The 54584-nt window shown below is 32.3% G+C and carries 45 protein-coding genes (1 of these 45 only partly in view); 28 read left to right on the top strand and 17 right to left on the bottom strand.

The genetic code is table 11. The annotated features are described in order from the left end of the window. Nucleotides 1-889: 889 nt before the first annotated feature. Nucleotides 890-7783, bottom strand: a complete 6894-nt coding sequence (locus KHA90_RS19685; protein ID WP_213305247.1) for a S8 family serine peptidase — start codon at nucleotides 7781-7783, stop codon at nucleotides 890-892. Between the two features lie 305 nt (nucleotides 7784-8088). Then, nucleotides 8089-8772, bottom strand: coding sequence for a DUF4294 domain-containing protein (locus tag KHA90_RS19680; RefSeq protein WP_213305244.1), 684 nt, complete (start codon nucleotides 8770-8772; stop codon nucleotides 8089-8091). A gap of 81 nt (nucleotides 8773-8853) precedes the next feature. On the opposite strand from KHA90_RS19680, the gene KHA90_RS19675 reads away from it, so the two are divergent. The 6 genes from KHA90_RS19675 to KHA90_RS19650 all read left to right on the top strand — a co-directional run bounded on the left by KHA90_RS19675 (nucleotide 8854) and on the right by KHA90_RS19650 (nucleotide 17571). Next, entirely contained in the window at nucleotides 8854-9942 is a 1089-nt protein-coding gene (locus KHA90_RS19675) for a M42 family metallopeptidase (RefSeq protein ID WP_213305241.1), read from the top strand. Between the two features lie 63 nt (nucleotides 9943-10005). Continuing rightward, complete coding sequence (locus KHA90_RS19670; RefSeq protein WP_213305238.1) at nucleotides 10006-10686, top strand: response regulator transcription factor; 681 nt, start codon at nucleotides 10006-10008, stop codon at nucleotides 10684-10686. Further along, nucleotides 10683-12044, top strand: a complete 1362-nt coding sequence (locus KHA90_RS19665) for a sensor histidine kinase (protein WP_213305236.1) — start codon at nucleotides 10683-10685, stop codon at nucleotides 12042-12044. The genes KHA90_RS19670 and KHA90_RS19665 overlap by 4 nt, the downstream gene beginning before the upstream one ends. Before the next feature lie 83 nt (nucleotides 12045-12127). Beyond that, on the top strand, nucleotides 12128-13372 hold the full coding sequence (locus tag KHA90_RS19660) for a TolC family protein (protein ID WP_213305233.1): 1245 nt from the start codon (nucleotides 12128-12130) through the stop codon (nucleotides 13370-13372). 11 nt (nucleotides 13373-13383) lie between these two features. Beyond that, the gene (locus KHA90_RS19655) at nucleotides 13384-14469 is read left to right on the top strand and encodes an efflux RND transporter periplasmic adaptor subunit (protein WP_213305230.1); all 1086 of its coding nucleotides are present in this window, start codon (nucleotides 13384-13386) and stop codon (nucleotides 14467-14469) included. 3 nt (nucleotides 14470-14472) lie between these two features. After that, a complete protein-coding gene (locus tag KHA90_RS19650; protein ID WP_213305227.1) occupies nucleotides 14473-17571 on the top strand; it encodes an efflux RND transporter permease subunit in 3099 nt (1032 codons plus the stop codon). Nucleotides 17572-18044: 473 nt separating this feature from the next. On the opposite strand, the gene KHA90_RS19645 is transcribed toward KHA90_RS19650, so the two are convergent. Further along, the gene (locus KHA90_RS19645; protein ID WP_213305224.1) at nucleotides 18045-18422 is read right to left on the bottom strand and encodes an ankyrin repeat domain-containing protein; all 378 of its coding nucleotides are present in this window, start codon (nucleotides 18420-18422) and stop codon (nucleotides 18045-18047) included. A 360-nt stretch (nucleotides 18423-18782) separates the two neighbouring features. On the opposite strand from KHA90_RS19645, the gene KHA90_RS19640 reads away from it, so the two are divergent. Continuing rightward, nucleotides 18783-19322: an SRPBCC family protein gene (locus KHA90_RS19640; RefSeq protein ID WP_213305220.1), complete on the top strand. Its 540-nt coding sequence runs from the start codon at nucleotides 18783-18785 to the stop codon at nucleotides 19320-19322. A gap of 154 nt (nucleotides 19323-19476) precedes the next feature. Here the strand turns inward: KHA90_RS19640 and KHA90_RS19635 are convergent, their stop codons facing one another. The 5 genes from KHA90_RS19635 to KHA90_RS19615 form a co-directional block, all read right to left on the bottom strand. Then, nucleotides 19477-20433, bottom strand: a complete 957-nt coding sequence (locus KHA90_RS19635; protein WP_213305217.1) for a phosphoribosylaminoimidazolesuccinocarboxamide synthase — start codon at nucleotides 20431-20433, stop codon at nucleotides 19477-19479. Between the two features lie 263 nt (nucleotides 20434-20696). After that, nucleotides 20697-23045, bottom strand: a complete 2349-nt coding sequence (locus tag KHA90_RS19630) for a S9 family peptidase (RefSeq protein ID WP_213305214.1) — start codon at nucleotides 23043-23045, stop codon at nucleotides 20697-20699. A 191-nt stretch (nucleotides 23046-23236) separates the two neighbouring features. Then, nucleotides 23237-24070: a Cof-type HAD-IIB family hydrolase gene (locus KHA90_RS19625; RefSeq protein ID WP_213305211.1), complete on the bottom strand. Its 834-nt coding sequence runs from the start codon at nucleotides 24068-24070 to the stop codon at nucleotides 23237-23239. Nucleotides 24071-24209: 139 nt separating this feature from the next. Further along, nucleotides 24210-24518 (bottom strand): DUF1801 domain-containing protein, encoded by a 309-nt coding sequence (locus tag KHA90_RS19620; protein ID WP_244860454.1) that lies wholly within the window; start codon nucleotides 24516-24518, stop codon nucleotides 24210-24212. Between the two features lie 558 nt (nucleotides 24519-25076). After that, complete coding sequence (locus tag KHA90_RS19615) at nucleotides 25077-26027, bottom strand: PhoH family protein (RefSeq protein ID WP_213305206.1); 951 nt, start codon at nucleotides 26025-26027, stop codon at nucleotides 25077-25079. Nucleotides 26028-26355: 328 nt separating this feature from the next. On the opposite strand from KHA90_RS19615, the gene KHA90_RS19610 reads away from it, so the two are divergent. From KHA90_RS19610 to KHA90_RS19580, 7 genes are all read left to right on the top strand, one after another. Further along, a complete protein-coding gene (locus KHA90_RS19610; protein ID WP_213305204.1) occupies nucleotides 26356-27183 on the top strand; it encodes an SAM hydrolase/SAM-dependent halogenase family protein in 828 nt (275 codons plus the stop codon). Between the two features lie 401 nt (nucleotides 27184-27584). Then, a complete protein-coding gene (locus tag KHA90_RS19605) occupies nucleotides 27585-27881 on the top strand; it encodes a putative quinol monooxygenase (RefSeq protein ID WP_213305202.1) in 297 nt (98 codons plus the stop codon). A gap of 165 nt (nucleotides 27882-28046) precedes the next feature. Beyond that, nucleotides 28047-28421, top strand: a complete 375-nt coding sequence (locus KHA90_RS19600) for a YbbC/YhhH family protein (protein WP_213305200.1) — start codon at nucleotides 28047-28049, stop codon at nucleotides 28419-28421. 139 nt (nucleotides 28422-28560) lie between these two features. After that, the gene (gene gldF / locus KHA90_RS19595) at nucleotides 28561-29286 is read left to right on the top strand and encodes a gliding motility-associated ABC transporter permease subunit GldF (RefSeq protein ID WP_213305198.1); all 726 of its coding nucleotides are present in this window, start codon (nucleotides 28561-28563) and stop codon (nucleotides 29284-29286) included. Continuing rightward, nucleotides 29286-30971: a gliding motility-associated ABC transporter substrate-binding protein GldG gene (gene gldG / locus KHA90_RS19590; protein WP_213305196.1), complete on the top strand. Its 1686-nt coding sequence runs from the start codon at nucleotides 29286-29288 to the stop codon at nucleotides 30969-30971. Before gldF ends, gldG begins: the two co-directional genes overlap by 1 nt. A 107-nt stretch (nucleotides 30972-31078) precedes the next feature. Beyond that, nucleotides 31079-32197: a DNA polymerase III subunit beta gene (dnaN, locus tag KHA90_RS19585; RefSeq protein WP_213305193.1), complete on the top strand. Its 1119-nt coding sequence runs from the start codon at nucleotides 31079-31081 to the stop codon at nucleotides 32195-32197. Between the two features lie 366 nt (nucleotides 32198-32563). Next, a complete protein-coding gene (locus tag KHA90_RS19580; protein ID WP_213305190.1) occupies nucleotides 32564-33193 on the top strand; it encodes a DsbA family oxidoreductase in 630 nt (209 codons plus the stop codon). Nucleotides 33194-33355: 162 nt separating this feature from the next. On the opposite strand, the gene mnmE is transcribed toward KHA90_RS19580, so the two are convergent. Next, nucleotides 33356-34756 (bottom strand): tRNA uridine-5-carboxymethylaminomethyl(34) synthesis GTPase MnmE, encoded by a 1401-nt coding sequence (gene mnmE / locus KHA90_RS19575; protein WP_213305187.1) that lies wholly within the window; start codon nucleotides 34754-34756, stop codon nucleotides 33356-33358. Nucleotides 34757-34940: 184 nt separating this feature from the next. Between mnmE and KHA90_RS19570 the strand changes: the two genes are divergently transcribed. Both KHA90_RS19570 and KHA90_RS19565 read left to right on the top strand, forming a co-directional pair. Next, on the top strand, nucleotides 34941-35774 hold the full coding sequence (locus KHA90_RS19570) for a universal stress protein (RefSeq protein ID WP_213305185.1): 834 nt from the start codon (nucleotides 34941-34943) through the stop codon (nucleotides 35772-35774). A gap of 65 nt (nucleotides 35775-35839) precedes the next feature. After that, nucleotides 35840-37612, top strand: a complete 1773-nt coding sequence (locus tag KHA90_RS19565) for a MutS-related protein (RefSeq protein ID WP_213305182.1) — start codon at nucleotides 35840-35842, stop codon at nucleotides 37610-37612. A 152-nt stretch (nucleotides 37613-37764) separates the two neighbouring features. Here KHA90_RS19565 and KHA90_RS19560 read toward each other — a convergent pair whose 3' ends face one another. The 3 genes from KHA90_RS19560 to KHA90_RS19550 form a co-directional block, all read right to left on the bottom strand. After that, nucleotides 37765-39294 (bottom strand): SulP family inorganic anion transporter, encoded by a 1530-nt coding sequence (locus KHA90_RS19560; protein WP_213305179.1) that lies wholly within the window; start codon nucleotides 39292-39294, stop codon nucleotides 37765-37767. A 237-nt stretch (nucleotides 39295-39531) separates the two neighbouring features. Continuing rightward, nucleotides 39532-39744, bottom strand: a complete 213-nt coding sequence (locus KHA90_RS19555) for a hypothetical protein (protein ID WP_213305176.1) — start codon at nucleotides 39742-39744, stop codon at nucleotides 39532-39534. A gap of 29 nt (nucleotides 39745-39773) precedes the next feature. After that, nucleotides 39774-40763: a DUF6268 family outer membrane beta-barrel protein gene (locus KHA90_RS19550; RefSeq protein WP_213305174.1), complete on the bottom strand. Its 990-nt coding sequence runs from the start codon at nucleotides 40761-40763 to the stop codon at nucleotides 39774-39776. A 176-nt stretch (nucleotides 40764-40939) separates the two neighbouring features. Here KHA90_RS19550 and KHA90_RS19545 point away from each other — a divergent pair, with 176 nt between their 5' ends. The 5 genes from KHA90_RS19545 (at nucleotide 40940) to KHA90_RS19525 (ending at nucleotide 44908) form a co-directional block, all read left to right on the top strand. Continuing rightward, nucleotides 40940-41941 carry a sensor histidine kinase gene (locus tag KHA90_RS19545; RefSeq protein ID WP_213305171.1) on the top strand — a complete coding sequence of 334 codons (1002 nt, stop codon included), beginning with the start codon at nucleotides 40940-40942 and terminating at the stop codon, nucleotides 41939-41941. Beyond that, nucleotides 41911-42624: a LytR/AlgR family response regulator transcription factor gene (locus KHA90_RS19540; protein ID WP_213305168.1), complete on the top strand. Its 714-nt coding sequence runs from the start codon at nucleotides 41911-41913 to the stop codon at nucleotides 42622-42624. Before KHA90_RS19545 ends, KHA90_RS19540 begins: the two co-directional genes overlap by 31 nt. 444 nt (nucleotides 42625-43068) lie before the next feature. Further along, nucleotides 43069-43581, top strand: a complete 513-nt coding sequence (locus KHA90_RS19535; protein WP_213305165.1) for a hypothetical protein — start codon at nucleotides 43069-43071, stop codon at nucleotides 43579-43581. A gap of 215 nt (nucleotides 43582-43796) precedes the next feature. Next, entirely contained in the window at nucleotides 43797-44270 is a 474-nt protein-coding gene (locus tag KHA90_RS19530; protein ID WP_213305162.1) for a hypothetical protein, read from the top strand. A 284-nt stretch (nucleotides 44271-44554) separates the two neighbouring features. Further along, nucleotides 44555-44908: a hypothetical protein gene (locus KHA90_RS19525; RefSeq protein WP_213305159.1), complete on the top strand. Its 354-nt coding sequence runs from the start codon at nucleotides 44555-44557 to the stop codon at nucleotides 44906-44908. Nucleotides 44909-45369: 461 nt separating this feature from the next. Here KHA90_RS19525 and KHA90_RS19520 read toward each other — a convergent pair whose 3' ends face one another. Further along, nucleotides 45370-46068: a S24 family peptidase gene (locus tag KHA90_RS19520; RefSeq protein ID WP_213305156.1), complete on the bottom strand. Its 699-nt coding sequence runs from the start codon at nucleotides 46066-46068 to the stop codon at nucleotides 45370-45372. A gap of 90 nt (nucleotides 46069-46158) precedes the next feature. Here KHA90_RS19520 and KHA90_RS19515 point away from each other — a divergent pair, with 90 nt between their 5' ends. Further along, a complete protein-coding gene (locus KHA90_RS19515; RefSeq protein WP_213305153.1) occupies nucleotides 46159-46380 on the top strand; it encodes a hypothetical protein in 222 nt (73 codons plus the stop codon). A gap of 372 nt (nucleotides 46381-46752) precedes the next feature. Here KHA90_RS19515 and KHA90_RS19510 read toward each other — a convergent pair whose 3' ends face one another. Both KHA90_RS19510 and KHA90_RS19505 read right to left on the bottom strand, forming a co-directional pair. Next, nucleotides 46753-47361: a YkgJ family cysteine cluster protein gene (locus KHA90_RS19510; RefSeq protein ID WP_213305150.1), complete on the bottom strand. Its 609-nt coding sequence runs from the start codon at nucleotides 47359-47361 to the stop codon at nucleotides 46753-46755. A gap of 155 nt (nucleotides 47362-47516) precedes the next feature. Next, entirely contained in the window at nucleotides 47517-47942 is a 426-nt protein-coding gene (locus KHA90_RS19505) for a DoxX family protein (protein ID WP_213305147.1), read from the bottom strand. 288 nt (nucleotides 47943-48230) lie between these two features. On the opposite strand from KHA90_RS19505, the gene KHA90_RS19500 reads away from it, so the two are divergent. Beyond that, nucleotides 48231-49460, top strand: a complete 1230-nt coding sequence (locus KHA90_RS19500) for a TMEM143 family protein (protein WP_213305144.1) — start codon at nucleotides 48231-48233, stop codon at nucleotides 49458-49460. A gap of 14 nt (nucleotides 49461-49474) precedes the next feature. Here KHA90_RS19500 and KHA90_RS19495 read toward each other — a convergent pair whose 3' ends face one another. Beyond that, nucleotides 49475-49690 (bottom strand): hypothetical protein, encoded by a 216-nt coding sequence (locus tag KHA90_RS19495; RefSeq protein ID WP_213305141.1) that lies wholly within the window; start codon nucleotides 49688-49690, stop codon nucleotides 49475-49477. Nucleotides 49691-50059: 369 nt separating this feature from the next. Here KHA90_RS19495 and KHA90_RS19490 point away from each other — a divergent pair, with 369 nt between their 5' ends. The 5 genes from KHA90_RS19490 to KHA90_RS19470 all read left to right on the top strand — a co-directional run bounded on the left by KHA90_RS19490 (nucleotide 50060) and on the right by KHA90_RS19470 (nucleotide 54016). Continuing rightward, the gene (locus KHA90_RS19490; RefSeq protein ID WP_213305138.1) at nucleotides 50060-50761 is read left to right on the top strand and encodes a gasdermin; all 702 of its coding nucleotides are present in this window, start codon (nucleotides 50060-50062) and stop codon (nucleotides 50759-50761) included. A gap of 160 nt (nucleotides 50762-50921) precedes the next feature. Then, a complete protein-coding gene (locus KHA90_RS19485; protein ID WP_213305135.1) occupies nucleotides 50922-51386 on the top strand; it encodes an Mpo1 family 2-hydroxy fatty acid dioxygenase in 465 nt (154 codons plus the stop codon). Between the two features lie 7 nt (nucleotides 51387-51393). After that, nucleotides 51394-52143: a hypothetical protein gene (locus KHA90_RS19480; protein WP_213305132.1), complete on the top strand. Its 750-nt coding sequence runs from the start codon at nucleotides 51394-51396 to the stop codon at nucleotides 52141-52143. Between the two features lie 218 nt (nucleotides 52144-52361). Beyond that, on the top strand, nucleotides 52362-53108 hold the full coding sequence (locus tag KHA90_RS19475; protein WP_213305129.1) for a hypothetical protein: 747 nt from the start codon (nucleotides 52362-52364) through the stop codon (nucleotides 53106-53108). 194 nt (nucleotides 53109-53302) lie between these two features. After that, nucleotides 53303-54016, top strand: a complete 714-nt coding sequence (locus tag KHA90_RS19470) for an AAA family ATPase (protein WP_213305126.1) — start codon at nucleotides 53303-53305, stop codon at nucleotides 54014-54016. A 321-nt stretch (nucleotides 54017-54337) separates the two neighbouring features. Here the strand turns inward: KHA90_RS19470 and KHA90_RS19465 are convergent, their stop codons facing one another. Next, nucleotides 54338-54584: the end of a PorP/SprF family type IX secretion system membrane protein gene (locus KHA90_RS19465; RefSeq protein WP_213305123.1), read on the bottom strand. Its footprint extends 656 nt past the window's final position; 247 of the gene's 903 nt are visible here — the last part of the coding sequence; its start codon lies off the right edge, out of view — the gene reads right to left on this strand; its stop codon occupies nucleotides 54338-54340.

The raw sequence follows: 54584 nt of genomic DNA, 5'->3' as shown, positions 1-54584 counted from the left end.
TTCTTTTCCTTTCTTCTCGTATCCTAACCAATCTATCAATGAACTTCCCTGTTTTGCGGGGTGCAAAGGTAACATCTTCTTTCAAATCTCACAAGCTTTTTTAAATCTTTTTTAGAAAATAAATTTTCATTTTGATTAGTAAGGCTTGTCAGTATTTAAAGAACGTCTGCCCTTGTTGCGGGTGCAAAAGTAACCCCTTTATTTACATTTACAAGCCTTTTTATTGTATAATTTCAATGTTTTTTATAACTCGCTGGTTTGAAGTTTTTTATAATGCGAAGTTTTTTTGTCTTTGAAGGATTTTGTTGTGTTTTGCCTGTTTTGGGTAGTTGGGTCACAAAGGCACTAAGGCGCGAAGGTTTGTTTTTTTTGCTTTTCCTGGCTTACCGTGGGTCTTAATAAGACACAAAGCTGGATTTTATTGGATTTTATAGTTTCGCGCAAAGTCGCAAAGGCGCTAAGTTTTACTTTTTGGAGCGTTTTATTTCTCTTTTATACCTGATCTTCTTCTGAAAACTGCTTCCCTAGCCCCGATAGAAGTGGAAATCCTTTTGCTTTTTCCTTTAAAAAGCAAAAGATTGCAACGCATAGCGGGAAATAGCTCCTTATTTAAACTCCAGTTTTAAAAATTCCAAATTCCAAATTCCAAAAAGCTTGTCCCGATAACTCAGAATTGATCCGTTGAATAAAAACCCCTCCTATATATAGGTAGCAAAAATAAACCCGAAAGGTTTTGAAAACCTATCGGGTTGTAGGTGATCGAAAATCATACCTTGTATATAGGAGTTAAAAACTATCCTTATAGTTATTTTGAAAATTTTTGATTTAATAGATATCAAAAAAAAAAAAGCGACTACTTGGTAGTCGCTTTAATAGTTAAGAAAAAATCTTATTTAATAATTAGTTTCTCAATAGATGTGTTTCCATCTTGTTCTACCTTTATTAAATACACTCCTGTTTGTAAGCCAGAAAGATTTAGTTCATTTTTTTCTGTTTGAACTGAAAGTACTTTTTTTCCAGACATGTCAGAAATCAAAATACTTTTTGTGCCAGCTGATGCAGTTTCTATGTACACCTTATCTTGTGTAACAGGATTTGGATACAATACAAAACCATTTATGGCATTTGTAGGCAATCCTAGGGAACATACAGTGCTTGAAACATTTACTATACGACTTACTATAGTTTCATTTAGTAATGCATCTTTCACAGTATAAACTAATGTATATTGACCAGTTGTATTTACATCAACAGTACCTGAAACTACAACAGAAGCTGTTAAGTCTGTATTTAAATTATCTGCTGCTGTATAACCTGGTTCTACAAATGCACAACCTTTATCAATTGTTATTGTTGGATCACCCAAAAGTGTAATAGTTGGTTTAGCAATTTCAATTGTCACAGTCCAGTTCTCTACAGTTCCGTTTTGGGCAGTTACATTATAAACTACAGGTGCTGTATAATTTAGAGTTGTTACTCCGCTATTTTGAATATAAGTACCAATACGTAATGTAGCGAAATCTGAAAGCTGAACCGTAGGAACTAATACGCTCAAATTAGCATTATTATTTACCAAAACTTTTATGGTTTTTAATGCTGGATCTATAACGCTTGATCCTACTTGATTTGGAACTGAATAGCTGATAATACTTGCTTCTGAATTTTTAGCATTAATAGTGACAGTGTAATTTGTTTGCGAAAGTTTATTTTCTGAAACTACAGTTACCAAGAAACTATTCGTATAATCTGAAGCAGCTACTTTTGAATTTAACTGTTTTACTCCATCGATGTATAGTTCTGCTCCTGGAGAAACTGCGAAATCCGCTACTAAATTTGATACATTGTAACCAAATGGTACTGTTTTGGTAGCATTATTTCCAACAATATCAGTATTAATTTCTTGCAGCAATCCTGGATTAGAAGCTGTTTTGAAGTCATAAGCAAGTAATTTGCTTTCATTACTTAATCCTGTAATTACTTTAATCGTATATGTTTCAGTGATTCCGGTATTGAAACCAACACCTTCTACTGTTAAAGTAACCGGATTTGTAAAATCGTTTGTTGTAACTCCGTTAACCTGAGTAGTTCCGTTTATTTTTGCAATACTTTTCATTCCTAATGAATAATTAGCAATTGCAGCAGTAATATCGGCTCCATCATTTAATAAAATTGAAAATGTTTTAGTCGGAATATCATAAGAAGATGAAAGTTGATTTACAAATTCTAATTTTTGTAACAACACCGGTACATTCCAAAATTTCCCTTCTCCTAAACCATTAGTATCAGCATTTGTAACAACAGCTGTATTATCGCTAATCGTGCTGTCAAAAACAAATTGCTTGTCCCCTTCTGAAAAAGAGTAATAAGCTAATAATCCAGGCTCGTTTCCAACATATTTTGTCATTGCATTAGCCTCAATTGTAGCCTGATCACGGACACCTGACCAAATACGAATTTCGTCTATATTACCATTTAAACCACGTGCTAAACCTGCATTATTACCTATATATGCAGCAGCTGTTGCATTTGAAGAGGCAGCATTTGCAGTACCTGTACTTGTAAAAGGAACAGCAACCCCATCAATATAAACTGTGTAAACATTTGCAGCACTTACTGTGTAAGCAATATGATGCCACGTATTTTGCTTAATCGAATTAACTGCTGTATTAATTACATATGAACCTGTAGGAGTTGTAATTGAAACTACCAAACTGTTCTCTTTATAAATAGATAAACTGCTATTATTATGTATAAATGCTAATACTGTACTTTTATCTAAAAGTCTTCCAAATACAGTTGTCGCTTTTTGATTCACCCAAGTTTCAAATGTATAATTGCTCGTAAGATTTAAAGCTGGAGTAACATCTGTTTTAATAAAATCGTTCACCCCATCAAAAGTTCCTGTAACATTTGTTACATAATTTGCAGCATGTGAAAGTGTTACTGATTTAGCATCGTTTGTAACATCTGTATCTCCCACTAATTGTGTATAGACATCAATTGTGTAATCTCCGGGAGTTCCTAAATCAGCTTTCGCAGTAAATGTAAAATTAGCTGTTGCTCCTGCAGCGATTGAACCTGTAAAGTTTTGTATTACTTCTGTACCTCCGTTAATTTTATATACTACAGGGAAATTAGTAATTGCCGTAGTTGAATAATTACGAATCAAAGCGGTCACGGTGACTGGCGCATTACCTGGCTTAATTGGTGCTACTATTCTTTCTACACTTGCATCAGCAGCTGTAAATGGTAATACATTAATTGTGTATTCTTCTACTTCAAAATCACTTCTTGAACTTGTTAGTCCGTCAAAAGTGGGTCCTAAATTAACATTATAATATTCTGATGGCGAACGGAACATGTGTATTACACGCATTAATTTTTCACCTCCAACTGTTCCTGCCGGAATTGTTAATCCTCCTACTAAGGTAAAATTATTTCTAAAATAATGTGTATTTGTTGTTGACGGGATTGCAGGTGATGCAGAAGTTGGCGTAGTATTTACCCAAAAAGTTCCTGCATAAAATTCATCTGTCAAATTACCATCTCCGTTTAAATCAATAACAATCATAGTAAACACTCCTACTGCAGATGCTGACTGATCTCTTGTAATTGGTGTTTCCGGTTTTGTAATCGTTACTTCCGGCTGATAAGTAAATCCTGCATAAACTGGAATTTTGATTGCTTTAAAATCAGAATATGCAGTAGTGCCAGAACTATTTACAACATCATTCCATTTTAACTTAGCAATTGCGTATCCGTTTGTATTAGTATGAACTGGCAATTCATTTTTGTTATAAACAATTTTTTCACGTGTATCATTAGTTGCATTATCATCGGCAATATCAACTCCACTTTTGATTGTGTAAGTTGCATCAACAATTGATAAATCTGCTTTTGTAGTAAAAGTAAAACTTACAGTTGCATAAGCTGCAATAGTAGGAACAACATCAGTAACTTTTGGTCCGCCATTTACCTGATAAAATACAGGATAATTTGTTAAAACATTTGGTCCTAAATTAGTTACTCTGATAGTAATATCCTGTGCATTTGTTTTTTTACCAAGAACTTCCGGAGTAACTATAGAAGCTATCGTCACATCATTAACTACTGGTTTTGCAACACAAGTAATATCTGCAATCCAACCTCTTGCGTTCTCAATCTCATCGGAAACAAATCTGAATGTTAATTCTCCTCCAACAGCCGTAGATGTCAATGATGGTGGTAAATCGCCCGCAGTAAAAGCACCTAATAATGTAGCAGCAGTTGTTGGACCGTTATAAATATATAAAAAATCATAATTTGGTTCTAAATCGAAGTCAGTAAAATTCACATTAATACTGCTTCCAACTGTTTGAGGCTTAAATGTAATTATTTGTGTAAGTTGATCACCATAATTTCCATAACGAGTTCCTCCATCTGTAAATGTTGCTGAACAAGTAGTTACACTAGCTACTGTTCCTATTACAACATCAGTTCCTACATTTGTAACTTCTTCTTCAATAGTATTATTAGCGATTACAGCATCACCTGTATAATTAACATTTGCTATTACGGTATATAAACCCGGAGTTGAAAAATCTGCTTTCTGTACGAAATCATATGATACTTCACTCAAAGGATTTACAGGACCAGGAATAGTTTCAACTACTTCTGCTCCACCATTTATTTTATAAGAAACCGGAATATTGCTTATTGCAACCGGAGAGTGATTGTACACTTTTACTTTTACTGTTTCGGCAGCCGTAAGTCCTGTATTAGGAATTAACGATGACAATTCAAGATCTGTAGCTGTAGCTTCAAAAAGTGAAATATTATCTATAAATACTGAGCTATAAACGTTCTCATTACTTACCACAATAACATCATTATCCATAACCGACTCAAAAGCGATGCTAAATGTAGTTCCGGCATAAGCAGATAAATCATATATTAATTCAGTATTTCCTGCTAAAGCAGTTCCACCGTAAACGCCTACATTTTCATAGCTATTTACTGGAGTTCCGTTTACTACAAGTCTGAAAAAGTTTTTGTTTACCGGTCCAACACTATTCCATATCAAATTAAATTTTAAACGAAGTGCTTTTCCAGCAAGTGTTGAAGCATCAATATCACAAAAAGATACTTTTTTAATAAAATTAGGATTATTTGTAAAAGCATTTGCTGATGTGCTGGCAACCCACGGAGATGCAGACACGTCACCTGATCCGGCCATTTTTGCTCCATCTAAGAAATTAGCATCAATATATTCGTATTTTACAGTTCCTGTTGTTCCTTTTGAAAAAACGTAATTAGTCGCTTTTCTTGAATTAAAATTTTCAACAAAAGGCAAAGTTACTGTATTGATTACAGGTGCAGAAACTGGCTCTACATTTACAGCCCTAACTCTTTCAGACACAATTCCTGTTGCAATATCTACAGTTCGTACTGAAAACCAGTTATCAGTTCCAGAAGTAAGATTTGTAAAAGTATAAGTAGGATCAGTAACAGTTGCTACAACATCAAACTTGTATCCGTTCATTTTTAAAACTTCATATTTAGCTCCTGCAATTGGATCCCAATCCATTTTATATGATGATGTACCACAAGCAGATGGTGCAATAACTAAATTTTTAGGTTCTGTTATAATATTAAAAACAGCTGTTGAAGCATCAACTTTTGTTCCCGCAATAACTCTGATTTTTGCATTAGCAACAATTCCCGCAGGAACTTTCCATGCAAAATTTCTTGCTGCTGATGGAATATCTTTCGCTATTAATTGATAGTTAATTCCTCCATCAACAGAATATTCAAGAGTGAAGTTTTTAGGTTCTCCTTCATAGTCCCAACGTATATATTCTGTAGTTTCTGTATTGAATTTTTCTCCTCCAATAGGATAAGTCAAAATTAATTCAGGCGCTACATAATCATAAACTACAGAAAATTCCTGAGTTGCAAGAGGCACTCTCGTACCTGTAACAATAATTTTATACGTTCCTGCAGCAGGATTATCTAAAGTTATTTGCTCAATATTGTTCATATTATCAACTCCGCGCGTAGCATTTGCATTTGGTGCAGTTGGATTTAAAACCCATGGTAAAGTTGTTGTACCATCTTTTACGATTTTAATATCTAAATCATTTACCTGAATCGCAGTTGCTCCCGGCGTACCTTGCAAATCTGAATACACTAACATTACTTTTAATGTAACGAGTCCCGCAGGAACTACGATATCTTTTTCGTAAGTGGCTGCGTTAGCTACACTTGCAGTATAAAACAATTTATTATCTAGAGCTTTAACAGCTCTAAGACCATTTAAGTTTCCAAATCCATATTTATAATCAGGACCAGGATTACCAGCATCTTTGGCAGTATTTGTCACCAAAGCTTTCATTAAAGAAGCCAAAGGTTTTGTGCCGTAAATGTTTTTATATCTTTCATAAAGCAAAGCCACAGTTCCCGTAGTTCCAGGTGTTGCCATGGATGTTCCGCTCATTACCTGATAAGAGTTACTGTAATCTAATGAATAAACATCAGTACCAACAGCAGCAATTTGAGGCACTAAACGTCCGTCAATTGTAGGTCCGAAACTACTATAACTACTAATTAAATCATCCGGATTATTAGCAGCTACGTGCAATGCATTTTTGGAATTTTTTGTAGAAGTATTAAAACCTCCAGGATACGCCGTTTGTGCATTTCCGTTAGAATAAATCGTTAAAAGATAAGGATACAAAGTAGTAACATTATCGTCACCACGATCTCCTGTATCATAGCGTCTCGTATTATATCCAGAAGTTAAATTTACTCCATAAGAATTTGATGTAATTTCAATACCATCCTGATTAGCAGAAATAAGTCTTTCCTGCTGAACACTTAAACCATTTGACTGAGTATTAAAATTCCATCCGTACATTTGTACTTCCGGAGCCATTCCTCTTGCTTTTGGATCTAATAAACCAGCTCCGCCAATAGTTCCTGAAACGTGATCTCCGTGTGAAGAATTTGATTCATATTCTTTGTTAATAACACGTCCGGTATGGTCTTTATGCTGTTCAAGATTTCCATCCCAAATACCTACTTTAACTCCTTTTCCGGTTAATCCATATCCAAGACCCGGAATTAAGGATCCTAACACATTCGCTTTATGAGAAGATACTCCCGGTTTGTTATCGCTTTCAACGGGCGCAGGAACTAATTCTATATTCTGAACCCAATTGAGTTTTGCAATTTCTTCAAGTTTCTCTTTAGTAGCCTGTACATAAACTTCATTGAAAGAAGTATCATTTTTACTGCTTTTAACAAATAAAGCGGCTAAATCCTGCGAAATAACTTTATTATCAACCCCTTCAAAATAGCTAATAACAACTTTGATTCCGTTACCACCTTCTGAGGCATAATCCGGAATAGCATTATCAACAATCATTGGATCTAACTTATAATGCGGATCAATTGCAATTGCTGCTCTTATATTATCTGACGCAGTGCTTTTGCTGTAATAGTCAGAAGAAATTGCAGCATAATAAGCATTATTAGCCAAATAACTAAGCAAAGTTATTCCCTGGCTTTTTAATTTTTGCTGCTCATCTACAGATGGAATTTTTGTAAACTGCAACAAAGTGTATTCCGTTTTGGGATTTTGTTTGCTTGTAATTTTTTTATCCTTAAACTGCTGTTTAAAATTAGTTGTGGTTGGAATCCTATTTCCATTAATGGAGATAGTAAAATCAGCATCTGTTCCCTTCTGAGCCCATAAGGGAATGATTAGTAATAACATAAACAAACTAAGTAATTTTATTCTCATAATGTATTATATTTTGGTTAACAAATGGTTGCGAAGAGTAAACCTACAAATTATACTTTTAACTACAAATTTTATCCACAACTAATTTGTTAAATAAAGACAATAAAAACATCTTAGCAAACAATATTATAACAAAAGATCAGTATTCATCGCATATCACAGCAAAAATAAAATTTACTAATTAAGTAGGTAAATTCTTTTAATTCCAAATTATTCGTAATCCAAAAACTGTAGTCCAAAAAAAATCCTACAATTACTTGTAGGGATTTTTTTAGAGTGTAAGCCAAAGGCATATAATAATTACATTATCGATCTGCTTTTACCTCTTTTGCCTTAGATTGCCAATGATTCATAAGCTCATCATAATTTACCGGATTTGCCGGTTTCTGATTCACTAATCGACCGGATTCAAATCCTCTTAAAAGGATTGTTTCAATCAAATAATCTTCATTTGATTCAAAAGGTTTGTATTCGGTTTTTAAGCTAATATCAAATAGATTGGCAGTTGTATTAGATACAAAAGCTTTAAAACCGCTTTTTAAGGTTTTTATGAGTTCATAAGTTGTAATTCCGGTTTGTCGATGCACCAATTTTACCAAAATCTGACCTTGCTTTCGGGATAATTTTTTTAAACGCGCTTCAAATTCATTATTAAGATAATCTTCAACAATCTTAAAATATTTTTTCTTTTCACGATTCGTTTTTAAACGCGCCATTCCGCTATTTAAAGCAGTAAGTCTGTCCGCAGCTAATTTTGCATAAGGATACACTTTATAAACCCGATTTTGCAGAATCAGAAATTGCTTTTGCGACTCTGGATCCAGTTTTTCCTTAGAAATAATAATCTCAGGCAACTCGATAGTATCGTTTAAAATAGAATCCTGTTCCGTCAATATATACCCCATTTGTTGGTTTTCCTTGGGTGTGACCTGAGCGTGACTTGTAAACGAAATCAGTATAAAGAATAAAATACAGTAAGTAAATCTCATTGAATCATAATTTAAGTGTAAAATTATATATTTATATACAACTCTAATACCAAATTTATAAATTAGCAAAAAAATATTTTTATGAGCACAGAATCTATCTTAAAAGATACCTCAATTGCTTTCCTGGAAAGCTACCTCAATAATGCCTCTCCTACCGGATATGAAAGCGAAGGTCAAAAACTCTGGATGAATTATTTAAAACCATACGTTGACACTTTTATTACAGATACATACGGAACAGCTGTGGGAGTTATTAATCCTGATGCTCCATTTAAAGTTGTAATTGAAGGTCATGCCGATGAAATTTCATGGTATGTAAATTATATTACAGATGATGGTTTATTATATGTTATTAGAAACGGTGGTTCTGACCATCAAATTGCACCATCAAAAAGAGTGCATATACATACTAAAAAAGGAATTGTAAAAGGAGTTTTTGGATGGCCCGCAATTCACACACGTTTACGTGATAAAGAAGAATCACCAAAAATCAGCAATATTTTTATTGATTTAGGTTGCGAAACAAAAGAGCAAGTTCTCGAAATGGGCGTTCATGTAGGTTGTGTAATTACATATCCTGATGAATTTATGATCTTAAACGGAAATAAATTTGTTTGTCGTGCCATTGACAACAGAATGGGCGGTTTTATGATTGCCGAAGTTGCGCGTTTATTACAGGAAAATAAAAAAACACTTCCGTTTGGTTTGTATATTGTAAACTCAGTTCAGGAAGAAATTGGTCTTCGCGGAGCCGAAATGATTGCGCAAACCATTAAACCAAATATTGCCATTGTAACTGATGTTTGTCACGATACAACAACGCCAATGATCGATAAAAAAGTAGAAGGCGATCTCAAAATGGGTAAAGGTCCTGTGATTGCTTACGCTCCCGCAGTTCAAAATAAATTGCGTGATTTGATCATTGACACAGCCGAAGAAAATAAAATTCCGTTTCAGCGTCATGCAACTTCACGCGCGACAGGAACAGATACGGATGCGTTTGCTTACAGTAACGGTGGTGTGGCATCGGCATTAATATCTTTGCCTTTGCGTTATATGCATACTACTGTAGAAATGGTTCACAGAGAAGATGTTGAAAACGTAATTAAGCTTATTTATGAATCTTTATTGAAAATTGAAAACAATGAAACGTTTTCTTATTTTAAATAAGATAAATTCTAAAAATGCAAATTCGGTTACAAACAATAACCGAATTTGCTAATAAAAACCAAAATGAAAATACTATTACTCGAAGATGATTTTACTTTATCAAAGGAAATCTCAGCATTTTTTACTTCAAAAGAATTCGAGTGTTTTCCTTATTACGATGGCTCATTATTATTAAAAAAATATTTCCCATACGAATATGATTTAATCATTCTGGACATCAATGTTCCGGGAATAAACGGAATCGATGTTTGCAAAGGTATCAGGAAAATTGATAAAAAAACGCCCATTATAATGTTAACCGCTTTTAGCGAAATCGAAGATAAACTGGCTTCTTTTGATAATGGCGCAGACGATTATCTGGTAAAACCATTTCATTTTCAGGAATTATTTGCCCGAATAACGTCACTTTTAAGACGAAAAGAAATTCCTCAGCAAGTAGAGAAAAAAATTATCATTCAGGATTTAGAAATTCTCGAAGAGGATATGAAAGTATTTCGTTCCGGCGAAGAAATCAAACTTACTCCTAAAGAGTTTAAACTCATTTTAATTTTGGCTCATGCCAAAGGCAAAGTACTTTCAAAACAATTTATCGCCGAAAAACTTTGGGATTATCATATTGAAACCAATCAGAATACAATAGAAGTTTATATTAATTTTCTAAGAAAAAAAATAGATAAAGATCACGAAACAAAACTCATCAGGACTAAAATAGGCTACGGATATTATCTAAGCGATCAGGAATGACATTAAAAAACCGAATATCACTATTAGTAAGTTTATTATTTACAATCCTTTACGGATTGGCTTCTACATTGATATTCATTTTATATTCTAATTTTAGAAAAGACGAATTTCGCGATCGATTAGAAATAAAGGCACTTTCAAACATTAAACTTTTAGTAAATGTAAAAGAAGTTGACAATCAGCTTTTAAAAATGATCGATCAAAACTCGATTAATAAATTGTATGACGAGAAAACATTAGTTTTTGATTCTAAATACAATCTAATTTACAGCAGTATTGATGATGCTAAAATTAAGTGGTCAATTGAAGATCTGAAATATTTAAAAAAGAATAAAACTTTTTTCAAGCAACAAGGAAATTACGAAGTATATGGTGTTTTTTATGATACAAAAGACAGGGATTTTTATGCTTTAATATCAGCAACTGATGATTTCGGACAACGACGATTACTCTTTTTAAGATATACTTTAGTGGCATCTTATATCTTTTTTACTTGTCTTTGCTGGGTTATAACCTCAATAGGGGTCAAAAAGTTAATGAATCCGTTAAATACCTTCCATCAAAAAATAAAAAACATAAACGAAAATAATCTTGATACCCGTGTTGAATCAAAAAGCAATAAAAACGAAATTGATTTGATTGCCAACGAGTTTAATTTTATGATGGACAGGATTGAAATCTCCTATCAAAGGCAAAAAGAATTTACTGCAAACGCTTCTCACGAACTGCGAACTCCTTTATCCAGACTTACTTCGCAAATAGAAAATGTTATTGCTGATAACAAAACAAGCGATGAAAGAAGAAGTTTCCTAACCAACATTTTATCGGATGTAAATCAATTGACCGAATTGATTAATTCCCTTTTGATTTTGTCTAAAATTGATAATAAAAATAATGAGAACAACGAAGTTCATCGTATGGATGAAATTCTGTTTTCGGCAATAGAAAGTTTAAATAAAAGTTTTCCCGAATTTGTAATTTTATTTGAAATCGAAGAAAGTGAAAATTTAGATACCGCATTAGAAATAAAAGGAAACAAAAATTTACTAGAGATTGCAATAAACAATGTTCTAAAAAATGCTTGTGTGTACTCAAACAATAAACAAGCAAAGGTAACGATTAGTGCAAAAGATAATACCTTGATTATCTCAATCTTAAACACTGGTGAGACTTTAGACGAAAATGAACAAAAAAATGTTTTTGAACCCTTTATGCGTGGTCAAAATTCTAAAGGAACTTCAGGCTTTGGGCTTGGTTTACGCATAGTTCAGCGTATTTTAACACTACATAACGCAACTATAACTTACAGTGTTCCAAACATTAACACGAATTTATTTCAGTTATTTTTCAATTTGTAACTTAATTTAAGGTATTTTTAAGGTAGATTTTAAGGCATCTTAAAGTCTTGTGATAGCATATTTGTATAATTAAAAATAATACAATGAGAAAACTATATGCATGCCTACTTGTACTTTTAGGTCCGGTAGTTTTGGCTCAAACCACAATTACCCTTCAAGACTGTGAGAGCCAATTCCTGAAAAACAATCTCTTTTTATTGGCATCGCAATACAACATCGATGCATCAAAAGCACTCACAATTCAGTCAAAAATTTGGGATAACCCCACAATTACAGCAGAATTAAATGCTTATAATCCAGAGAGAAACCAATATTTTGATATTGGAAAACAAGGACAAAAAGCATTTGGTATCGAGCAATTAATTTATTTGGGTGGAAAAAAACGCAACGAAATAAAACTTGCTCAAACCAATGAAAAATTAGCCGAATTACAATTTAATGATTTGCTGAGAACGCTAAAACTACAACTTCGAAAGAGTTTTTACACCGTTTACTACAACTCTAAAAGTCTTGAAACCACAGATAATCAGCTTGTTCATATCGAAGACTTGATCAACTCCTACTCTGCTCAGGTTCAAAAAGGCAATATTCCGTTAAGAGATCTTGTTCGTTTACAATCATTGTATCTTAATTTTAAAAACGAACGTATGGAAGTGGTAAACGATAATATTGAAGAACAAGCCAACTTAAAATTATTATTGAATACTGCCGAAAATGTAGTTCCCGAAGTTACTAAAGAAGATTTTAACAAATACACCAAAACAATTCCGTTTGATCTTAAAGCATTTCAGGACGATGCAATTGCAAATCGCCCGGATTATCTCGTTAAACAAAAAGATATTGAAGCCAATGAAATAAATGTGAAATGGCAAAAATCACTTTCTATTCCTGACATTACTGTTGGAGCCACTTATGATCAGAGAAGCGGAGCCTTTAATAAAGAAGCTAATTTGACACTTGGTATTCCGTTGCCGCTTTGGAACAAAAACAAAGGAAATATTAAATACGCACAAACAATTTTAGAACAGTCAAAAGTTGAAAAACAAAATTTTGACTTGCAATTACAAACTGAAATAACAACCGCATGGAACAAATGGGATGAATCCCGCAAGAACTATGTTGTGATAAAACCTACTGTAAATTCAGACTTTGAAGCCGTGTACAACGGAATCCTTACCAACTTTCAAAAACGAAACATCAGTTTATTAGAATTTACTGATTTTATGGAAAGTTACAATCAGGCTTCGATTCAGGTAAATGAATTAAAGAAAAAAGTAGTGCTTTCAGGCGAAGAATTAAATAGTACCATCAACAAAGACTTATTCTAAAACGAAATAAAATGAAATATAAAATAATTATAGCAATTGCAATTGTGAGCTTAACAATCGCAAGCTGCAAAAAGGAAGTTGAAAATCCTGACACCAATACATCATTTGCCTTAAGCGATTCAATGCTTAAAACAACCACAACTTCACCTGCACAAACACAACCCGTAAAAAATGTATTGAGTTTTTACGGAAAAATTACAGCCGATAACAATAAAATGATCGACGTTTATCCTCTTGTTGGAGGAAATGTAGTAAAGGTAAACGTAGAACTGGGAGATTACGTTCGCAAAGGACAAGTTCTTGCAACTATAAAAAGTACAGACATTGCTGATTTTGAAAAACAATCCATCGATGCAAAAAATGATTTATTAGTAGCAAAAAACCATATGAAAGTTGCTCAGGAATTATTTGACGGCAAATTAAACTCTGAAAGTGATGTACTTCAGGCAAAATCCGAAGTCAATAAAGCACAATCACAATTGAGTAAAGTTCAGGAAACCTATAAAATTTACAACATTAAAGCAGGTTCTATTTATGAAGTTACAGCACCAATAAGTGGTTTTATCATTCAAAAAAGTATAAATCAAGATATGCTTTTAAGAAACGATCGTTCTGAAAATATCTTTGATATTGCAGAAATTAGCGAAGTTTGGGCACTAGCAAACATAAATGAAATTGATATTAATAAAGTAAAACTGGGAATCGATGCTGATGTCACCACATTAAGTTATCCGTATAAAGTTTTTAAAGGAAAAGTCGATAAAATCTTCAATGTAATCGATCCTGAAACAAAAGCCATGCAAGCGCGTATCAAATTGCAGAATCCCGGTTATATGTTAAAACCGGATATGAACGCTAATATTAAACTGTCTTACAGCGAAAATGAGTCTATGATAGCCGTACCTAGTAAAGCAATTGTTTTTGATAAAAGTAAAAATTTTGTAATGGTATTTAAAGATCGTAACAATATAGAAACCAGACAAGTTGAAGTTTACAGGGTTGTTGGAGAAACTACTTATATCTCAAGTGGTTTAAAAGAAAATGAAAAAGTAATTACCAACAATCAGTTATTTATTTATCGCGCTTTAAACGAATAAGACATGAACAAATTCATTAGAAATATTATTGCTTTTTCGCTTAAGAACAAAGCATTTACCTTTTTTTGGGTAGGATTATTGGCGGTTGCCGGCTTTATTTCTTTCAAGAATATGCCAATTGATGCTTTTCCTGATGTAACAAATACGCAGATCATTATCATCACACAATGGAACGGAAAAAGTGCCGAAGAAGTAGAACGTTTTGTGACTTCTCCAATTGAAATCTCCATGAACTCGGTACAAAAAAAGACCAGTGTTCGCAGTATTACCATGTTTGGTTTATCGGTTATTAAAATCATTTTTGATGATGGAGTCGACGATCAGTTTGCACGTTTACAGGTAAATAATTTATTAAAAAATGTTTCTCTTCCTGATGATGTAGAACCTGATGTTCAGCCACCGTATGGTCCAACCGGGGAAATTTTCAGGTACATTGTAAAAAGCGACAGCAGAGATAGTCGAGAATTATTAACCTATCAAAACTGGGTAATTGATAAACAATTGCGTTCAGTTCCGGGTGTTGCTGATTTAAATGTTTTTGGCGGACAAACGAAAACCTATGAAGTTGGAGTTGATCCAATAAAATTAGCCAAATACAATATTACACCTCTTCAGGTTTTTAATGCCGTTAACGGAGGAAATCTAAATGTGGGTGGTGATATTATCGAAAAAAACGGACAAGCTTTTGTAGTTCGCGGAGTTGGACTTTTAAAATCAATTCAGGATATTGAAAATATTATCGTCGACGATGCAAACGGAAACCCAATTCTGGTCAAAAACCTCGCTACAGTTTACGAAAGTGCCATGCCAAGAGTGGGGCAAACCGGACTAGGTAAAAATGATGATGCTGTTGAAGGGATTGTTGTCATGCGTAAAGGAGAAAATCCCCAGGAAACATTAGCTTTAATCAAAGCAAAAATTAAGGATTTAAATGATAATGTGCTTCCAAAAGACATTAAAATTGAAACCTTTTATGATCGTGATAATTTAATGAATTTCACGACAGAAACCGTAATGCACAATTTATTCGAAGGAATTATTCTGGTTACCTGCGTCGTTTTTCTTTTCATGGCAGACTGGAGAACTACTTTTACCGTTTCAATTGTGATTCCTTTATCGCTATTATTCGCCTTTTTGTGTTTGAAAATGATGGGAATGAGCGCCAACTTATTGAGTTTAGGCGCAGTCGATTTTGGAATTATCATTGACGGTGCCGTCGTTATGGTCGAAGGATTATTTGTAGTACTGGATCACAGGGCGCATCAATTAGGAATGGCTGCTTATAATAAAATTGCAAAAGGAAGTCTGATCAAAAAAACCGGAGCAGAAATGGGTAAAGCTATTTTCTTTTCTAAATTAATTATTATTACCGCATTATTACCCATTTTCTCATTCCAGAAAGTCGAAGGAAAAATGTTCTCTCCCCTAGCCTACACATTAGGTTTTGCCTTGATGGGAGCCTTACTTTTTACCTTGACATTAGTTCCGGTTTTGTCACATATTCTTTTAAATAAAAATGTAAAAGAAAAAAATAATCCGTTTGTCAATTTCTGGAATCGCATTGTAAGCAGCGGTTTTGCCTGGACGTTTAAACATAAAGTACAAACGTTAATTGGTTCAACAGCACTTTTAATTGTCGTTTTCTTTTCGGCTACATTTTTAGGAACAGAATTTTTACCTCAGTTAAATGAAGGCGCTTTATGGGTAACTGCCGAATTGCCAATGAGCAGTTCGTTGCCTGAAAGTGTAAAAACCGCTGCAATGATCCGTAAAGATTTAGAAAGTTTTCCTGAAGTGAAAAATGTTTTATCTCAAACCGGAAGAAGCAATGACGGAACTGACCCAAATGGTTTTGGTTTTATCCAGCTTCAGGTAGATTTAAAACCAAAATCAGAATGGACACGAAAAATAAGCATGGATGATTTGATTAATGAAATGGATCAAAAACTAAAAGTGCATCAGGGAATTACTTATAATTATTCGCAACCGGTTATTGATAACGTAGCCGAATCTGTTGCTGGTTTCAAAGCATCAAACGCGGTAAAAATTTACGGAGATGATCTTGATAAATTAGATGAATTATCGAATGAAGTTCTGGCGCAGATAAAAAATATTCCCGGTATAAAAGATGCCGGAATTTTACGAAATGTTGGTCAGCCGGAAATCAGCGTTGTACTTGATCGTGATAAAATGGCAGCTTACGGAGTAACATTAAGTGATGCCCAAGCAGTTTTAGAACTTGCTTTTGGAGGAAAAACTGCTACTCAAAAGTATGAAGACGACAAGAAATTTGATGTCAGAGTTCGTTTTTCACAAGAATACAGAAAAGATGAAAATGATATCGCCGAACTTAAAGTACCAACAATCAGCGGAATCAAAATTCCGTTAAAAGAAATTTCCGATTTAAAAACAATTACGGGTCCTGCTTTTATTTACAGAGATAATACAAAACGTTTTATTGGCGTAAAATTCTCTGTTCGTGATCGTGATTTAGGAAGTACAATTGCCGAAGCTCAGGCGAAAGTGGCTAAAATGAAACTTCCAACAGGATATACCGTAGGATGGACAGGAGAATTTGAAAATCAGGTTCGTGCAAGTGCGCGTTTGGCTCAGGTAGTTCCAATAAGTTTAATCGGGATATTTGTCCTGCTATTTATTTTATTCGGAAACATCAAAGATTCGTTATTGGTTTTAGCCAATGTTCCTTTTGCCATTATCGGCGGAATTATAGCATTACATCTTACCAGAATGAACTTCGGAATTTCAGCAGGTGTTGGATTTATTGCCTTACTCGGAATATGTATCCAAAACGGAGTTATCCTGATATCCGAATTCCATCATAATTTAAAAGCAAAATTCTCGCTCGAAGAATCCATTTTTATGGGCGTAAAAGCCAGAACAAGAGCCGTAGTAATGACAGCACTTATGGCATCAATTGGTTTAATGCCGGCAGCAATTTCCACCGGAATTGGTTCAGAATCGCAAAAGCCTTTAGCAATCGTGATTATTGGAGGTTTAATTACTGCAACTGTCTTAACGCTATTGGTTTTCCCAATTATATTCTGGGTATTCAACCGTAAAAAACACGTTCCTATCGAATAAAGATATTGAAGATTAATTAATTGGTTAAATTAATTTGATTAGGTTTGACGAAAAGCATCATTATTTTAATGGTGCTTTTTTCATTTTGGTTATTATGCATTCTATTTTGTAAGCAACACAATCTTGTCATCCGGATTTCTATGATAGAAACAAATCTTTTTGATAAGAGATTTGCTTTATTTCTCGCAGATTTTGCAGATTGAGCAGATTTTATTTTTATAAAGACTATCACTCGGAGGAACGAGGAATCTCAGCATGTGACTTGCTATAGTTTGCGCCCGCCAATTGCCAAGGAGCTTCTAACGAAGATTCTTCGTTCCGAATGACAAATCCAGCATACTACGTTTTGTAAATAAAGTAGTGATACAGTAACCCGGTATGTCATCCGGGGCTAAAAACCATAAAATAAAAAAACGACCTTCTGCTCAAAGAAGGTCGTTTTTTTATACTAACTTAAAACTATGTTTAAAATGTTATTTTTTTGACAAAATAGCAATAGCTTCTTTAGCGTTTGATAATTGTGCAAATTTCAAAGCAGTAAAACCTTTTTCATTTTTAGCAGATGCATTTGCACCATTTGCCAATAAAACATTCATGATATCTACTTTATTATAACGTGCTGCAATCATTAACGGTGATAAATCTTCAGATATCTCGTTAACATCTGCACCATACTCTATAAGTTTTTTAACGAAATCAAGATCTCCTTTACTAACAGCCACATTTAGTGGTGTAGAAAAACTGTTTACGATTTCCATTTGTGGTTGTACAAATGATGTTTGATTTGAAGCCATTGAAACATTTGCAAATGCTACTAAAGCTACTCCTAAATAAATAATTGAATTTTTCATAATGATTGATTGTTTTAATTGTTGATTTGATTGATGATGATTTTTAAATTCTTTGTAAATGTAATTCTAATAGATGTATTATGCATAACAAAGTACTATGTTTTAACTAATTCTTAACATTCAGTTAATAAATGCCTGTTAAACTTAAAATTTATGTTATCTCATTTAAAGCTTCCATACAATAGACGCTATAAAACCAAAATTGTTACAGTAAAATACAAATTAATAGAAAAAAACATCAAAAAAATTTAAATTTGATAATTCAAAACATTTAGTTCTTTAACTTTACTACACTCAAAACGCCTACTATTAGTACCTTATACAACTAAAAAACATTCAATAACCTTAAAACAAAAAACTATGGGAATCATTAAAAAAATACTCGTTGTTCTAATTTTAATTATTGCTCTTCTACTTACAGTCGCTTTTTTTATGCCAAAAAAATACGCTGTCGAAAGAGAAATTACAATTAATAAATCTGCTTATAGTGTTTTTAATTATGTGAAGTATTTAAAAAATCAAAACGAATTTAGCGTTTGGGCTAACATTGATCCCAAAATGAAATCAACTTATACAGGAACCGACGGAACTGTAGGATCAAAAGCCGCGTGGGAAAGTGATGTAAAAGAAGTTGGCGTTGGAGAACAGGAAATCACAAAAATAACTGAAGGAAAACGTATCGATTTTGCCTTACGCTTCAAAAAACCAATGGAAGATACAGCCGTAGGTTTCATGTCAACAGAAAACATCTCCGGAAATCAAACGAAAGTAAAATGGGGAATCAACGGTATTATACCTTACCCAATGAATATAATGCTGCCTATGATGAAAATGGATAAAATGATTGGAAACGATTTGCAAAAAGGATTGGAGAATTTAAAAAATACAATGGAGGATTAGTTTATTTGAGCTTTTAGTCACTGTTTTAGTCTCAGTCGCAGTGGCAGTTTACAGCAAAATACTAAATAGCTTTCTATGAAATGAAAATGCCTTACTATTCATGATAGTAAGGCATTTTTTATTTGTAATCAGTATTAGTTTTACTACTGGAAAACTATTCTTTCTCTGAAAGATATTCTTTTACATTTTTATCAATACGCTCATCGATATTAGCGATATCAGCTTTTACAAATTTTTCTCCTAAGATATTCTCGTATAATTCAATATATCTTTCAGAAACAGATTCGATATAAGCATCCGTCATTTCCGGAATTTGTTGCCCGTCTTGGCCTTGAAAACCATTTTCGATCAACCAGCGACGCACAAACTCTTTAGACAATTGTTTTTGCTCTTCTCCTTTATCCTGTCTTTCCTGATATCCGTCAGCGTAGAAGTAACGAGAAGAATCCGGTGTGTGAATTTCGTCAATTAAAACAATTACACCTTCTTTAGTTTTTCCGAATTCATATTTAGTATCCACTAAGATTAATCCGCGTTCAGCAGCAATTTCAGTTCCTCTTTGAAATAAATCACGAGTGAATCTTTCTAACACAATATAATCTTCTTCAGTAACAATTCCTTTAGCTAAAATATCTTCACGAGAAATATCCTCGTCATGAGATCCATTATCAGCTTTTGTAGTTGGTGTAATAATTGGTTCAGGAAACTTATCATTTTCCTTTAAACCTTCTGCCATTGTTACACCACATATTTGTCTTCTTCCGGCAGCATATTCACGAGCCGCATGTCCTGACAAATAACCACGAATCACCATTTCTACCTTAAAAGGATCACATAAATGACCTACGGCAACGTTTGGGTCAGGAGTAGCAATCAACCAGTTTGGCACAATATCTTCTGTTAATTCCATGAATCTTGTTGCAATCTGATTTAAGATTTGCCCTTTGTACGGAATACCTTTTGGTAAAACCACATCAAAAGCCGAAAGTCTGTCTGTTGCTACCATTACCAAAAGTTCGTCGTTTATGTTGTAAACTTCTCTAACTTTTCCGCGGTAAACTGATTTCTGATCTGGAAAATTAAAATTTGTAGTTGTGATTGTATTGCTCATTATTGCTTGTTGTGTTGTTTTCTATAAATGCAAATTTAAAACTAATTAAAAGAGCAAGCAAGAAAGTATTTAGTTTTCAGTCTCAGTATTCAGTCTCAGTTTACAGTGTCGGTATTCAGTCTGAAGTCGCGGTTTTAGTTTGAAGTCAAATCTTTGCGAAAGCTTTGTCAAACTTTAAAACTTTGACAAAGCTTCACGGTTTACTCAAAAGTGCAAACTGAAACTGAAAACTGACACTGCGACTGAAAACTGAAACAGAATACTTATTTTTTCAACAAAGTCGAATTAAACAAATTCAAAATTCTGCTGTATTCATCAATCCATGAATAAGTTTCTTTAAATCCATGTGATTCAACAGGGAAAGAAGCCAGACTCCAATTCTTTTTCTGTAATTCTATGAAACGTTGTGATAAACGCACAATGTCTTTATACTCTACATTATCATCCACCATTCCGTGTAACATTACAAGGTTTCCTTTTAAATTATCTGCATAATAAATAGGAGAACTTTTTTTGTAAGCTTCAGGATCTGTTTCTGGGAAATTCAGGATATTTCCTGTATATCCATGATTGTAATGTGCCCAATCCGTAACAGAACGTAAAGCAGCACCCGAAGCAAATTCACCAGGCGTTGTCAACATTCCCATTAAAGTAATAAATCCACCGTAAGAACCACCGTAGATCCCTACTCTATTCGCGTCAATTCCGTATTTCTCAACCAAAACTTTCTTTCCGTCAAGATGATCAGATAAATCTTTTCCACCCATAAAGCGGTAAATTCCAGTTCTAAAATCACGTCCGTAACCATCACTTCCTCTATAATCAATGTCCAAAACTGTATAACCTAAATCAGTTAACAAATTATGAAACATATATTCTCTATGATAAGTGCTCCAGTAATTGTGCGCATTTTGCAAATATCCGGCACCGTGAACAAAAATTACAGCCGCTTTATTTGCGTTTTCTGCATTTGGCGTATACAATCTTGCGTTTACAGGAGTTCCGTCTTGCGCTTTAAACGTAATAACTTCAGGTTCTCTCCATTTGTAGCTTTTAAAACTTTCAGATGTTGAAGAAGAAATTTGCTGTAAAGTCGTATTCTTTTTATTGTCTGCAATATAAAAATCCCAAGGAATATTTTTATACGAATAACGAACTAGAAGTGATTTTTCATCTGGAGAAACCACAACTTCATGTGCCCCATCTTTAATTAAAATTGGCTCTAAAGCTCCACCAGCAGCAGCAAGTTTATAGAAGTTTCTATTTCCCGGATGTGTCGTATTTGTTGTTAAATAAAATGCTTTTTTATCCTTAGATAAAGTAACATCACGAACTTCCCAATTTCCGTTTGTCAATTGCGTTTTCGTCCCTGATTTTAAATTATAAGTATATAAATGCGAATATCCTGTAGCTTCAGACTGAAAATAAATTGTTTCATTATCTGTTAAAAATCCAAGAGTTCCAGAATCAAAAGAATACGACGGAATTCCGGGACCTGCAATCCACGCATCATCATGCTGATGTTCGATTTCTTTAAAAGTTCCGTTTTCAGGATTTAAACTTACTAACCATCTTTCTTTATTGTCCTGACTTCTGATTTCAACAATACCAAAAGTTCCATCTTCATTATAAACCGGAGGCTGCGCCATGATTAGTTTATCTTCCTTAGCTTTACTTTTTAGATTATCATAATTTTCATAATACTTTGGAGCATCCTGAATATGACTTAAAGTCGAAAAATTAACAAAGTAAACGGTATCTTTTGCAACAGAATAAATTCCGAATTTTGTTTTTACCAAATTTGATGTAGAAACTTTATTTTTAGTTTCCGGAGTTTGATTATAACCATCATCCGTTATAAAAACCTCCATTTTTTCTTTTTTACTATCCGATTCTTCTACTAAACTAAATGTGGCAAAATTTCCGTTCGGGTTTGCTTTTAGATTAAATAAATTGTCTTTTCCATAAAAATATTCTTTTGCAAAATCAGACTTAACTGCTTTGTTTTTAGCAACATTCCATTGTTTTTTTGCTTCTTTATCTTTGATAAACTGAAACAATTCTTTTTGCTGTGTTTTTAAGAAAGAATCTTTTTCAGTAGTTTTTTCTTTTTTAGTTCCTTTAGAAAAATTAGTTATTTGTAAAACCGTTCCTTCTTTAGCATTGTATTTAAAAAGATTATCATTCTGTTCAAAAAATAATATTCCTGCTGTTGTACCTAATTCAAGATTTGAAACCGGAGCACTTTGCTGAATAATTTTCTTAACTGCTTTTGTGCTGATGGTATAGGAATATAAACCTCCTTTATCTGTGTAATAAGCTACATCAGAATTGGATTTTCTTTTAAAATCAAGTTTGGAAAAAACAGCTTCTTTTGGTTCAACCAAAACAGGTTTTACCGCCCCTTTTTGCCAGGAATATGTATTTGCTCCTAAATCGTCAGTTGGATTCCATTCAAAATAAACTTTTTTGCCATCTAAGGACCAGCGTCCGTTTGTGGGTTGATTTCCAATAAAAGATTCGCCTTTCATTATTTCTTCTAATTTCAAAGTCTGGCTTTTGCCCGATATTGAAAAAATTAAAAAGGCAAGGATAAAAATGTTTTTTGTCATGGTAGTAGTTTTTGAAAAAACAAAAATACACTTTGAAAATTATTAAAAAAATGTTTTTGTCATTAGGTTACGAAATTCTTTGCGTATTATTCATTTAACAAAAAAAATCCCTGAAGAATTATCTTCAGGGATCAGATTTTTATCAAAAACTCTAAAATCCGGATTTCAGACTTTCAAAAATATTTTTAAATTTAACTTGCTGCGAATTCCTTATTTAAAATTTCAGAAGCAATATATTTTGCAACACCATCTTCGGCATTTGTTTTAATTACTTCTAAATTTGGTAAAGTCTCCTTTAATAAAGCCGGAGCATTTCCCATAATTAACCCTTTTCCTGACGCAGATAACATTTGAACATCATTAAAACCATCTCCAAAAGAAACTGCCTGATCCAGAGTATAACCTAATTTTTCAAGTACCATCTCGATTGCAACTGCTTTATCAATAGACTTATCCATAAATTCCAAACACGTTGGCAAACTAAAAGCATGATGCAAATACTCTGAAGAATTGGCTAAAATATCATCTTTTAATTTTACTAATTTTTCATGATTGTCGCATGAAAAGAATATTTTGATAGCTCCAAAATCTTCCAGCGTTTTATAATCAACCAATTCTGGATGATATTCTAATTTGGCTTGAAAAGCATTTAGTTTTTCGCTTAATTTATTGGTTTGCCAAACATTTTCCTTGAATAAAACAACTGTAATTTCCGGATCTATTTCAACATTTAATGCCGCTTTTACAACGTCACTATTTAAGTTGAAAGCAAAAAGTTCTTCTTTTTCAGGTGAATGAATTCTCGCTCCGTTTGAACTTACAAGATAAACCGGCACTTCAAGCGTTTCTATAATTGCCATAGCATCAAGATGATGACGGCCTGTAGCAACGAGAATAAGATAATCCTGATTGTGAAGTTCCTGAAAAATTGATTTGGTATAATCTGAGATTCTGTGTTGTGGGTTGAGTAAAGTTCCGTCTAAATCGCTAACGACAACTTTTATATTTTTAAGATTTGAATTCATATTAAAGATCAAGTATTTATGATGTGCAAATTTAAGCCATTCACCTTAAAAGAGCAAAGTTTACAAGCCATAAAAGCCCAAAATAGGACAAGTTTATTATTTATTTAACTATTACCTTAAATAATACTTTTTTACCTAATTAAACTTTAATAATTCCTGATTTATATAAATTTAAAGCTTTCAATAAGACTTTTTCAATTTGTTCCAAAGGCAAATCCATATCAGAATCCATCATCATAATTTTCATTCTCGAACGATCTTCCTGAATCAAAAAAGCTTCATCAAAATGTTTTCCTTCCACAATTCCGATATAAGGCTGTCGGAGCTTTTTATGAATCCATAAATAACAGAACATTTTTCCTTTGTAGCAAAAAAATGGCATTCCGTATTTGAGAACATTTGTAATGTCTTTGTCTTGTTTTAGAATAATTTCTTTTAAAGCAAGCAATGCCCTTTTATAGGTTCTTGTTGGTTTAGGTAGAAATCATCTAATTGTTTCATTTTTTTTAGTATCAAATCAAGAGTTTAACTGTGCCTTTAGGTACTAAATATCGGTAGTTATTAATTCCCAAATTCGTTAGCGTGCCGTAGGTACGCAACATCTATCGTTTTGTTGTGTACCTACGGCACACTAAAATTTATTTCAATTCATATTTTCTACCGATATTTAGTGCCTAACGGCACAAATCATATAATTTCAATCTTTTATACAATCTAAAATCTTCATTCCCGAACGATTTTCCTGAATTAACAAAAGTTATTATAAAAAAATATTCGTTTTACACATCCCTATAAAAGAACATGAATAAAACGAATATTATTTGCTGTGTTTTTTAGCCACAGATTAGAATGATTTTATGATCTGTGTCATTTTACCACAAATTTCACAAAATCTCACAAATTAATTAGCGAAAATTCGTGGAATTCGTGGCGAAAAAAATCTGTGTAAATCATTCTAATCTGTGGCAAAATTCATTTTACATTTTACAAGAACCATTTCACAAAATTAATCATGATTTTCTATTTGTTTATAAGCGTCAATTACCTTTTTAACCAATCTGTGACGCACGATATCTTTATCATCCAGATAAATAATTCCAATTCCGTCAACGTCTTTCAAGACCAAAATTGCTTCTTTAAGACCAGAAATAGTTCTGCGTGGTAAATCGACCTGTCCGGGATCGCCCGTAATCATGAATTTTGCATTTTTCCCCATACGGGTCAAAAACATTTTCATTTGCGAGTGTGTTGTGTTTTGTGCTTCATCAAGAATTACAAAGGCATTATCAAGCGTACGACCACGCATAAATGCCAGTGGCGCAATTTGTATAATTCCTTTTAAAATGTAATCTTCGAGCTTTTCGTTGGGCAACATATCGCGCAAAGCATCGTAAAGAGGCTGCATATAAGGATCCAGTTTTTCTTTCATATCGCCGGGTAAAAAACCAAGATTTTCTCCTGCTTCTACCGCTGGTCGCGTCAATATAATCCTTTTTACTTCTTTGTCTTTAAGTGCTTTTACCGCCATTGCAACACCCGTGTACGTTTTTCCTGTTCCGGCCGGACCAACAGCAAATACCATATCATTTTTCTTGATGGTATCTACCAATAGTTGCTGGTTAGGTGTCATGGCTTTAATTAATTTACCTCCAACACCATGAACTAATATTTTGTCATGATCTAATGATTTTTTTTCATCCTGACCATCACTCATAATTACGCGTTCAATTACATTATCGTCAATATTGTTGTATCGGGTAAAATGAAGCATAAGCCTCTGAAATCTTTTTTCGAATTCATCTAAAACTTCTTTTTCGCCAAATGCTTTCAAAGTGGTACCTCTTGCTACTATTTTAAGCTTTGGGTAATACTTTTTAATTATTTCAAGATGAGTGTCTTGAGCGCCCCAAAAGTCTTTTGGAGCGATGTCTATGAGCTCGATAATTCTTTCGTTCAAATGAGATAGTTTTAAATTAAAATTAAATCAGTTTTATAATCAGTGGTTGTCGGGTATTTTTAGTTTACGGTTTACGGTCTCAGTTTTCAGTCGTAGTATAAATTTACAATTCTAAAACTGAAAACGGAGACTATTTCACCCTTTTTTTATTGAATAAAATCGCTTTTTGTTAAAACACTGAAAACTGAAACTGGAAACCGGGACTACTATATATTTATTGTAAATTGTCTTTGCTTTCTTTCATTTTGCATTTACTATTATTAGCTTTGCATTTCTCAAATTTAATGAAAATTAGATTTAAATACTACCAATAGTTATAAACAAAATTATGTCAATAATTACCCTTACTACCGATTACGGCTTAAAAGACCACTTTGTTGGTTCGCTTAAGGGTAAAATTTTATCTGAATATTCAGAAGCTACAATTATTGACATTTCGCATCACATTGATCCATTTAACACTGCCGAAGCCAGTTACATTCTTGGTGCCTCTTATTTAAGTTTTCCAAAAGGAACTGTTCACCTTATTGGCGTTGATATTGAACGCAATAAAGAGAATCAGCATATTGCAATGGAATGGAACGATCACTACTTTATATGTGCTGATAATGGTATTTTAAGTATGCTTACGCAGAAGATTGTTCCGCAAAAAATTGTTGCCATCAACATACACGACCGTTTTGCTAGTGAATCATCTGATTTAGATATATTTATACAAGTTGCCTGTCACATTGCAAAAGGTGGTTTATTGAATGTTATTGGTAAAGAAATTAATTCAATCAAAGAAATTACCGAGTTGCAGCCTGTTATTGCAAATGATGGAAATTCTCTTAAAGGATACGTGATTTATATTGACCATTTAGGGAATGTCGTAACTAATATTTCTAAACAGCAATTCTTAGAAGTTGCCAAAGGAAGACCATATGAAATTGTTATGAAACCAAAAAGTATCAAAACAATTTTACCCAATTATTCCGCCATTGCAACCTCTGAAAAATATCCCATTAAAACGTATGAAGGAGAAAAACTGGCTATTTTTAACGAAGCCGGGTTTCTTGAAATCGCTATTTTCAGAAGTAATCCTTCAAATGTAGGTTCTGCTAATAGTTTGTTAGGATTGAATTATCGTGATGTTATTACGATTCAGTTCTCTTAAAATTTTAGATTTTACAGTGCAGATTTTAGATTGAAATGGCACGCAGATTTAACTGATTTAGGCAGATATACACAGATTTTTTCGTTGTTTTGTCATTCCAATTTCTATGATAAAATCAATTTTTTTTCAGGAGCCAAGCATTTTCATAAGAATGTTTTCGTTTAGTATGTCATTTCGACTGAAGGAAGAAATCGCACGCGAAACTCGACAAATATTGATGACATTCGTTACGGAATTACAAGTGTGATCTCTCCTCTGTCGAGATGACAATATTGTGGTAAAAACTATACTTTATAATATTTTAATTTTTCCTAAAAAGAACAATCTATTTTGGTATTTTTGCGCACCTGTAAGCTTTTAAATATTCAAAAATCTAAAATCTGCAATCTAAAATCTAAAATATGTTTGTTAGAATAGTAAAAATGAGTTTTCACGAAGAAAAAATTCCGGATTTTCTGGAGAATTTCGAAAGCGTGAAAGACAAAATACGAAATGCAGAAGGAAATCGTTTTTTAGAATTGTATCAGGATAAAAATGATAAATGCATCTTTTTTACTTACAGCTACTGGGAAACTGAAGCTGATTTAGAAAATTACAGACAATCTGAACTTTTTAATACCGTTTGGAGTTTTACAAAAAAGCTTTTTAATGCAAAACCGGAAGCTTGGAGCGTAGACAAAGTTGTTTCTTTAGTTTAAAGTTTCAGGTTTCAAGTTGTATGCTGGATTTGAAAATTGAAACGAAATTAACCGCAATCCCGATAGCTATCGTGAGCAAAGAATATATTTAAAAGGTTTTAGAAAACACAAAGTTCGCAAAGCTGTGCGAATCTGAAACCTGAATAAAAAATGATAACTCTAATTATGAAATATTTTTTCTTATCCCTTTTATTAGTAACACTTACCGATTGTGCGCAAAATAAACGTTTAGTTTTAGGGAAAGAAAATGCAACAGAAGAACTGAAAATTGCTTTATCTAAAAAACCGCAACATAATGTTATTGATTACAAAAAACTTATAATTAAAGATAGTGTTACAGCAATTAAAATCGCACAACCAATTTTATTTGACATCTACGGAAAAGAAAATATAGAAAAACAAAAACCTTTCGAAATTTATTTATTGGAAAATTACTGGGTAATTTCCGGAACTTTGCCTGAAGATTATTTGGGAGGGACATTTCTAATAATTATTGATGCTAGAAATTCACAGATTATTAAAATCACACATGGAAAATAATCCAAAGTATTAAAACAAAAATGAATTAACCGCAAGAGCGCAAAGAATATATTTTAAAGGTTTTAGAAAACACAAAGCTCGCAAAGATGTGCTAACTTGAAACCTGAAACAAAAAAAACTTGAAACAAAAATAAGTTACATGAAATCAATCATTTTACGAGAAATAAAATCTTTTTTCGGCTCACCTATTGGCTATTTGGTCATTGCTATTTTCCTGATTAGCAACGGACTATTTTTATGGGTGTTTGAAGGAGATTACAATATTCTAAATACCGGTTATGCCGATTTGACTCCGTTTTTCACATTAGCGCCCTGGATTTTAATTTTTCTTATTCCGGCTGTTACAATGAGAAGTTTCTCTGATGAAAAAAAACAAGGAACCCTAGAATTGCTTTTAACTAAACCTTTATCGATTTGGGAAATTGTAAACGGAAAGTTTTTGGGTTCACTCCTTTTAATTGTTTTAGCAATTATACCAACATTTATTTATGTAAAAGTAATTTCAAATTTGGGTTCTCCCGAAGGAAACATTGATATGGGAAGCACGATTGGTTCTTATTTTGGATTATTATTCTTGATCGCGGCTTATTCCGCAATCGGAATCTTCACTTCTACCCTTTCTGAAAATCAAATTGTAGCTTTTATTATTGCCGTATTTTTGTGTTTTATCTTTTATTTTGGATTTGAAGGTTTAGCTTCATTAGTTCCCGGATATTCTAATATTATTTCATTATTTGGTATGCAGGATCATTTTAAAAGTATGAGTCGGGGAGTTATTGATACTCGGGATGTAATTTATTTTTTAAGCATCACGGTATTATTTCTGTCTTTTACTGTTTATCAATTAAAATCTTTTAAAGCATAATGAAGGCATCTACTCAACAAAATATCAAAACATTAGGTATTACAGTTTTTGTTTTAATCGCTTTAAATGTATTGGGAACTTTATTTTTCCATAGATTCGATTTAACAAAAGACAAACGATATACTTTATCCCAAACCTCTTTACAAATTGTAAAACAGGTCAAAAATCCGTTATCGATCAAGATTTATATGCAAGGCGATTTGCCGGCAGATTTCAAACGTTTACAACAAGAAACCAGACAATTACTGGAAGAATTTCAGGCATATAACAGCAATATTGTTTTTGAATTTGTAAACCCAATGGAAAACAAAGACGAAAGCTCGGATGTTGTAAAATCTTTGTTTCAAAAAGGGCTTACGCCAATAAATATAACTGTTGACGATAAAGGAAAACAATCTCAGCTAATGGTTTTTCCTTGGGCAGTTGCCGTTTACAACAATAAAGAAGTTAATATTCCTTTGTTGAAAAACATTATGGGCGCTTCGACTACTCAAAAAGTTATTGGATCGATTCAGCACTTAGAATATTCGATTGCTGATGCGATCAATAAAATTTCAAAAGACAGGCAAAAGAAAGTAGCCATTATAAAAGGAAACGGCGAATTAAGCGAAATTCATATTGCTAAATTATTACAGCAAATTCGTGAAAGCTATTATATTGGACCTTTCACACTAGATTCTGTAGCTAAAAATCCAAATGGTACTTTAGACGCTTTAAAGAAATATGATTTAGCAATTATCTCAAAACCAACAGAAACTTTTTCTGACGAAGAAAAACAGGTTTTAGACCAATTTATCATGAACGGCGGAAAAACCTTATGGCTAATCGATCAGGTTGCTGCTGATATGGATAGTTTATACAACCAGTCTGGTGCAACCCTGGCATATCCCAGAGATTTGAATTTGAATGATATGTTCTTTAAATACGGATTCAGAATTAATCCTGATTTAGTAAAAGATGAACAAGGAAGCAAGTTAAAATTAGCCACCGGTGAACAAGGAAGTGCCACACAATATCAGGAATTTATCTGGAAATTTTCTCCTATCGTAATCCCAACAATTACTAATCCTATAGTAAAAAACTTAGGCGGAATTAAATTTGATTTTGCAAGCCCGATTGACACTTTAAAAAACGGAATCAAAAAAACAGTTTTATTGCAATCGTCTCAATATTCTAAAGTAGTAGGAACGCCGGTTGAAGTAAACCTGAATATAGTAACCGAAAAAACTTCTCCACAAGATTATTTGAACAAAGGAAACATTCCTCTTTCTGTTTTATTAGAAGGTAATTTTCACTCGGCATTTGAGAATCGTGTTTTGCCTTTCAAAGAAAATTCATTTTTAGCAAAGGGAAAACCAAACAAAATGATCGTGATTGCAGATGGTGATGTGGCAAGAAATCAATTAGATAAAAACATGATGCCTGTTGAATTGGGCTATGATCAGCGTACAGGCGAACTTTACGACAACAAAGATTTCATGATGAATTGTGTCAATTATTTACTTGACGATACGGGACTTATCAACATTAGAAGCAAAGATGTCAATTTGCCTTTATTAGACAAAGAGAAAGTTTATGAAAATTACAGCCTGACCCAATTCATAACTATCGGACTTCCAATTCTAATTTTATTAGTTTTTGGATTGGTATTTACTTACATCCGAAAAAGAAAATACAGCAAATAGATGTTAATAAAAAAATTGCGAAACTAAGATTGTTTACGATATATTTGTAAAATCTATCTTAGTGGAAGAAAAACTAAGAAAAAGAGCAAAAAAATAAAACAAAAGAGATGAAATTTATAGTATCGAGTTCGTACTTATTAAAACAATTACAAGTTTTAGGTAGTGTAATTAATAGTAACAATACGTTGCCTATTTTAGATAACTTTTTATTTGAACTAGACAATGATGCGTTAACAGTTTCGTCTTCGGATCTTGAAACTATAATGTCTGCTACATTATCAATCGATTCTACAAGTAAAGGAAGTGTTGCAGTACCGGCAAAACTTTTGCTTGAAATTTTAAAAACGTTTCCGGAACAACCTTTAACTTTTACAGTTGAAGAAAATAATACGGTTGAAATTAGTTCAAACTCAGGAAAATATGCTTTAGCATATGCTGCCGGAGAAGAATTTCCTAAATCGGTAAATCTTGAAGATCCTTCTATAACGCTTGTTCCTGCTGATGTTTTAGCAACTGCTGTGAGCAAAACTATCTTTGCTGCCGGAAATGATGATTTACGTCCGGTGATGTCAGGAGTTTTCTTTCAGTTCTCGCCTGAAGGATTGACTTTTGTAGCAACAGATGCTCATAAATTGGTAAAATATGCCCGTACAGATGTTAAAGCATCTCAGGTTGCAGATTTTATCATGCCAAAGAAACCTTTAAATATCTTAAAAAGTATTTTAGGAAGTTCTGATGCCGAAGTAAAAATTGAATACAACGATTCAAATGCGACTTTCTCATTTGATAATTACATATTAATGTGTCGTTTAATTGATGGTAAATACCCTAATTACGAAGCAGTAATTCCAAAAGAAAATCCAAACAAATTAATGATTGACCGTTCTTTATTTTTAAGTTCTGTTAAGCGTGTTGCGATTTTCTCAAACAAAACAACACACCAAATTCGTTTGAAAATCGCCGGAGCCGAATTAAATGTTTCTGCTGAAGATATCGATTACTCAAACAAAGCAGAAGAAAGATTGACTTGTGATTATCAAGGTGATGATCTTCAAATTGGTTTCAACTCTCGTTTTTTAACGGAGATGTTGACCAACTTACAATCAGATATGATTATGTTAGAAATGTCATTACCTAACAGAGCCGGAATTCTAACCCCAGTTGATGGTTTAGAAGAAGGTGAAACTGTTACGATGTTGGTAATGCCCGTGATGTTAAATAGTTAACATCAAAACTTCTTTTTGTTACAGGGATCTTTTTTAGTTTAAAATTAAAGACATATCATTGTAAAAAAAAAATATCGCTATTAACCAACCATTTTTTATACCTGGAAACCGCAATTCTCAAAAAGAGTTGCGGTTTTTTATTTAGGTTAGTTTTTTTCTTTCAGGTGTCAGTTTCGATTATGTTTTGTGTACATTTTTACCGCAAAGTTCACAAAGGTTTTTCGCAAAGTTCACAAAAATTAAGTTTCGTTAACACATCTAAGCTCACAAAGCTTTGCGAACTTTGAGGTTAAAAAACACAATCCAGGCAAATATGAAACTTGAAACAAACAAACCCGGAAACATTTTTTTCTTTAACTTTGTAATATGAAAATAGAAATTTGGTCGGACATCATGTGTCCGTTTTGTTACATCGGAAAAAGACAACTCGAAACAGCTTTAGCTGAATTTCCAAATGATGAATTTGAAATTGAGTGGAAAAGCTTTCAGCTGGATCCTACTATTACACCACAATCCGGTAAAGATGTTTATACGTTTTTAGCAGAACGAAAAGGGATTTCAGTAGAGCAATCTGTAGAAATGCACAAAGGTGTCGTAGAACGCGCAAAAAGCGTTGGTCTAGATTATCATTTTGATAAAGCTATTATCTCAAACTCTCTAACTTCACATCGTATTATACAATTGGCCAAAGCCAAAAAATTAGGCGATGAAATGGAAGAAATTTTCTTTAAAGCTTATTTTACTGAAGGAAGAGATTTGAATGACGGTCCAACCTTAATAGAATTGGCTGTAAAAGCCGGCTTGGATCAGAAATTAGTTTTAGAAGTTCTAAAAAATGAAAACTTATTTTTAAAAGAGGTTCAAAACGATATTACCGAAGCTCAGGAAATTGGCGTTCAAGGTGTCCCTTTTTTTGTTTTTGACAGGAAATATGCCGTTTCCGGAGCGCAGCCTGTTGAGGCTTTTGTGAATACAATCAAAGAAATACAGAAGTAATTGTAGATTTTTGCTTTTTGGCTACGTCATGAAAATGCTTGATAGAACAGAAAACTAAAATTGTACAGAACTTGTAATCATAAACAAAATAAAAACCGAGTTAAATACTGATAATCAATATTTAACTCGGTTTTTATTTTTTGTTTTATCCTGTTTATTCTACTATTTTCCGATACAGAAATTAGCAAAAATATTTCCTAACAATTCATCGTTCGAAACCTGTCCCGTAATAAGTCCAAATTGGTATAAAGCTTCACGGATATCAAGTGCAATTAAGTCACTTGAAAGATTCGTTTCAAGTCCAAATTTTACTTTTTGTATTTCGTCCAGAGCTTTTAATAAAGAATCGTAATGTCTTGTATTTGTTACGATGGTTTCATTATTGCGTAATGCGCCGGTATTTACAAAAGACAATAATTGATTTTTTAATTCTTCAACGCCGATGTTTTCCTTAGCGCTTAGAAAAATTTGCTTAAGGTTTAATGTTTCAAGTTCCTGACGTGTATTTTGAAGTTGCTCTTTAGTAAGCTGATCTATTTTATTACAAACAATTAAAATTTCTTTTAAAGGGTATTTATTTTTTATCTTCTCAATTTCAACAATAAATGAATCACTTGAAACCTGAAACTTTAAACTATCCATAAGATAGATTACAAGTTGTGCCTGTTCTATTTTTTCGAAAGTTTTTTTGATTCCAATGCTCTCTACAACATCTTTAGTTTCACGAATTCCGGCTGTATCGATAAATCTAAAACCAATTCCGCCAATCACCAATTCATCTTCGATAGTATCACGCGTAGTTCCTGCAATGTCGGAAACTATGGCACGTTCTTCGTTTAATAAAGCATTCAATAAAGTTGATTTACCTACATTAGGTTCTCCAACAATTGCAACCGGAATTCCGTTTTTAATTACGTTTCCAACAGCGAAAGAGTCAATTAGACGTTTTAATACAAATTCAATTCTGTTTAATAGTTCATGGAATTGAGTTCTGTCTGCAAATTCAACATCTTCCTCTGCAAAATCCAGTTCCAATTCAATTAACGACGCAAAATTTAAAAGCTCCTCACGTAACTTGGCAATTTCATTGCTAAAACCACCACGCATTTGCTGCATAGCAATTTGATGAGAAGCCTCATTATCAGATGAAATCAAATCAGCCACCGCTTCTGCCTGTGATAAATCAAGTTTTCCGTTAAGGAAAGCTCTAAGGGTAAATTCACCGGCATCAGCCATTCGGCAGCCTTTTCTCAATAATAGCTGAATAATTTGCTGCTGAATATAAGTAGATCCGTGGCAGGAAATTTCAATCGTATTTTCGCCTGTATAAGAGTTTGGACCTTTAAAAACAGAAACCAAAACTTCGTCAAGTGTTTTTGAATCATCAACAATATGCCCCAAATGCAAAGTATGTGTTTTTTGTTTGGTTAAATCTTTGTTTTTGATGGATTTAAAAACCGAATTTCCAATAGTGATAGCTTCAGCACCTGAAATTCGAATTATAGCAATAGCCCCAGCTCCGGATGGAGTCGCTAATGCAACTATAGAATCTTGATTTATCATGGTGCAAAGGTATAAAAAAAGCTATAAAGTTATGCCCTTCAAGTCTTGTTGAGGATATATTCTAAAATGGCTCAAAATTCGTTTTATTCTGAAATCCTTAAATGTTAAAATACTGATAATTGTCAGAGTATTTTTATTTTAGAATGATTAAATTTGAGAGAACAACTTCTAAATCTGAATCAAAATGAAAAAGATATTATTTCCCACCGATTTTTCTGAATCTGCAACAAATGCATTTGTACATGCTTTAGAATTTGCTAAAATTGTCAATGCCGAACTTATTTTGTTGCACACATTTGAGATTCCAGTTTACGACAGCCAATTCTTTCCTGAAAATTATGCTGTAATTTACAGCTCTATAGAATTAGCAAAATTTGAAATGTTCAAAGATGAAATCCCTAAATTAAGAACCATTGCAATGGAACGAAATTTAGAAGATATTGTAATAAAACACCGCTTAATGGATGGTGACTTAATTTATAATTTAAAAAATGCGGTAGAAGAAGATAATGTTGATTTTGTAATAATGGGAACTTCAGGAGTTTCAGACTGGACAAAATTCTTTCTTGGATCAAATACAAATTCTGTAATTTCAGAAGTTAAAGTTCCTGTACTGTGTATTCCGGCTGATGCAAAATTCAAAAAAATAAAAACGATTGGATTTACAACTCGTTATCGTGAAAAAGACAAAGCCGAATTAAGAAAAGTATTAGATATTGCAAGAAAAACAAACGCAAAAGTAAAAAGTTTATACGTTAAAACTTCATCATCTGATGTTTCTGATGTCACAGTTAAGGAATGGGAAAACGAATTTGCAAACGAAAACGTAGAATTTCTGGTTTTACCAAGCGATGAAGTAAAAGAAACTATTCTTGATTTTATACTGTATAAAGATATTGATGTTTTGACCACAATTACACACAAAAGATCTTTCTTTGAAAGCATTTTTGAATCCAGTTTTACACAAAAAATTGCTAAAGAAGTTTCTGTACCTGTTTTAGTAATGCATGAAACCTAATATTTTATTTTGATAGTAAATTTGTATGTGTAAAACCTATATTTGTATTTCATTAAATAAAAAAAATGGAAGCATATCAAAATAAAGTGGAACATTACACTACAATTTTTCATAAAATCAATAAAAGATATAACAGCATTAGTATACTGCGCCTTTTAAGTGTTTTTTTATGTTTGTTTTTACTGTTTTATTACATAAAAACTAATGAAATACTTTACGCATTTTTTGCTTTTCTCTCTTTTGTTGGTTTTATTTTTTTGATGCGAATTCATTCAAAATTATCTTTTCAAAAAGAATTGACAACAGCCATTTTAAAATTGAATCAAAATGAAATCACCTACTTAAAAAGAGAAAAAATCCCTTTTGAAACTGGAATTGAGTTCAATGATTTTCATCATCCTTATGCTTATGATTTAGACATTTTTGGAGAACATTCCCTTTTTCAGAATATAAATCGAACTGCCACATTTATTGGTAAAAAAACACTGGCAAACCAGTTATTGAATTTATCATCTAACCAAACAATTCTTGAAAATCAAGAAGCCATCAATGAACTTAAAACTAAAATCGATTGGCGTCAGGATTTTTTAGCTTTAGCAATGATCAGCAATGATTCTAAAAGCTCATATGATTCGTTGCTTTACTGGAATTCATTTAAAAATAATACACTCCCTAAAATTCTAGTTGCATTATCAGTTATACTTCCAACAGTGTTTTTTGGGGTTTTAGCAGCATACTTTATTACTTCAAAAACAATTTTATTATCCTATCTAACCTATGTTTTTATTGCAAATATGATCGTTTTAGGAAAATCTTTTAAACGAATACAATCTGAAATTGCAAAGGCTGATAATGTCGATAAAATCATCAAACAATATAGTTTATTAGTTCAGAAAATTGAAACTGAAACTTTCCAATCTAAAAAATTAATCGATTTACAAAAACAACTTGTTTTTAAAAATGCAACTGCCAGCAAACACTTAAAAGATTTATCAGAGTTGTTTTCGAGAATGGATACAATCAGTAATCTTGTAACGGCAATTGTGTTTAACGGAACATTTTTGTTTAATCTTCACGTTTTAAGAGCACTTTTAAAATGGAAAGACAATTATTCAACTGAACTCGAAAAATGGATTACGATTATTGGCGAATTTGAAGCTCTCAATAGTTTAGCGAATCTTGCGTATAATAATCCTGATTTTGTTTTTCCTCAAATCAATTCCGAATATAAAATCGGATTCTCAGATTTAAGTCATCCATTACTAAATCCAGCTACCAGAATAGGCAACGACACACATTTTTATCCTGAATCTTTTATGATTTTAACAGGTTCTAATATGTCCGGCAAAAGTACTTTTTTAAGAAGTTTAGGAATCAACATGGTTCTTGGCGGAATAGGTTCAGTTGTTTGTGCATCTAAAGCTAATATTCATCCACTTCCGGTTTTAGTTTCAATGCGATTATCTGATTCTTTAGCCGATAGTGAATCGTATTTCTTTGCCGAAATTAAACGTTTAAAACAAATTATGGATGCGCTCGAAAATCAGCCTGCTTTTGTTTTATTAGATGAAATTTTAAGAGGAACTAATTCTGATGACAAACGAAACGGAACAATTGAAGTTGTCAAAAAAATAATTGCTAAAAAAGCAATTGGTGCCATCGCGACGCACGATATCGAAGTTTGCCTGACAACAAATGAATATCCGGATACTTTAACGAATCAATGTTTCGAAGTCGAAATTCAAAACAACGAACTCCATTTTGACTACAAACTCCGCAACGGAATCTGTAAAAATAAAAGTGCTACTTTCCTAATGCAAAAAATGGGAGTTATTTAGGGATTTTAGATTTTTCCCAATTCGAATTGAAATTTAATAAGGACCTATTTCCTGCTATTCGTTTCAATCTTTTGCTTTTTAAAGAAAAAAGCAAAAGGATTTTCACTACTATCAGGGCTATGGCACTTGTTTCAATTCACAATTCGTCATTATTACGAAATCACTTTATATGTAGGATCTTCGATTACATTTACTTTAATAACTGCTTCGGCATTTTTAAGCAGCGTGATACAATCCGGACTTAAATGTTGCAATTCAATTACTTTATTAACCAGATTGTATTTTTTAGTCAAATTATTCAGCGCTTCAATTGCAGACATATCTGCGACACGACTTTGTTTAAAATCAATAATTACATGATTGGGATCGTTTGTAATATCAAATTTCTCCATAAAAGTGGCTATAGAGCCAAAGAATAAAGGTCCGTAGATCTCGTAATGTTTTATACCTGTTTCATCGATATAATGTCTGGCCCGGATTCTTTTGGCACTTTCCCAGGCAAAAACCAAGGCAGAAATTATCACTCCAATCAAAACTGCAAGTGCCAGATTATGCAGCAGAATAGTAATTAAAGCGACTAAAACACCAACAAAAATATCATGCTTCGGCATTTTATTAATGACTTTAAAACTTGCCCATTCAAAGGTTGTAATGGCAACCATCATCATTACGCCAACTAAAGCTGCCATTGGCAATTTACCAATTACAGGCGCGCCAAAAAGTATAATTATTAAAATCGTAAACGCTGCAATAATTCCCGAAAGCCTTGCTCTTGATCCTGCCGTAAGATTCACTAATGTTTGTGCAATCATGGGACAACCCCCCATTCCAAAAAAGAAACCATTTAAAATATTAGAACTTCCTTGCGCTATACATTCACGATTACTGTTTCCTCTGGTTCCGGTAATTTCGTCAACAAGATTTAATGTCAGCAAACCTTCGGTCAAACCTACAGCGACAACAATTACAGAATACGGAAATATGATTTTGAAAGTATCAAAAGATATGGGAATATCCGGGATATGAAAAGAAGGAAATCCGCCTTGAACAGATGCAATATCTTCGACAGTTTTGGTTTCGATATTAAAAATTAATACAATGGCAAATACTACCATTATTGCCACTAATGAAGCCGGAACTGCTTTTGTAAGCTTCGGGAACAGTACAACAATCCCAATTGTCAATGCGACTAAACCCAGCATAATATACAAAGGCGTTCCTTGCAGCCATGAAGTTTGTCCGTTGATAACGGTTTTAAATTGTTCGAGTTGTGACATGAAAATAACAACTGCCAAACCGTTTACAAAACCAAACATGACGGGTTGAGGAACTAACCGGATAAATTTACCCAGCTTAAAAAGTCCGATACAAATCTGGACTACTCCTCCAATTGCAACGGCGGCAAAAACATATTCTATGCCGTGCGATTTCATTAAAGCGATTAAAACAATAACGGTTGCTCCAGCTCCACCGGAAATCATTCCGGGTCTTCCTCCAAAAACAGCAGTTACCAATCCGGCAATAAAAGCGGCATATAAACCTACCAAAGGCGGAAAACCAGCTAAAATAGCAAATGACAACGATTCAGGAATCATGGTCATGGCAACTGTTAAGCCTGCTAGAATTTCATTTTTATAATTTACCTTTTGGGAAAAGTCAAAGAGATGGAGTGCTTTTTTCATAAGAGCACAAATGTAGAAAATAATGTCCAAAAAGAACATCAACCTTTTCAAATCTGAAAAAGCAATTCATGAAAAATCAAAAATCAAAACAGTTAACTAAACTGTTTTAAAAGAAAAAGAATAATCGAAATAATGAAACTTGTCATAACTAAATTTTCTAAGAAATTATTGTACAAAACTATTGATAAAAATGATATAAAACCGCGTATTTATACTTGTTTTTTATAGAGTAAAATATTAATCTAATCGAATGCATGTATAACCCAGACAGTTTACATGATCGATAATATTATCGCATTGCAAATCAACGCCTTCGATACGCAAAATTTTATCGCAGTCTTCCATATCAAAATTGATTCTATACTCCGGAAAATGAGTCTGAATTATGGCTATGACATAATTTTTATCTGCTTCTTTCTGGACATTTGTTTTAAAAACCTCAACAACCATAACTATTTATTTAATTTTTAGCTTTTAGATTATTTTCGCTGAAAAAGATTGTATGATATCCCCACTCTGAAATATCCTTGTGCATCTTCTTTATGATCGTATACATATTTATTGGTACGTTCTCCTTTTTCGGTGATTCGTGTACTAATAATATTGTTCACACCGGCTTTTACAAATGCAATTATTTTTGGCGTAAAGCAATATTCATAGGTAATACCGGATTTTAATTCCAACTGGTTCAGCTCATAAACTCCATTTAAATTTGAAGTGTTTAGATTTAAGTAAAAACTTTCAGAGTTTAACTCGGTCCCAAGTGAAATCCTTCCGTTTTCTGATAATTCTCTTCTAAACAAAAGGCGCTGTGGCAAAATAAAATCCATATCCCACTTTGAGTCTTTAAACTTATGATTTATTGAAAAAAGCGGCGTGACAGGAACAATCGATGATGGATCTAATAATCCCAAAGCACCAACTGTAATTGTAGTGCTTGGCGTTCTTTTAAGAACTATAATTGCAGATACAAATCCTTTTAATCGCTGTAAGTTATCTTCATTTCCATCAACACTTACTGTTGCATTGTAAATTATTGGTTTTTTAAAAAGCGTTGACATATAGGTCGCGCTTACTGCCCCGGCCCAATAATTAAAATCCTGGTTGCCTCTTGTAAAAGTTTGCGTGCTGGTATAATTGTAGATATCACCAAAACTGTAACTTTCATATTTATAACGTAAAGAAGTCGTTAATACCAATCTTTTAGATTTTGATGCATAAAACGGCATATTAAAAGCCGCTTTAAATCTGCTGTGACTTTCGATTCTTCCTTTTTCAAAACGATCTCCAAAAAGCTTCGAATCATAATTTGATGGTCCTAATTGTTCATATTGAACATCAAAAGTTCTTGTTGTCGGGAATTTGTCTACTATTGCTTTACCTAAAGTTTTCATTCCCGGTTCTTTTTCCTGAGCCATGGCTTGCAAAGACGTAAACACGACGATTAAAGAAATGATTTTTGATTTCATAAACTTGAATTAGATTGTTCTTGAGTTGGTATTTGGAACTTGAGACAAAAGTAATTGAGATGCTCTTATTATAATAGTTTAATTATACTAATGGCGTATCATTTATACTAACGGCGTTCGTATAATTTTAATCTCTAAAAAAGTAAACCTTATAATATTACGCTAATTTTGCCGTTATGAAGATTCTTAAAATTTATCAAAACTTTTTTCTCCGAAACCTCATCGTAAACGCTCTTATATACGGTATCATTCTGGCCTGTGTTTATGATGAAATAAGACTTGACGGACACGACTGGACTTATATTCTGACCAAAATTGCGTCTGGTTATTTTCCTTGTATTATCTGGATTACTATTTTCAATGTTTTTATTATAAAACCGTTTCTGTTCAGGAAAAAGTTCAAACTGTTTTTCACACTTCTTTTGGTTTACTGGACGCTTTTTTACTTTTTCATGAACTGGTTTTTTCCAATTGCAGGACTTGGAAATTTAAAAACACTTCAAATATTATCGTTAATTACTAACGGAACTTTCTTTTATTTTATTCATATCGTAATCACTAAAAAATTCTCTGAAACAGATAAGGAAATCATCAATTTCAAATCAGAACTTTCGTTTTTAAAACAACAGCTTAATCCGCATTTTTTGTTGAATGCCATGAATAATTTATACGGAGAATCATTATCTGATCCTGATAAATTGCCGGACAGAATCCTTAATCTTTCAGATATGTTGCGTTACCAGATTGAAGCTAGCAAAAAAGATTTTGTTTTACTGGAAGAAGAAATTGCGTTTATAAAAAAATACATTGAATATTATACTTTTCAGAATGAGCGCCTTGAAGTTACACAGCATTTTGAAGGCGATTTTGACAATATTGATATTCCGCCTTTGTTCTTTTTGCCTTTGGTCGAAAATGCGGTTAAATTCTCTGCCGAAACTTCTAAACCTTATATTATTGTAGATGTAAAAGTAAAATGCAATCAATTATCATTTACTTTAAAAAACAATTTCCTGGAATCCGGGTCGCGGCTTTCAAGCACCGGAATTGGAATCGAAAACCTTAAAAGACGCCTTGAAGTTTACGGTTTGCGACATGAACTAAACTGCAAAAAAGAAAAGAATACCTTTATCGTAAAATTAAAACTATGGCACTTACCTACCGCTGTCTTATCATAGACGATGAATCGCCGGCACATAAAGCGCTCGCATCGCACATCTCTAAATTTGACGATCTGGAACATTCCGGAAGTGCTTTTAGCGGAATGGAAGCGGTAAAAATGCTCAACGAAAACCACTACGATATTATTTTTCTGGATATTAATATGCCTGTAATTTCCGGTGTTGAATTGATGGAGTTACAACCCAAAAGACCTTTAACGATTGTTACAACGGCATATTCTGACTTTGCACTTTCGGCATATCAAAACGATGCTATTGATTATTTACTGAAACCTATTTCGTTCGAAAAATTCTCAAAAGCAATCGAAAAAGCCAAGATTTATTTCTCTGGAAATACCGCAAAAAAAGAAATCACTACAAATGCAAAAACCCTCTCTCACCGCTTAAACGGACAAATAACAGAAACGCTTTTAACGGATATTATTTATATCGAAAGTCTGGGCAACTATATGAAGCTTTACAGCATAAAACTAAAATCGCCTATCATTATTTACGGTTCGCTCTCCAGTATTTCGGCAGAAATTGACAGCACTAATTTTGTGCAAGTGCATCGCTCTTTTATTGTAAATGTTACTAAAATTACTTCTATTACTTTTAAATCACTTACTATGTTTAATGGGGAGATTGTTCCTGTGGGAAGGAAATATCAGATTTTGTTGGATAATTTGATAATGAGATAATTTGTCAATTAGATAATATTGAAAAGCTCAACTTAATGGTTGGGCTTTTTTTGTTTTTTGGTTTTTTGTAAATATTTGTAAATAAATTTAATCGATTATGGATTTCTACAAAATACAGAATTATTAAATGCTGAGATTTGGTCTGAATTAATAAACGCAACGATAGCGCGGATTTGCAATTCTTGCCCGTAAAGATGAGATGTAATTTTTTTCACTATTGCTGAAACATGCGGGCACGGATTGCAAATCCGCGCTATCTATTCAATTGAAACAAACTTGATAGTCTAACTGCGTCCATAAAGATATTTCAACATAAATATTATTTATAAAGTATTGTAATCCTTAATTTACTAAACAATTTTAGCTATTTTTAAACCATTAAAAGATAAAGTAACTTGTGCTTTATCTTTTAGAATCAACCTAAAAAATTTAAAATAATTATTAATGAATGGATTAAAAGGCATTTTATTTTTATTTGCGTGTTTCACTTTTCTTGTATCAATTGCATTAGCAGGAAGTAACTTGACATTTTATTTTAAACATAAAGAAATGTATCAAAATCCTGAACTATACACTAAAAAATATGTTTTATTAGATTCTAGCTATTCTGTAACAATAGGAAGTAAAAATAAAAGAAATCTTAATTACGGTTTGTCTAAAAAATTTGACAACTATAAAACTATTTTTAATTTAAACGCCCCAGATGGTGATGCACTATTTGAAGATGAAGTTAGTATTGAAACTTTTCCCGATACATTAAGCCAATCCATTTTTTATTATGCCTGGGTAAATAAACAAGAACAAATGGCATATATCTGTAATCCAGATGAAGAATCTATTCAGGATAATTGGATTTTTATGGATAAAATCTTTAATATTAAACTTACTATAGCTGGATTTATTTTTTCGCTTATCATTTTTTATTGGCTTAAAGTATATAAGATTTTTCAAAAATAAAGTTAATTTCAACATGTTCCATAATTCTAATTGGCCTTATAACTATTCCGTAAATTTGTACTAAATAGTTAATACTTCCTTTTATAACCCTATAAAATCACTCATTTTAGTTTCCCATAGATTTTTTCCTCAAAAAAAACTATCCCTAAACCAATTTTTCTTACATAAATAATTATATTAGCCACGCCACTAATCGTTAAAATAATTGTAGAAAAATGACTCTTTTTAATCTCCTATTTAGAAATTCAGATTTAGAATGTCCGCGTTGTCAAGGGAAAGCATTTGTTGACTGGGAAGATATACGTCGATTAGATAAAATCTTAAAATGGACGCCCGCTCCTTGTGCATATTGTTTGGGCACCGGAAAAGTCACTAAAGAAATACTTTCAAAAGTTCCTGTTGACTATACCTACCTCACTATAGATTTACCGGAAGCAGAAATGGACAAAATAAAAGAAGGTGACGAGGAAACATTAGAGAAAGGACGTATACATGAACTTTTTTTAGACGAACTGATAAAATATGTCGAAAATCATCATGTAAATAACAAAATGGATGCCGAAAGTATTGCCAATTTATATTTAAGCACCGAAGATGAAAATGCTTTATTTTCGTTAGAAAGAGAAAATCTGAAATTATATATTGAAAAGATAATTGAATTAAAAAGAATTGAATCAAATCAAAAATAAAAATCCAACCCTTCAGATATTCACAACACGAACGAATAAATTTGACAATTTAAATCATAATATAAATTTTAAACCAGATAAAATCAATTAAATGATGTTATCTGGTTTTTTTGCTTTTTGACTAACTTATTAAAAAAATATCTTACAAAAACAATAAGCTTTCAGACTTAAATAATTAACTTAGCGTAATAATTAAAGGTTTACATTTGATTGAAAACATTTAAAAAAGTCATATTTACATACTTAAGTTGCCTCATTTGAACTAAAATTCCCCAAATCTAAAAATGAATTTAAAGGAGAACACGCACATCAATAAAACCTACAAAAGTTTAGAGCGAAACATGACCGATTTTATAGAACTCGGCGAAGCTGATTATACCTCAAACGACGTTCAAAAATGTATGTCGTTACTTGAGGATTTCCTTGACGAAATTGCAAAAACAGATTCAAGAGAAACGGGGATTCAAAGCGTAAAAAAAACGGTTTTAGCGATTAATCATCTTAATGAAAGTTGCGAATATGAACTTGTAGAAACCGAACAAAGAGAAAAAATTGTCGATATTATCATTTTCGCAGGACATCTTAAAGGCTACAATCATATCTCTGAAGATATCACCGAAGAATGGCGCGAATGGTAAAGATGACTACTATGTTTTTTTTCAACAAATAAAAACTTTGCGTTTTTTACTTTCACGGCAAAAAATAGCCAAAAACAGGTATAAATACGCATTGCCGAAACTTTATTAAGTAGTAAAATTGCGGTAAATAATTTTTACTTAAGATACATAGTTTTCCCGAATAGGAAATTATAAATGCTGTCATTTTTTTTGGAACAATTAAAGTGAGATCTTTAATCGATGCCCATCGATTAAAGATCTCACTTTTTTTTAGAGTATTTTGTTATTTTGAGGAACGAAGACATCATCGATTTTTAATTGGTAAAGCAATCTCCGCAAATAACTCCGTCCAGAAAAATCTTTGCGTAGTTTCTTGCAAGGATTCCTGCTTTGTCGAAATGGCAATTGTTGGGTTACTTTGTCTAAGAGAAATAACTTTAACTAAGAATCTCAGCAACTCAAAACCTTAACAACTTTTTAAATCAAAACTGCGAATTAATTCTAATTGAACCTTTAACCAGCGCAAGTGACTTTATACTGCTTACCGGAAACTCTAATGTTTGATGTTCCGGATTTTGGGCTACAAACTGTACATATGACTCGCGATCAGATTGTTTTAGGAAACGGGTAAAAAAGTATTCATTATCGTCATTGTTAACATAGATAAGATACATTTCGCCCCAGATGATATTCTGTTCCAGATTATATATTTTTTTATACACCACAATATCCCCACTTTTTAGTAGCGGATGCATACTATCGCCGGTAACATATAATGCACCATCACAATTAGAAATTTTTGGGATTCTGATAAGGTCAACAGGTTTCTGATTTTCGTTGTCTCCAAACAAATCAATAATTCCTGCTGTAGTTTGAATATCATAAAGCGGAATCTCAGGATTATCGATTGCTTTTCCTGTTTTTTGATAGAGTCTGGTATTTTTTTCATGCAAAACATCCCATTTTATCATATTTCCGTCACCGGTCATTAGCCATTCAATATTGATGTCCCTATACCGATTTAAGATATTTTCTAATTTATCGATTCCGATTGTCTTATTCTTTTTCAGTTGACTGGCAAATGAACCATTAGACATCCCAACTTCTCTCTCCAGAACACTGACTCTAATACCTTTATAGTCAAGGTATTGTTTAATTCTTTGTATTGTATTTTCTGCCATAAAGCATTTTTTTTAGAAAAAATCCTACATTAATTAGTTATTTAAGAAATATCCTACTATATTTGTCTCGTTGATAATACAAACAAAGCGATGGGCAAAAATATAAAAACTAAACCAAGTTATAACCAAGAAATCCTAAAGATTATAAAAAATAAGTACGGATATTCTGACGACTATATTCGCAAATCGATACGAGGCGATCGTGTAGGGCATATTTCGGACATGATAAAAGTGGAATACAATAAGCTCAATAATGAATCAAAAAAAGCAATTGAAACTAAAGCAGAACAATTAAAAGATCAAAAACCATAATCACATTTAATAATTGTAAACAGAAATCCTTATTGACAAGTTCTTTTTTTTAGAGAAGTCCTAAAAGCAACAATTACAATACAGCAATTTTTAAAAATTTCATTGTTTCTTTTATTGCTGTATTTAATGAGGGAGCTACTGACTCCCTCATTTACCTATATTACTCAAGTTATTATTTCTGTCCTACGTAAATCCTGAAAAGGAGTTGAGGCACCGCAATAAGCACGCACAGCATCTCCTATTATGCTGGGCTGCTTGCGGTGATTCTTCAAAAAGTAATATGCTGAAAATTGAGATTTATTAGAAAAGTCTATCACCAAATATTCGTGTAACCTTAATGGAAATTTAGAAATGATGTAATCGAAAAAAATCCTAAGCGATATTTTCTAATCCGCCAGGAAATGGTCTATAGGCATAATAATGCAAAACTTCTTCAATCGCTATTTTTAAAGCTTCATTTATTGGAAGTAAAATAACGCCCATTCTAAGGTCAATTTGCGCCAGCTGCATGTAGTAATCGGTAAAAATAGGCACATATTGCCCTTTTAAAATTGACTCTTCGGCTGCATTGAAGTTTTCTTGTTGTTGTTCCTTTATTATTTTGCAAGTTGCTAACCGTAATTTTCCATATTTATCGGTATTTGCGGCGTAACCAAAAAGTCTGCATATTAATCCGCGGTAACGGTAATTACTGCAATTTCCTTTATGATATTCTAAAACAGAAAGCGGACGATATAATAAACAATTTTTTGTAGTTGAATTGTTTATGAGCATTAAAGTTTCCTCGGCTTTGCCATTCAAAAATAAATGAAACGCCCACGGCAAAAATTCTAATGGAGATGCATCAATATCGGGTGTCGAACAACATTTGCCACAACCTGTATTGCAATACAAATGAGTAGCAGATTTAAATGCAGAAACTTCAATTTCAAGCCGATCAAATAATGCTTCAACCTTTTGAACTTTGTCCTCTATTGTCATTCTTTTTTTGGTAAGGTAGACTAATAGAAATGGCTCAAGCCACAAATCGACTTTATTGTGAAGAGATTTGGGAAATGCTTTTTGTTTCAAGTTTGAAGTTTCACGCTAATTACAAAACCTTTACCTCTTTAAAGCTTTATAACTTTACGCCTCTTTTAAGAAATATTCGAATTTCTTCTAAAATAAGCAATTGCTCCACTGGACCACAAAGCCATAAAAATTAAAACGGGCTGAAAAAACAATCTTATCAAACGAGCCTGATCTGTGTCAAGTCCAAAAGCGCTGGTTCCATTTAAATATTGGGCAATATTTCCAGGAAAAACCATAACGTAAAATAATGCTAATGCAATTCCTACTTTTACTTTATACTTCGTTAAAAATACCATGCAAAGTCCTAATGCTATTTCTACTATTCCGGAAAGTAGTACAACTAGATCTTTTTCAAGTGGAATCCAGTTAGGAACTTGTGCCTGAAAGTCATCTCTTTGATATGTAAAATGACCAATTGCTGCCAGTATCATAAAAATTCCCAATAATATTCTGAAGAAATTTTGCGTTTTAGTTGTTTGTACATTTTCCATATTGAGTAGTAATTTACTTTATTTTTTTTGTTTACAATTTTTAAATTAAGATTATTCCTAAAATCAATCCATCCAAATTTACAATAATCTCAACTACACTTTTTGTAAAGTTTCTGTATAAATGTTGTGTAATATCCATGTATTTATATACTTTGAAATTGCCTTATTTTTAACCTTTACCTTTTAAATAGAAAATAACTAAACTTTAATACAAAATGACTTCCAAAATCAATTTCGGATGCTATTTTTGTCTTCTGGAAATGCCACAAATTTAAGACCAAAATCTGTATGACACGAGAACATTATATTCCGTTTAATAAGGAATTCTTACTCGAACAACAAATAACCTATTTCGATCATGATCAAAAAAAAATCGACGATTTCAAAAAACTATTTGATATCATCGAACATTATTTTCATTATGAAGCTTTTAACCTCAACCGAAATTTAAAACAGCATTATGCTTTATTTGATCCGGATTTAAGCGTAAAAGAACGCAAAAGTTTTTTAGGAAAAAGCGATTTCACAGTTTTTAAGCAAACCCTTCGAACAGTTTTAGAGCAAGGTAATTATCGCAGAATCGATGAGGAAACTTTAGACAAAGCCTTTGAAGACTCAGATTTAATAGGTTTGAGGCTATCAATTGATTTTAATGCTTTTAAAGATTACGAATTATACGTTCGTGGTCATCATAAAGCTAAAGAAAAAGTCAAAAAATATATCTTTTGGAAAAAAGAAATTGAGATTGAATATTATGACCGTGTAATGATTTATCTTAATTATAATGAGGAAGATTATCTTACAGAGAAAAAAGTCAAATTAGGAAAAATGCCTATTGATCCGGGAACTATTGCCTTAAAAATTTTCAAACGAGTTCCAAAAAATGATATCGAAACCATTTTTCCAAACGCAATTCCAAGAATGTCTGCAAAGGACAAATTATTCTTTTGGGTTCCGGGTATTGGCGGCGGAATTTCATTATTGAGTACTACCGTAATTCCTGCATTAATAGGTATGTATGGAGCATACCAAACTGGCGAAGCGATTGATTTACTAAACAGTAAAGCTTCATTAAATCAAGGTTTAATTGCTTTGGGAATCTTGTCTTTGTACTTATTTCGTCAATACAGTAATTTTGTAAACAAGAAAATTAAATATTCAAAAATACTTTCAGACAGTCTTTATTTTAAGAATTTAGGAAACAATAGCGGTGCTTTTTACTCCTTATTAAATTCATCTGAAGAGGAAGTGCTTAAGGAAACCATTCTGGCATACACGTTTTTGTATAGAAGCGAAAAACCTTTAACTGCTCAGGAACTTGACGATGAAATTGAAAACTGGTTCAAAACTAAGCTCAACACAGATCTGGATTTTAACGTAAAAGATGCTTTGTCAAAATTAAAAAATATTGGTCTTGGTATAGAAACAAATGGCAAATGGCAAGTTATAGCTTTAGAGAAAGCACTTGTGACAATTGATGAATTATGGGATAATGTTTTTGAGTACAATCAAAAATAGATTTTATACTATTTTCAAGGCAGAATTACCATAACTAATAATGCCAAAAATGAAGAAATTAAAGTAAAAATAATCAACGAGCCAAAAATGAATTGCAGGTCTTGTTTTTTATTTTTACGATTGTAATTATTATAATAATCGTATTTTCTTACTGATGTATTATTCTCTTTATTTTCTAAAATAATAGAGAGCATAATTGGTGTTGATTCTTTTAAATTTTTTGGATACATAATTTAGGTATTTGATAGTAATTTTAATCAGAACAAAATTAAGGATCGGCGGGACAACACTTATCCGCTATACGTTTTTAAAATAGTAAAATAGGATATAATCTAAGTTTATTGTTTTAAATCTAAAACAACCTGCTTATACTTTGTCTACAGTTTAAAACCAAAAACAAGTTTTTGAGCATTTTAGATTCTCTTTTTACCACCCATAAATCTAACACAATTGTAACCTTAATTTGCTGCATATTGTTTAGCTTTGTAAATAAATAAAGACAAATATTAAAATTAAACTAAGATTTAATTTGTATTTCATTGTAAAAGAAAGCATACCAAAATACCCCATATCAATATGTTAATCTAAAAAACAATAAAATGAAACTTACAAAATTTTTAAGCGAACAAGGTTATGACATTATCGAAGGACCTGTTAGAAACCATAAACCATTGCAATTATGGCTAAAAAAACCATTTGACGAAGCGCAGCTTTATTATGCCAGTATTGAACATGCCTTTACAAGTAATGTTGCATTAACGGAGATTGAGAATCCGGCTTTAAGCATAAATTCTACTCAAAAAGATGATTACGGCTTTAATATTGGTATTACGTTATTACAAGAAATATTAAAGACACTTGGACTTGGTGCATTTGAAATTGCGAATACTATCAAATCCGGAAAAACCGTAACAATAAGTTATGATAATTCCGTTACAAAAGAATATACGATTGGCAATATTGAAGATTATTTATTCTCGGCAGATTTTCTGCATCCAAATCCTTCTTTGCTAAAAAATGCAAATCGCAATTATATCTTAATTGTAACAGGAACGGTATTTGCAAAAAACCTTATTGTTGATATTGAAACCGATTTTACTTTAGATAATAATCTAATTGCAAGTCTAAACGAAGTTGCAAGCGGAAAACTTGATTTTACAATTGACAATCAAAATAAATTAAGAATGGTTTCTAATGCCGAAATTCATTTTCCGATTGCTGTTAAAGCTAGCAGAATTGATTTTGACAGAAGCCGATTTCAAAAATTAATTTTGGTAACAGATACTAATAATATCTTTTGATACTGAATTTGTTTATAAATACTTTTTATAAAAATGCGTAAATGTTTCTGACTTTGCGCATTTCGCTTTTAAACAGTTTCTCAATTTCAAAGAAAAGATAACAACTGCGACTAAGCAAAAAGAAATTTTATTAGATTTACATATATCTAAACCCAAAACAATGAGAACATTAGACCAATGGTTTGAAGAATATGCTGTAAGTCATCAAAACCCGAAAAACAAAGCAATACATTATATTTGCGTTCCTGCGATTTACTTTTCTATAGTGGGATTATTAATGAGTATTCCCAGCGGCATTATTGCAAATACGCTACAACTAAACGCTCCTATTATTGAAAACTGGGCTGTTGTTGTACTAATTTTTGTTCTCATTTTCTATATTCGATTATCTTTTTCTATGGCATTGAAAATTGCTGTTCTCTCGGCGATTTGTTTGGTGGTTAATTATTATATCGCACAGGTTTTTCCTTTATGGATTTTCTCAATTGGTGTTTTTGCGATTGCGTGGATCGGGCAATTTTACGGACATAATATTGAGGGCAAAAAACCCTCTTTCCTGAAAGATCTTCAATTTTTAATGATTGGTCCGGCGTGGGTTGTGGAGAATATATTTTCTAAGAAGTAAATCAATAATGGTGAAATCAATAATTTTCATACTATTATTTTCAATAGTTAGTTGCTCGCAAAAAAATAACGAGAAAATAGTATCTCTTAAAAAAGAATCTACAAAAAAAGTAATAATTAAACCTGAAGCTAAATCAGATACTATAAAAACTGTTTTAGAGGAAACTTTTACTGATAGCACTCAAGTGGGAATCAAAGGGAAATTTAAACTTATTGTCGAACAATTTAGAAGTAATGACAGTTCGTATGTTGAAATTCATTTGTTTGAAAAAAGAAATCAAAAGTGGGTTTTACATCAACAACTGGAATATTTAAAAGATGGCGTTACTAATTGTGAACCGGAACTTAAGGATTTTAATAACGATGGTTTCAATGATTTAACTTTCAAATCTTCTGTTGCCGCAAGAGGAGCAAATGAAATTAGAAAACTCCTTATTTTCGACAAAGTCAAAAAGGAATTTATATTGATGAAAAATTCTGATCATTATCCAAATTTAGAATATAATAAACTTTTGGATTGTGTTGATGCCTGGCTAGTTTATGGAGGAAATACAACCGTTTTTTTGAAATTAGAAAAAGACAGTTTAAGAGAATTTGCCGGTGTTTCCTTAGAAAATCAGGAGAGAGAAATTTATCTTCTGGACAAAAATGGAAAACGCAAAACCTTAAAAAAAGAATTTGTCAAAGATTTGGAAGTTTATACTCGATTTAAAAACTATAATCCTTTGATTGAAGAGACTACAGATTCTAATAACTAAGGTTTGATTTTATACACTACGTTTTTTATTGAAAAAATCTATTTAATAATTTCGCTTATATTTTTTGCCTCAACTTTTACGAATTTGTACAAACTTAATTTGTGTTTTTGCGTACAAAAATGAGTAGAAGTTTACTGCAAAAAATCCTGACTTGAGATTTTTTATTTCAGTTATAAAAAAATATAAGTTAATAACTACCAACTAAATACACCAACAAAATGAAAATTGATGACAAGGAAATTAAAATTGAAAGTTATGATATTTTCACTTACAGACGAATCAGACGTGCCATTGGATATTTAGGAATTAGTCTTCCTATACTTCTGGTCGGACTGTCTTTGATTTCATTATTTAAAACTGCTGTTCAGCCTTCTATAAGTGATTATTATTATACGAACTTAAGAGAAATCTTTACCGGAACTTTATGTGCCGTTGGGTTGTTTTTAATTTGTTACAAAGGATACGGAAATTCTTCAATCTGGAAAAATGATAATTTACTTACTAATATTGCCGGAATAATGGCTTTGGGCGTTGCATTGTTCCCAACAAATCCTGATGATTTTAAAGCTAAAATTTACACTCTTATTCCTTATTCCGAAAAATGGTTAGGCTGGCTTCATTATGGTTTTGCCGCTCTCTTATTTTTGATTTTTGCTTTATTGGCAATTAATGTTTTTACAATTGGGCAGGAACACGAAACCAGAACGCCTAAAAGTATACTGAACGAAAATAACATTTATAGAGTTTGTGGTTATTCAATTATAGTTTTTGTAATTATGGTTCCTATAGCCGAAACTTTTAATTTATTTAATTATTCTACATTAGTTTTTGAAGCTCTTTCGCTATTTGCTTTCGGAATTGCCTGGCTAATAAAAGGTCGTGCATTGGGAGACAAAGGCGTTATTGGACAAAAAATCTATCAGGAAAATAATCCTGTAAATACTGAAAAAGTCTTTGAGGAATAACGTTTTTTTTATCATCAGAAGTAAATAATTAAATGTTATTCTGATAAATCTATTCGTAAATTAAAAATAAAGAAACCAAATGTTGATTCAATCTCAACCTCGACATTTGGTTTCTTTATTTTTAACTATTGAAAAGAAATTTTGAAGGTGAATATCACGGAATAAACTATAATTTTGCATCAAATAAAATTCTAATGAATCTATACGAACTTACCGTAAACGATACCGAAAAAATAGCTTTAGCCGATTTACTTTTTAGTGATGAAAATAAAATTGCTTTAACTCAGACGATTAAAGAACATCAATATCTGGAGGAATTAAAAAAGTACAATCTTAAAGTAGATAATAAAATATTACTTCACGGACATTCCGGCTGTGGTAAAACAACTACGGCAAAAGCTATTGCTACTGCTTTAAATAAAAATATTGTTATTATAAACCTGAGTACTTTAATTAATGCGCGAATTGGTGAAACATCTAAAAATGTAAAAGCCATATTCGACAAAGCTATCAGGGAAAAGGCTGTATTATTTTTAGATGAATTTGACCAAATTGGCAAAAGTCGCGATAGCGATGATAAAGATGTGGGTGAAATGAGGCGTCTTGTCAATACAATTATTCAATTGATTGATTATTTTCCAACTGATAGTTTACTTATTTGTGCAACAAATCATTATCATTCTATTGATACTGCATTGCTAAGAAGATTTCAATTGCGGTTAGCATTCCAAATGCCAAATGACAGTGAATTAAATCTTTACTATGATAAATTGCTCTCCGACTTTCCTGTTCATTTACAAGCAATTTTGCGTAAATACAATATCTCTTATGCCGAAGCTAAAGATTATATTAATACTACCATGAAGAAACAAATTATTGCAGAACTCGAATTTCAGAAACAATTATAAAATTACTTTGATTAATTGCTAATAGTAGACCTTCATTTACTGCTGCATCAGGTACAAGTTGGATTATATACTTTTTAATTATTCCTATTTTGTTTTTTTGTTTTTCAACTGCATTTATTCTCAGGACAAAATAGCAGGGTATTTCATGAACAATAAATAAAATACACTTTTTTCTAAAATTATTTAAATGATACATTTACAAGAAAGACATACTAAATTGCATCATTTATAGAAAATCTAAAAATCTAAAAACATTCAAAAAAAAAAGCTAAGAAATACATCACATATTCCTTAGCTTTTTAAATAAACTTCTTAATTTTTTTATTTCATTTTGTAATTCAGTCCAACTTCAAAAGTATTGTTTGCATAAGCACCCAAACTTCCAAAATATTTAGAATAAGCAAGGAAAACGCCTAAATCATCAAGTGAAATTCCAAATGCTGTTGAAACAATACTATTGGTATGGTAAAATGCAGATATATTCATTTTATAATCCGGGAAATTAAATCTTCCCCCCATATCTAAAATATCTTTGTGTCCTTTAACACCTCTGTACGCAACCAATGGC

It is taken from the genome of Flavobacterium psychroterrae, from assembly GCF_018380615.1.
Lineage (GTDB): Bacteria > Bacteroidota > Bacteroidia > Flavobacteriales > Flavobacteriaceae > Flavobacterium > Flavobacterium psychroterrae.
This window is presented reverse-complemented; position numbering and strand designations above follow the sequence as displayed.

Bases quoted from the DNA above. Each gene is read 5' to 3' on its own strand.
- KHA90_RS19685 (WP_213305247.1), bottom strand. From the start codon at position 7,783: ATGAGAATAAAATTACTTAGTTTGTTTATGTTATTACTAATCATTCCC.
- KHA90_RS19680 (WP_213305244.1), bottom strand. From the start codon at position 8,772: ATGAGATTTACTTACTGTATTTTATTCTTTATACTGATTTCGTTTACA.
- KHA90_RS19675 (WP_213305241.1), top strand. From the start codon at position 8,854: ATGAGCACAGAATCTATCTTAAAAGATACCTCAATTGCTTTCCTGGAA.
- KHA90_RS19670 (WP_213305238.1), top strand. From the start codon at position 10,006: ATGAAAATACTATTACTCGAAGATGATTTTACTTTATCAAAGGAAATC.
- KHA90_RS19665 (WP_213305236.1), top strand. From the start codon at position 10,683: ATGACATTAAAAAACCGAATATCACTATTAGTAAGTTTATTATTTACA.
- KHA90_RS19660 (WP_213305233.1), top strand. From the start codon at position 12,128: ATGAGAAAACTATATGCATGCCTACTTGTACTTTTAGGTCCGGTAGTT.
- KHA90_RS19655 (WP_213305230.1), top strand. From the start codon at position 13,384: ATGAAATATAAAATAATTATAGCAATTGCAATTGTGAGCTTAACAATC.
- KHA90_RS19650 (WP_213305227.1), top strand. From the start codon at position 14,473: ATGAACAAATTCATTAGAAATATTATTGCTTTTTCGCTTAAGAACAAA.
- KHA90_RS19645 (WP_213305224.1), bottom strand. From the start codon at position 18,422: ATGAAAAATTCAATTATTTATTTAGGAGTAGCTTTAGTAGCATTTGCA.
- KHA90_RS19640 (WP_213305220.1), top strand. From the start codon at position 18,783: ATGGGAATCATTAAAAAAATACTCGTTGTTCTAATTTTAATTATTGCT.
- KHA90_RS19635 (WP_213305217.1), bottom strand. From the start codon at position 20,433: ATGAGCAATACAATCACAACTACAAATTTTAATTTTCCAGATCAGAAA.
- KHA90_RS19630 (WP_213305214.1), bottom strand. From the start codon at position 23,045: ATGACAAAAAACATTTTTATCCTTGCCTTTTTAATTTTTTCAATATCG.
- KHA90_RS19625 (WP_213305211.1), bottom strand. From the start codon at position 24,070: ATGAATTCAAATCTTAAAAATATAAAAGTTGTCGTTAGCGATTTAGAC.
- KHA90_RS19610 (WP_213305204.1), top strand. From the start codon at position 26,356: ATGTCAATAATTACCCTTACTACCGATTACGGCTTAAAAGACCACTTT.
- KHA90_RS19605 (WP_213305202.1), top strand. From the start codon at position 27,585: ATGTTTGTTAGAATAGTAAAAATGAGTTTTCACGAAGAAAAAATTCCG.
- KHA90_RS19600 (WP_213305200.1), top strand. From the start codon at position 28,047: ATGAAATATTTTTTCTTATCCCTTTTATTAGTAACACTTACCGATTGT.
- gldF (WP_213305198.1), top strand. From the start codon at position 28,561: ATGAAATCAATCATTTTACGAGAAATAAAATCTTTTTTCGGCTCACCT.
- gldG (WP_213305196.1), top strand. From the start codon at position 29,286: ATGAAGGCATCTACTCAACAAAATATCAAAACATTAGGTATTACAGTT.
- dnaN (WP_213305193.1), top strand. From the start codon at position 31,079: ATGAAATTTATAGTATCGAGTTCGTACTTATTAAAACAATTACAAGTT.
- KHA90_RS19580 (WP_213305190.1), top strand. From the start codon at position 32,564: ATGAAAATAGAAATTTGGTCGGACATCATGTGTCCGTTTTGTTACATC.
- mnmE (WP_213305187.1), bottom strand. From the start codon at position 34,756: ATGATAAATCAAGATTCTATAGTTGCATTAGCGACTCCATCCGGAGCT.
- KHA90_RS19570 (WP_213305185.1), top strand. From the start codon at position 34,941: ATGAAAAAGATATTATTTCCCACCGATTTTTCTGAATCTGCAACAAAT.
- KHA90_RS19565 (WP_213305182.1), top strand. From the start codon at position 35,840: ATGGAAGCATATCAAAATAAAGTGGAACATTACACTACAATTTTTCAT.
- KHA90_RS19560 (WP_213305179.1), bottom strand. From the start codon at position 39,294: ATGAAAAAAGCACTCCATCTCTTTGACTTTTCCCAAAAGGTAAATTAT.
- KHA90_RS19555 (WP_213305176.1), bottom strand. From the start codon at position 39,744: ATGGTTGTTGAGGTTTTTAAAACAAATGTCCAGAAAGAAGCAGATAAA.
- KHA90_RS19550 (WP_213305174.1), bottom strand. From the start codon at position 40,763: ATGAAATCAAAAATCATTTCTTTAATCGTCGTGTTTACGTCTTTGCAA.
- KHA90_RS19545 (WP_213305171.1), top strand. From the start codon at position 40,940: ATGAAGATTCTTAAAATTTATCAAAACTTTTTTCTCCGAAACCTCATC.
- KHA90_RS19540 (WP_213305168.1), top strand. From the start codon at position 41,911: ATGGCACTTACCTACCGCTGTCTTATCATAGACGATGAATCGCCGGCA.
- KHA90_RS19535 (WP_213305165.1), top strand. From the start codon at position 43,069: ATGAATGGATTAAAAGGCATTTTATTTTTATTTGCGTGTTTCACTTTT.
- KHA90_RS19530 (WP_213305162.1), top strand. From the start codon at position 43,797: ATGACTCTTTTTAATCTCCTATTTAGAAATTCAGATTTAGAATGTCCG.
- KHA90_RS19525 (WP_213305159.1), top strand. From the start codon at position 44,555: ATGAATTTAAAGGAGAACACGCACATCAATAAAACCTACAAAAGTTTA.
- KHA90_RS19520 (WP_213305156.1), bottom strand. From the start codon at position 46,068: ATGGCAGAAAATACAATACAAAGAATTAAACAATACCTTGACTATAAA.
- KHA90_RS19515 (WP_213305153.1), top strand. From the start codon at position 46,159: ATGGGCAAAAATATAAAAACTAAACCAAGTTATAACCAAGAAATCCTA.
- KHA90_RS19510 (WP_213305150.1), bottom strand. From the start codon at position 47,361: ATGACAATAGAGGACAAAGTTCAAAAGGTTGAAGCATTATTTGATCGG.
- KHA90_RS19505 (WP_213305147.1), bottom strand. From the start codon at position 47,942: ATGGAAAATGTACAAACAACTAAAACGCAAAATTTCTTCAGAATATTA.
- KHA90_RS19500 (WP_213305144.1), top strand. From the start codon at position 48,231: ATGACACGAGAACATTATATTCCGTTTAATAAGGAATTCTTACTCGAA.
- KHA90_RS19495 (WP_213305141.1), bottom strand. From the start codon at position 49,690: ATGTATCCAAAAAATTTAAAAGAATCAACACCAATTATGCTCTCTATT.
- KHA90_RS19490 (WP_213305138.1), top strand. From the start codon at position 50,060: ATGAAACTTACAAAATTTTTAAGCGAACAAGGTTATGACATTATCGAA.
- KHA90_RS19485 (WP_213305135.1), top strand. From the start codon at position 50,922: ATGAGAACATTAGACCAATGGTTTGAAGAATATGCTGTAAGTCATCAA.
- KHA90_RS19480 (WP_213305132.1), top strand. From the start codon at position 51,394: ATGGTGAAATCAATAATTTTCATACTATTATTTTCAATAGTTAGTTGC.
- KHA90_RS19475 (WP_213305129.1), top strand. From the start codon at position 52,362: ATGAAAATTGATGACAAGGAAATTAAAATTGAAAGTTATGATATTTTC.
- KHA90_RS19470 (WP_213305126.1), top strand. From the start codon at position 53,303: ATGAATCTATACGAACTTACCGTAAACGATACCGAAAAAATAGCTTTA.